Source organism: Flavobacterium tagetis, from assembly GCF_016735615.1.
GTDB lineage: Bacteria > Bacteroidota > Bacteroidia > Flavobacteriales > Flavobacteriaceae > Flavobacterium > Flavobacterium tagetis.
On the sequence record NZ_JAERSF010000003.1, the window covers coordinates 634,387 to 692,057 of the forward strand.

A 57,671-nucleotide genomic window follows, 5' to 3' on the forward strand; every position below is an offset into this window, starting at 1 on the left:
TGCAATCGTTTTGGTAGGAATTGGTAATTCATTATAAATAGAAGAAATAATTTAAAATAGTATATGTCGAATACAAACACAATTAATAATATGAATTTTAAGCATGTAAGCTACCTTTGGGATGAGGCTAAGGCAGCAGCATTAGCAGGTGATGAAGTAGCGCTTTTTATTTATCGTTCTAACTTGTTAGGGGCTGATTTAAGATTGACCAACTACGGCGGTGGAAACACTTCTGTGAAGATTACAGACAAAGATCCTCTTACTGGAGAATCTTCTGAAGTAATGTGGATTAAAGGTTCTGGTGGAGATATCGGAACGTTGACAAAATCAGGTTGTGCGGCTTTGTATTTGGACAGACTTCGTAATCTTGAAAACGTTTACAGAGGAATTGAGTTTGAAGATGAAATGGTAGAATTATTCAACCATTGTATTTTTGATTTAGCTTCAAAAGCGCCTTCTATCGATACGCCTTTACATGGTTTTCTTCCGTTCAAACATATTGATCACTTGCATCCAGACGCGGCAATTGCTATCGCTGCTGCGAAAGATGGAAAGAAAATCACAGAAGAATTATTCAACGGAGAAATCGGGTGGGTAGGCTGGCAGCGTCCAGGATTTGATCTTGGCCTTCAGTTGAGAGCTTGTTTAGAAGAGGCAGAAAAAAACGGTAAAAAACTACGCGGAATCATGTTAGGTTCTCATGGTTTATTTACTTGGGGAGATACTGCGTTTGATAGTTATATTAATACGCTGGAAGTAATCGAGAAATGCGCTTCATATCTAGAAGATAATTACGGAAAAAAACGTCCAGTTTTTGGAGGAAAGAAAATCGACAGCCTTCCAGAGGCAGATCGTAAATTGAAAGCAGCAAAAGTAGCTCCAATTTTAAGAGGGTTTTGTTCATCAGAACGTCAGATGATTGGTCATTATACAGACGACGCAAGAGTTTTGGAATTTATTAATTCTAATGATTTGGCGAAATTAGCTCCATTAGGAACATCTTGTCCAGACCACTTCTTGAGAACTAAAATCAGTCCATTGGTTTTAGAATTAGATCCAAACGAAGATTTATCGGATGTTGATGCAATCAAAGCAAAATTAGCTCCAGCTTTTGAAGCTTACCGTGCAATGTACAAAGACTATTACAATGCATGCAAAAAATCAAATTCGCCAGCAATGCGTGACCCAAATCCTGTGGTTATTTTATATCCTGGTGTTGGAATGTTCACTTTTGCTAAAGATAAAACGATGGCTCGTTTAGCATCTGAGTATTATATCAATGCAGTAAACGTAATGAAAGGTGCTGAAGCAGTTTCAGAATACACTTCTTTGCCACACCAAGAAGCTTTTGATATAGAATATTGGTTATTGGAAGAGGCTAAATTACAGCGTATGCCGAAACCAAAAGCATTATCTGGAAGAGTGGCTTTGATCACTGGTTCTGCGGGCGGAATTGGTAAAGCTATCGCTAAAAAATTCGCTCAAGAAGGAGCTTGTGTGGTAATCAACGATATTAACGAAGAACGTTTAGAAGGCGCAACTGCTGAGTTTATTAAAGCTTTTGGTAAAGATGCCGTTTCTAGCACTTTATTGAATGTTACTGACGAAGTGAGTACAGAAAAAGCATTGGATGAAGCTTCTTTAGCTTTTGGAGGTGTTGACATTGTGGTAAATAATGCTGGAATTAGTATTTCAAAATCTATCGCAGAACACACTTTAGAAGAATGGGATAGATTATACGATATCTTGGTAAAAGGACAATTTATTGTTTCTAAAGCGGGAATCGAAGTAATGCGCAAGCAAGGTTTTGGAGGAGATATTGTAAATATCGTTTCTAAAAATGCTGTTGTTGCTGGTCCAAATAACCCAGGTTATGGTTCGGCAAAAGCTGCTCAAGCGCACTTAACACGTTTAATGGCTGCAGAGCTTGGAGCTGATAAAATTCGCGTCAATACAGTAAATCCTGATGCTGTAATTTCAGACTCAAACATTTGGTCTGGAGGATGGGCAGAAGGTCGTGCAAAAGCATACGGAATTACAGTTGAAGAACTTCCGGCTTACTATGCAAAACGTACGTTGTTAAATGAAATCATATTGCCTGATGATATCGCAAATGCTTGTTTTGCTTTTGTTGGAGGTTTCCTGAATAAATCGACGGGAAATGCCTTAAACGTAGACGGCGGCGTAGCAATGGGCTTTTATAGATAAAGATTGTTTAGGTTTTTTATATAAGTTTGTTTAAGCAAAAGTGGTTTTTTGTGGTCTAGCGTTCGAATTCCTTCGAACGTTAGATTTTTTTAGCATATAACAATTCGCTTTAACAAAGAAAACTTAACAAAAAAGTGAAGTACAACCAGAGTTTAGTTGCTATAAAATTTTTAAGTTGAAAAATAGTAAACACATGGAAATTATAGAACGCGGATGACACGGATTCGCTATCGCGAAAACGCTGATTGACGCTGTTTTTTTTAAAATTACCTTTTTTAAAAATCCGTTTTTTTTCCGCGTCTTCGCGATAGCGAATCCGTAAAATCAGCGTCTAAAATTTCGGCACTAAAACAACGATGTAATGTGTTAAAAAAATATACTAAACGTATAAAATTTATACCTTGTAAACTCTATTAAAATATCAATAACTATGTTAATCGGATCAAACCACATCGAATCTCATAACGAAGATTTATTAAAAAAACACCAAAATAAATTAGTTTTTACAGTATCAGAAATAAATGATACAGAAGCGATTATTCAAAAATTAATCGACTTTCAAATTGCAATTCCATCTTGGGCTTTAGGAACAGGAGGAACAAGATTCGGACGTTTCGCTGGTGGAGGAGAACCTCGTTCATTAGAAGAAAAAATTGAAGATGTTGGTTTGCTTCACAAATTAAATAATGCTTCGGGAGCGATTTCACTTCATATTCCGTGGGATATCCCGACAGATTATAAAGCAATCAAAACACTTGCAAATCAGCATGGTTTGAAGTTTGATGCAATGAATTCAAATACATTCCAAGATCAGGCAAGCTCTGAGCATACTTACAAATACGGGTCATTACAAAACGTTAACAAAGCAGTTCGTAAACAGGCAATTGCTCATAACATAGAAGTAATTAAACACGGAATCGAATTAGGATCTGAGTCTTTAACAGTTTGGCTAGCAGACGGATCTAATTTTCCTGGGCAATTAAACTTTAGAAAAGCCTATCAAAATACATTAGAAAGTTTAGAAGAAATCTACGATGCATTGCCTTCAAACTGGAAATTATTTTTAGAATATAAATGTGCTGAGCCTAACTTTTATTCTACGACTGTAGCAGATTGGGGGCAGTCTTATTCGTATGTTAAAAAGTTAGGCGACAAAGCGCAGACATTAGTAGATTTAGGTCACCATCTTCCAAACGCTAATATTGAACAGATTGTTTCTTTATTATTAATGGAAAACAAATTAGGAGGTTTCCACTTTAACGATTCAAAATATGGAGACGACGATTTAACTGCTGGTGCATTAAAACCATATCAATTATTCTTAATTTTTAATGAATTAGTAGAAGGAATGGATGCAAGAGGAATGAATCACGCTAAAGATTTAGGCTGGATGATCGATGCTTCTCATAACATTAAAGATCCATTGGAAGATTTATTACAGTCAGTTGAAGCGATTATGATTGCTTATGCGCAGGCACTTTCTGTTGACAGAAAAGCATTGGAAAAAGCTCAGGAAGAAAATGACGTCGTAAAAGCACAAGAAATTCTTCAAAATGCTTTCCGTACAGACGTTCGCGCATTAGTTGCTGAAGCTCGTCTACGTTCTGGAGCGGCTTTAAACCCTGTAGCATTATACCGTTCGATTCAAGTAAGACAAAATCTAATTGAAGAAAGAGGTTTAAAAACAATGGCCACTGGGTTGTAGTTATAAATTATGAATTATGAGTTATAAGTTGAGTCTTTTTGTGTTTTTGTTAAAAACATAAAAAGCTTAACTTAAACATAAAAATCATAATTCAAGAACTCATAACTTAAAACTCATAACTCATAATAAAAAAAATGAATGTAGTTGCGATTTTTGATATTGGTAAAACAAACAAAAAGGTTTTTTTATTTAACGAAAATTATAAAATTGTCTGGGAAAAATCAGTAAATCTGGAGGAAACCACAGACGAAGACGGATTTCCGTGCGAAGATATCGAAGTGCTTAAAAATTGGATTTTAGATCGATTATCTGAAATAAAAGAGCTTAAAGATTATGTTTTAAAAGCCATCAATTTCAGCACTTACGGAGCAAGTTTTGTTTATATAGACGAAAACGGAAAAGTTTTAACTCCTCTGTATAATTACTTAAAAGATTATCCAGAGGATTTAAAAGCTGATTTCTATGAAAAATACAAAGGAGAAAAAAAGTTTGCTGTAAAAACAGCTTCTCCAGTTTTGGGCAGTTTAAATTCGGGAATGCAGATTTACCGCATAAAAGAACAAAAGCCCGAAATATTTGAAAAAGTAAAATACTGTCTGCATTTGCCTCAGTTTTTAAGTTTTCTTTTAACGAATGAAGCATACGCTGATATTACAAGTATTGGCTGTCACACCAATTTGTGGAATTTCAAAAAAATGAAATATCATAAATGGCTGAAAGAAGAAGGTATTTCAGATAAAATACCACCAATTCATTTTGGAAAAGATGTCATTATGACTCGTGATAATCTGGCCATTGGAGTTGGTCTTCACGATAGTTCATCGGCCATTATTCCGTATACCATCAATTTTACAGAACCTTTTGTGTTATTGTCTACAGGAACTTGGAGTATTTCTCTAAATCCTTTCAATAATAAACCTTTAACTTTTGACGAATCGCAAAACGATTGTCTGTGTTATATGCAATACACAGAGAAGCCCGTAAAAGCGGCTCGTTTATTTGCAGGAAACGAACACGAAGTGCAAACCAAACGTTTGGCGCAGCATTTTAATGTTCCTGTTGATACGTACAAAGAAGTTTATTTTGACAAGAAGATTGTAGCCAATTTGCGAGCCCTTAATTATCAAATTTTTTATCCTAAAAAATACAATTTTGATATCCTGAAAGAATGCCCTTTTCAAAAAAGAGACCTTTCACATTATAAAAATTACGAAACAGCCTATCACCAATTAATGCTGGATTTGGTAGAACAGCAGGTTTTTTCTACCAATTTGGTAATTCATAACAGTCCCGTAAAAAAGATTTTTGTCGACGGAGGTTTCAGTAAAAATTCCATTTATATGAATTTATTGGCAGAAGCTTTTCCAGATATTGAAGTCTATGCTGCATCGATGGCGCAGGCGAGTGCTTTGGGAGCTGCATTGGCGATTCATGATAATTGGAATCCGAAACCAATTCAGAACGATTTAATTGACTTGAAATTCTATAAACATTAGGTAAAAACGATCTGTATGTTGTAAATTTGCTGAGAAACGTATTTTTTACATTTTTACAGTACACGCCAAAATGAACAACACACTAAATACTACAACATGAAAATTGGACTTTTTATACCTTGTTATGTCGACCAATTTTATCCTAAAGTAGGAATCGCAACCTACGAATTACTACAAAAATTAGGTTGTGACGTCGAATTTCCGATGGGGCAAACCTGCTGCGGACAGCCAATGGCCAATAGTGGTTATGCGCATTTAACAAAAGGATGCGACGCCAATTTTATTGCCAATTTTTCTGGATTTGATTACATAGTTTGTCCTTCTGGAAGTTGTGTTTTGCATGTAAAAGACCATTTGCATGACGAAAAACAAGAAGAGAAAGCAACAGCAATAAGAAATACGGTTTACGAACTGACCGAGTTTATAACCGATGTTTTAAAAATTGACCACATTGACGGAAGATTTCCGTTTAAAGTGGGAATGCACGTTAGCTGTCACGGTCAACGTGGTTTAAAGCTTTCGCAAATGTCTGAATTAAATGCACCATTTTTCTCGAAACCAGAACAATTATTGCACAATATTGAAGGTCTTGATTTGGTTGCTTTAACTAGAAAAGATGAATGCTGTGGATTTGGTGGAACGTTCTGCGTTACCGAAGAAGCGGTTTCTGTAAAAATGGGACAAGATCGCATTAAAGATCACGAAAGTCATGACGTGGATTATATTACAGGTGGAGATATGTCTTGCTTAATGCATTTGGATGGAATTCTAAAAAGACAAAAAAGCAGAATTAAAACCATTCATATTGCCGAAATATTAAATTCACTCGAAAACTAAAAATATGAGTAGTTTTTTTAACCGCAAAGTTCGCAAAGAAAAAATACGCAAAGCACGCTAAGAGTAAAAAATCTCTTTGCGAACCTTGCGTAAAAACCTTGCGAACTTTGCGGTTAAATAAATCATTATAAACATTTCAAAATTGACTTTTAAATAATTAAAAATGTCATCAGAAAAAATAATACCGCACAGCGAAGCGGCGGCAAAGTTTAATAAAGATGTAGAGCGTGTCAATTGGCACGATGAAACGCTATGGTTTGTGCGTGCTAAAAGAGATAAATCAGCACATCAAATTGAGGATTGGGAACTGTTGCGTGAAACCGCTTCTCAAATTAAATTTAATGTGCTTTCTAATATTCATGATTATTTAGTTGAATTTGAAGCGAATGCGCAACGAAACGGAATAATCGTGCACTGGGCAGCTGATGCCAAAGAACACAACGAAATTGTGCATTCTATCATGGCTAAACATGATGTAAAGCAAATGGTGAAATCCAAATCGATGCTTACAGAAGAATGCCATTTAAATGATTATTTAGCCGAAAAAGGAATAGAAGTAATCGATTCTGATTTAGGTGAATATATTGTTCAGCTTCGAAAAGAACCGCCAAGCCATATTGTACTTCCGGCGATTCACTTGAAAAAAGAAGATGTAAGCGAAACTTTCCATGAACATTTAGGTACCGAAAAAGGAAATTTCAATCCGCAATATTTGACAGAATCTGCTCGTCATAGTTTGAGAAATACTTTCTTGACAAGAAAAGTAGCTTTGACAGGAGTCAATTTTGCTGTTGCAGAAACGGGTGAATTTGTGGTTTGTACCAACGAAGGAAATGCTGATATGGGCGCGCATTTAGCAGACGTTCACATCGCTTGTATGGGATTCGAGAAATTGATTCCGAAAAGAGAGCATTTAGGTGTTTTCTTGCGTTTATTGGCAAGAAGCGCAACAGGACAGCCTATTACTACTTTTTCAAGTCATTTCAAGAAACCAAGAGATGGCAAAGAAATGCATATCGTAATTGTAGACAATGGTAGAAGTACACAATTAGGAAGAGAAGATTTTAGAAATTCGTTAAAATGTATTCGCTGTGGTGCGTGTATGAATACTTGTCCCGTTTACAGACGCAGTGGCGGACACAGTTATCATAATGCGGTTGCGGGACCAATTGGTTCTATTTTAGCCCCCAATTTAGATATGAGCAAAAATGCCGATCTGCCTTTTGCAAGTACGCTTTGTGGTTCCTGTACTAATGTTTGCCCTGTAAAAATTGATATTCACGATCAATTGTACAAATGGCGTCAGGTTTTGGTAAAAGAAGGACATACACCAAAAGCTAAAACTATTGCAATGAAAACAATGGCTACCGTTTTAGCAAATCCGACAGTTTTTAATATTGCTGGAAAATCAGGACGATTTGTAATGAAAAATATTCCTGGAATGGTCAATAATAAAATGAATAAATGGTACGATCAGCGCGAAATGCCTGACGTTCCTGAAGAATCTTTTAGAGAATGGTACAAGAAAAATTCGAGAGAATCTAAAGAAAAAGGAGATGAGTAGTAAAGGCGAAATTTTAAAAAGAATAAAAGCAAATCAGCCAGATTTGGTTTCAGAACTGCCGGATCTAAATCTTTTAGGTTCAGAACAATTTGATGTTTTAGAAACCTATAAAATGGTTTTAAAAGGAATTGGAGGTGATCCTGTAGAAGTTGCAGATTATGATGAAATTATCAATTATATCAAATCAAATTATAATCTCGAGAAAAGATTAGTAACAACACTTCCAGAACTTTCAGAAATAGCTTCTTTAGATTGGAAGACAGTAGATCCCCATTCGCTTCAAGATGTTGAGTTAACGGTTGTAAAAGCACATTTCGGAGTAGCAGAAAACAGTGGACTTTGGGTAACTGACGACATTTTAGGACAGCGAGTTGCACCTTTCATAGCACAATATTTAGCGATTATAGTTCATAAAAAAGATTTTGTGCCAACAATGCAGCAGGCTTATCAAAGAATTGGAAACATGGAATACGGTTTTGGAACTTTTATCGCTGGACCTTCAAAAACAGCAGATATTGAACAATCTCTAGTGCTTGGAGCACATGGTGCTAGAGGATTAATTGTTTTTTTATTGGATTAATAAACCATATATATTTATAAAGAAAAAGCGAGGAATGTTCCTCGCTTTTTTTATTTCTAAAACAGTTTTTAATTAAGCTGTCTGATCGTCAATTGTTGCATCTGGAGCATTTTTCTTTACAGATTCAATTCCGTTTTCTCTAGCAGCTACGCTTTCGTACATTTCGCTAGAGCCAATAATCTGACCATTTCCAGCTTTTAGATTGAAATATGGTTTTCCGTTACTAGATTCTTTTCTGTCATAACGATTATCATCTCCTGCGTTAGTTTTTACAGATTCGATACCGTTATTGCAAGCCGCTTTTGTAGTGTAGCCTTCACTCGTTAGAATGGTTTGACCATTACCAGCTTTCAAATTGAACTGGAACTCTCCGTTGGCTCTAGTAGTGATTACAAATTTTCCCATTTAGTTTATTTTTAAAGTTAGGTAATATATTTTGCTATTGATAAAAATACAAAACTTGTCGATATAAATGATATTGTAAGAAAAAATTATCGTTTTTTATTTGTTAAGGTAAAATATAAATTACTTGGAGGATGTTTTTTGTTGTTTAAATATGTAAGAAATTGTTGTATTTTTGAAAATTAACAAGTAAGAAATATTTATGAAAAAGATTGTTGTATTATTTACAGTTGCAATTACGTTAATGGCATGCAATTCGAAAAAAAAGAAAGAAGAGATTGTGAAAGCAGAAATAGATTCAACAGCTGTAAAAGTAGAGAATGTTGTATCTGAAAATGTTTTGGTGTATGAAGGTTTATTGCCTTGTGCAGATTGTGAAGGAATAGAGACGATTCTAAAAATTGATGTTGTGGATAATAAATTCCAACTATCTAGTACATACAAAGGAAAAAAGCCTGAAACAAACTTTATAGAAAAAGGTAATATCAATACCGAAAGAGGTTTAGAGAAAGATCCTGACGGTACAATTTATATTTTAAATTGGGATAAACCAGAAAAAGATCAGGTTTATTACGGGTATTACAGTAAGAATCCTGAAAAACTATATCTGCTGGATAAAAGCAAAAAAATAATCAAATCTAAGTTGAATTATTTTTTAGAATTAAATGAATAAGCAGATGATTTCTGAAAGAGGATTTTACAAACTTAAATGACTTTCGCGCGTTTAAGTTTGTAATATTTTTTTACTTTTAGGCTAATAAAAGTATCATCAATTCTAATTTCTATTGATGAAGAATACCTATGAAAGAAATCAACGAAATTCTCAAAGCCTATTCGCAAGCAAAATCCGAAGAAAAAAAAACAGCTTTAGCTACAGTAGTTAAAGTTGAAGGTTCCTCATATAGGCAACCTGGTGCTCGTATGCTAGTGACAGAAGATGGACAGCTAACTGGTGCAATAAGCGGAGGATGTCTTGAGGGTGATGCGTTGCGAAAAGCACTTCTTTCCATAAATCAGAAGCAAAATAAACTTGTAACTTATAACACTAGTAACGAAGACGATGCCGAGGTTGGTTTGCAGCTCGGATGCAACGGAATAGTTCATATTCTTTTTGAATATATACATGATGAAGCTGAAAACAATCCGATTCAGCTTTTACAACAATTGGAGTTAGAAAGAAAAGAAGCGGTAATTGTAACCGTTTTTTCTTTGAAAAGAAATGCTTTTCAGATTGGAACAACTTTGTTTTTTAGAAAGGATAGTCCTGTTTTAACTCATAATAACGAAGCTTTAAATTTAATTTCTGATGTCAAAGAAGTTTTGAAAAGCAAAATTTCTACAGTAAAAAAACTTCAAGAAGATAACGATAACGAAGCTTTAATAGAATATATAAAACCATCAATTTCACTCGTAATTGCTGGAGCAGGAAATGATGTTCAGCCACTTACAAAAATAGCGTCTGTTTTAGGGTGGAAAATAACGATTGGAGATGGGCGTGCGACACATGCGACAGCAAAGCGCTTCTCAAAAGCAAATCAAGTTTCGGTGGTAAAGCCAGAACAATTTCTGGATAAAGTAACTATCGATGATCAAACATATTTTCTTTTAATGACGCACAATTACAAATTCGATCTTACGGTTTTAAAATTACTATTGAAGACTAATTGCCATTACATTGGAATTCTCGGTCCAAAATCAAAGTTTAACAGAATGCTCGACGATCTTTTAATAGAAGGAATTACCGTAAACGACGAGCAATTAAGCCGAATTCACAGTCCTATTGGTTTAGATATTGGTGCCGAAAATTCTGAAGAAATAGCCTTGTCAATTGTTTCTGAAATCAAGGCGGTAGCTTCAGCTAGAATTGGAACATCTCTAAAATACAAATCGGGTAAAATACACGATGAAATTTTTTATGAAAAATAACAGTCAAAACAAAACAGGAATTATCGTTCTGGCTGCAGGAAATTCTTCCAGATTGGGAAGGCCTAAACAGTTATTGAAATATAAAGAAACAACTCTGCTGAAAAACACCATTTTAGAAGCTTTAAAGGTTGAAAATTCGTTTGTAATAGTAGTAACGGGTTCAAGCCATATTTTAATCCAAAAAGAGCTTAATTTGTCTGAAATAATATTTTCTTTCAATCCCGAATGGGAAAGCGGAATGTCTTCGTCAATTTTAAAAGGAATTAGTGAATTATTACGTTTAAATCCAGATTGTCAACAAAGTATTATAGCAGTTTGTGACCAGCCTTATGTAACCAATTCAGTTTTTGAAAATTTAATCGACGAATCTAAGAAAACTGGAAAAGGAATTGCAGCATCGGCATATTCAGAAACTTTAGGAACACCAGTTTTATTCCATCAAAAATATTTCAGTGAACTTCTAGAATTGAAAGGACAGGAAGGAGCCAAAAAACTCATTAAAAAATATATTCATGATGTCGTTTCAGTTCCTTTTGAAAGAGGGAATATTGATATTGATACCGAAGAGGATTATAGTAAGTTGATTTCTTGATTTTACCGCTAAGACACAAAGGCACTAAGTTTTTTAAATCTCGCAAAGACGCAGAGACGCAAAGTTTTTAATGTGTTTTTTTGTGTTGCGTCCAGCTTTAGCTGGATGAAACAATAAAAGAAGTAAAAAGGCTTTAGCCAAACAAGTCTTAATTTGGCTAAAGCCTTTAATTCTATTTAAATTTCATACCTCCAACTGGAGGCAATTCATACAATCTTTGCGTCTCTGCGTCTTTGCGAGATTTAAAAAACTTAGTGCCTTTGTGTCTTAGTGGCAAACTCTTTAGCTAAACTCAAAACACGCTCAACAGCAATATCAATTTCCTTAGAAGTAGTAAATCTTCCCAAACTAAAACGAATCGAACTCAAAGCATCTTCATCAGATAATCCCATTGCTTTTAAAACATGAGAAGGTTTAGAAGTAACCGCAGAGCAAGAAGCTCCATTAGAAACAGAAATATTCCCCAAAGCCAGAATCATCTGTTCTGAATTTACGCTAGGAAAACAAATATTAGAAGTATTATAAATTCGGTTTTCAGTATTTCCGTTAACGAAAGAACCTTTAAATTGCAATAATCCTTTTTCAAGTTTATTTCTTAAGACCTCAATTCGTTTTTGGTCTTCCTGTTGTTCTTTTAAAGCAATTTCTGCAGCTTTCCCTAAACCAATAATTCCTGGAACATTCAAGGTGCCACTTCTTAATTTTCTCTGTTGTCCGCCTCCAAGAATCTGAGGGGATAATTTTATTTTGGCTTTCGCCGAAATATATAAAGCGCCGACTCCCTTTGGGCCATAAAATTTATGAGCTGACATTGCCAAAAAATCAATTCCAAGAGCTTTTACATCGATCGGAATTTTACCGACAGCTTGTGTAGCATCACACATAAAAAGCACATTTCGGGTTTTCAGAATTTTAGAAATTTCAGAGATATTTTGCATGACACCTGTTTCATTATTGGAAAACATTCCTATGAAAACCAGTGTTTTATCTGTTGTTATTTCTTTCAAAAGTTGAATATCTAAAAGCCCGTCTGAAGCAGTTGGCAAGTAAGTTACTTCAAAACCAATGCTTTGCATGAAACGGCAAGTTTCTAGAACTGCTTTATGTTCGGTTTGAATGGTAACGATATGTTTTCGATCTTGATTGGCTAAACCTTTTATAGCGAGATTAATCCCTTCTGTAGCACCAGAAGTAAAAATAATTTCATCAGCATCAGCATTAATTAAATCCGCAGTTTGCCAAGCTGCGTTTTCAACGGCTTCTTTTACTGTTAATCCAGCCAAATGTGTACCTGTTGAATTGGCATAAAAATCAGTAAAATATGGGAGCATTGTATTCAAAACTCTATCATCAACAGGAGTTGTGGCATTGTTATCAAGATAAATGATTTTTTGTTGTGGCATATCTTAGGCTTAATATGGTAAAAATACAATTTTATAATCTCGCAAAGTCGCAGAGACGCAAAGTTTAATGCAAAAATTGATTATATAAGTGATGCAAGAATTTTAAGTTTTCTCTTAATTGAATTTATAATACTTATATGGTTTAAAAAACTTTGCGTCTCTGCGGCTTTGCGAGATTTCTTCTTTTTAAACCTTTGCGCGCTTTGCGGCTAAAAAAAAGCAAAATTGTAATTATTCTAAATAAGAGTAATGTTTGAATTTTATAATTTTTTGTTACATAAGATCGCTAAATTTGTTAGAATGACAAAAGCGAATTTGCTAATTTAACAAATAGACTGAATGGCTTCTAAAAAAACAAATCAAGATAAAGTAACGTCGGAAGATGCTAGTTCCCGTCGTGACTTTATAAAGAAATCAGGACTTTTTACCGCTCTTGCCCTGACGCCACCTTCATTGGTTATGGCTTCGGAAAAGAAATGGGATGAAAAAATAGCGGAATATTTAGAAACCGTACCGCTTTCTATCGAAGTAAATGGCACAAAACACAATCTCAATATCGAACCAAGAACCACTTTATTGGATTTGCTTCGCGAACAATTACAGCTTACCGGAACCAAAAAAGGATGTGATCACGGACAATGCGGTGCGTGTACTGTTCACGTAAATGGAACTAGAATTTTGTCGTGTCTGTCTTTGGCAACGATGCAGCAAAATGCTCAGGTAACTACAATTGAAGGACTTTCGAAAGGAAAAAAACTGCATCCCATGCAGGAAGCTTTTATTAAGCACGACGGTTTTCAGTGCGGATATTGCACGCCTGGACAAATCATGTCTGGAATTGCCTGTATCAAAGAAGGTCATGCTAACAGCAGAGAAGAAATTAGTGAATATATGAGCGGTAATATCTGCCGATGTGGTGCTTATCATAACATTGTCGATGCTATAACCGAAGTGAAGGAAGGAGGAAAGGAGATATGAAAAACTTTCAGATAATTAAAGCGCTGTCTTCTTCCTCGGCAGTTACAGGAAAAGCAAAAGATAATTCTTCGATGTTTATTGCGGGTGGAACCAATCTTGTCGACTTAATGAAGAAAAACATCGTTGCTCCAGATAAATTAGTTGACATCAACGGATTAGACTTAAAGAAAATTGAGTTTTTAAAAGGAAAAGTTTCGATCGGTGCTTTGGCAAAAAACAGTCAGGTTGCAGAAGATGCTTCTATAAAAGAAAAATATCCGTTGCTGGCATTGGCTCTAGCAGCTGGAGCTTCTCAGCAAATTCGTCACATGGCGACTGTTGGAGGTAATATGCTGCAGAAAACAAGATGCTCTTATTATTACAATACTGATATGCCCTGTAATAAGCGTGTCCCCAAAAGTGGTTGTGGCGCAATCGGAGGTTCTAACAGAATGGCAGCAGTTTTTGGAACTTCAGATAGTTGTATTGCGGTTCATCCAAGTGATATGTGCGTAGCTTTGGCTGCGCTTGACGCGAAAGTTTTGGTAGAAGGACCAAAAGGAAAACGAGAAATTAATTTTACCGATTTTCATAGGCTTCCAGGAAATATGCCTGAAAAAGACAATACGCTTGACAGCAGAGAATTGATTACGGCTGTTGAAATTCCAGATAATAATTTTACTAAAAATGTTCATTATTTAAAAGTTCGTGACAGAACGAGTTATGCTTTTGCATTGGTGTCTGTTGCTGTGGCTTTAGATATAAAAAATAATACCATAAATGATGTCAGATTGGCTTTGGGCGGTGTGGCACATAAGCCATGGAGATTGACAGAAACAGAAAAATTCCTGAAAGGGAAAACAGTTTCAGAAGATTTATTTAAACAAGCTGGCCATTTGTCTATGAAAGGTGCAAAAGGATTCGGTGATAATAATTTTAAACTTACGCTTGGAGAGAATGCAGTCGCAGAAGCACTTACAATAGCAGCATCAAAATAATTAAATTATGAGCAAGACAAGTAATATTAATAGAGTTGACGGATTTGCTAAAGTAACGGGATCAGCAACTTATTCAGCGGAGTATAAAATGGCAGGTGTTGTCTATGCCTGTTTGGTAGGAAGCACAATTGCTAAAGGAAGAATCAAAACAATTGATACTAAAAAAGCAGAATGGGCCCCAGGAGTTCTGGCGGTAATTACGCATTTGAATGTAGATAAACCTGCTGGCTACGAAAAAGCAAAAGATAAACATAATTTTGGTCAGCCCTTGCAGATTTTCAAGGATGATTCGGTTTTGTATTACGATCAACCAATTGCTTTGGTAATTGCCGATACTTTTGAACGTATGCGATATGCAGCGAGTTTAATTAAAGCCGATTATTTTAAAGAAGAACATTCGACAGAACTTAAAAAAGCAGCTGAAAAAGAAAAGAAAGTCGAAACCGATAAAGGAAATGATTATCATCGTGGTGAACATGACGGTTATAAAAATGCTGAGGTAATTTTAGAAACAGAATATACTATTCCAACCGAGGTTCATAACCCAATGGAACTTGCGAATATCATTGCTAAATGGGACGGAAATAAACCAATCTTATACACCAAAAGTCAAGGTGTTGAAGGAACACGTAGAAGTGTTGCTGGAGTTTTTGGAGTGCCTGTTGAAGACGTTGAGGTTCATGCCGAGTATCTTGGCGGTGCTTTTGGAATGGGATTGCACACTTGGCCGTATGAAATCGCAGCTTTAATTGGAGCTAAAAAATTGAATCGTCCTGTGAAATTAGTACTGCATCGCGAGCAGATGTTTACTAATGTTGGTTTCAGACCTTACACGATTCAGAAAATGGGTCTTGGAGCAACCAAAGATGGAAAACTGACAGGTTTAACGCACGAAGCTGTTGCGATGACTTCGAGCTATGAAGATTTCATGGAAGGAACTGTAAACATGTCCCGATTTATTTATGATTGTCCAAACGTTTCGACTCGTTACAGAATTGTGCCTTTGGATACCTGCACGCCAATCTGGATGCGAGGGCCGGGCGAGGCGACAGGTTCTTTTGCATTAGAATGTGCGATGGATGAAATGGCGTATAAATTAAACTTAGATCCGATTGAATTTCGCAAGCTGAACTATGCCGAGAAAGATCAGGAACAAAATAAACCCTGGAGCAGTAAATTTCTTTTAGAATGTTACGAAGGTGGAATGGAACGCATAGGCTGGAAAAATCGTAAAAATGAACCAGGCTCTGTGAAAGAAGGAAACTGGCTAGTGGGTTACGGAATGGGTACAGGAACTTTTGGCTGCTATAGAAGTGCAACTTCTGTAAAGGCAAAATTTTTAGCGAATGGCGATTTAGTCTTGCAATGCAGTGTTAATGATATGGGACCAGGAACGGCAACTATGATGACTGCCATTGGAGCTGACGTAATAGGTTTGCCAGCTGAAAATGTAATTATCGAAATGGGAAAAAGCGGTTTGCCAAAAGGTCCAACGCAAGGAGGTTCGGCAACGACTTCATCTGTTGGTTCCGCGGTTCATGATGCTTGCAATTTATTGCTGAATAAAATTATTGAATTGGGAAGTAAAAATCCTGCTTTAAAAGGAATCGCTCTAACAGATTTAACTTTTGAAAATGGTGCAGTTTCTTCTAAAAAAGACAAATCTAAATCAGTTACGTTAGCAGCACTTTTAAGCAGTAATAAATTAGAAGATTTTGAAGTGGAAAATCTTTCTAAAGCGGCAGAAGAAGCGAAGAAATATTCAATTTATTCGTTTTCGGTTCATTTTGTAAAAGTATTAGTGAATCCGAATTTGGGTAAAATAAGATTGGCTCATGTTGTGTCTTGTGCTGATATCGGAACCGTAATAAGCCAGAAAACTTCTGCGGGACAAATGTTCGGCGGGGCGGTAGGAGGAATCGGAATGGGATTAATGGAAGCATTAGAAATCGATCATCGTTTTGGACGTCCAATTAATAACAATTTCGCTGATTATCATGTTCCTGTAAATGCAGATATTGAAAAACAAGAAGTTTTCTTCGTGAATAAAAAAGACCCAATAAGTAATCCAATGGGAACAAAAGGTTTGGGAGAAACGGCTTTGGTCGGAATGGCACCAGCAATTGCCAATGCTGTTTTCAATGCAACCGGAAAACGTGTTAGAGATTTACCAATTACATTGGATAAAATTATAAAAACCGTAAAGGTTTAAAATTAAAAAAGAATTACAATAATCCCTTTGAAAAAGAATTTTAAAGGGATTTTTTTGTGCTATGAGAAAGTCTTACAAAGCAGAAGAATAGTAAAGTTTTTTTCGACAGATTATCACACAATCTTGTCATTTCGACGAAGGAGAAATCTTCGCAATTAGCTCCGCAATAATAAGCCAATCTTTGTAGAGTTTCTCGTGGAGATTTCTCCTTCGTCGAAATGACAAAAATGGGGTTGCTTTGCCCCAAAAAAAATCGCAAAGCTTAAAAAAACTTTGCGACTTTGTGCCTTCGCGGCGTATATTAGTAAAACTTATTTAACCGTAATTGGCAATTCAACCGTTGTTTTATCCCAACCGATAACAAGATTTGCTATGTTGCCTTGAGTTGTAAAAGCAATAGATAAAGCTTCGATAGTTTCACCCACAGATTTAACTGGAACTGAAACTCTTACAACGTCTTTGCTTTCATCGTAAGCATAACCACCCCATAAATCCAATTCTTTATTGATGATGATTGTCCATTTATCTTTTTCAGGAATAGCAAATAAACTGTAGTATCCAGCAGGAACTTTTTTACCGCCGATTGTTACGTCTTTGTAGAATTTAATCTCAGTATTTTCATTAGCACCAACTCTCCAGATTTCGCCAAATTTTACAACGTCACCAAAAATAGTTCTTCCTTTTGCAGAAGGTCTTGCGTAAGTAACTTTAATAACTGGGTTTGGGTTATCCGTTTTTTTAAATTTAACCGCTTTGTTTGGGAAATAAGAAATATCAACAGGACTATTGTCTAATGGAGCAAATTTTACTACATCTTGTGCCTGAACGGTAAAAGCAGCAAACAAAGTAACTGCTAGTAAATAGAATTTTTTCATGGTTTACAATTTTTAGATTAACTACAAAGTAAATTAATAATGAAGAAAAATCATATAATTTGGCACCTGTTTTTTGTTAATGAATTGGTAATGACGAATTAATTCTGATATTCCTTTTTCTTCTTTGCATACCAATCCTGCATAATGTAGAAAGCTTTTTTCTTTTCGCCATCATTTGAAATTAAGCCTTTTCGATTGTAACCGTCCTGAATACCTGGAAGCAATCTTTTTGGCGATCTGAAATCAACCAAAATCCACGGACTTGTTCCGCTTAAGTGAGGAATCTTTTCAATCATTTTTAAATTCTGAATGTATAAATATTCCTGATATTCCTCAGTCCAACGTTCGTTTTTCTCTCCGTGAAAACCCGCTTTGGCATCACCTCCAAATTCAGAAACAAAAACAGGTTTATTGTATTTAGATTTCCATGTTATTTTCTCAGCATCTTCCAAGTTTCCGCCATACCAGCCCAAATATTGATTGAAAGCCACAACATCCAAAACTTCTCCAATAGGATCATCAATAGTTTCTTTTTTGGTTAATAAAGCAGCGCTAATTAATCTAGTATTGTCTAATGATCTGGTGTGAGATGCCAAATTTTTAATGAAAGTATTTCTAGCTTCCGAAATTGGAGTTTCATTTGCCATCGACCAAATCACAATACTAGCTCTATTTTTATCTCTTGTGATAGCAGCAGTTAATTGATCTTGAGCATTTTTATATGTGTTTTCGTTTTTAAATTCAACTGTCCAGTACACCGGAATTTCTTCCCAAACCATTAAACCTAATTTATCAGCTTCTCTAACCATGTTCTCGTTATGCGGATAATGCGCCAGACGAACATAATTACAACCTAATTCTTTTGCCCAGTTTAATAAACGTAAAGCATCTTCTTGAGAATTTGCGCGGCCTCCTTTGGCATTTTCTTCGTGAATTGAAATTCCGCGTAAAAAGACTGGTTTTCCGTTCAACAGAATTTGATCTTCTTTTGTTTCTATAGTTCTAAAACCAATTTGATCGTTTAATTTTTTTCCGTTAAAGTCAATCGTAACATCATATAATTTTGGATTTTCTGGCGACCAATAAGAGATTTTTTTAGCAGGAATTTCGAAATTCAAGATTCCGTCAGCACCAATTTTTCCTTTATAATTGATTTTTAATTCAGGAATAGAAATCGACGCATTATTCTGCGTAGCTTCTAGATTGTTAATTTTAATGAAACCAGAAATGACATTTGCATTTCCTTTTTTAAGCTGAATAGTATAATCTTCTACAAAAGAAGCTTCTTCTTCAATTAAAGTTACATCACGAGTTATTCCTCCATAATTCCACCAATCAGTATTTACTGTTGGAACATCTTCTTTGTGACGTGTATTATCAACTTTAATTACTAAATAATTTCCAGTAGGTTTTACGATTGAAGTTACTTCGTAATTAAAAGGAGTGAAACCACCTTCGTGAGTTCCAAGTTTTTTTCCGTTCAAATAAACATCAGCTTTGTAATTGATAGCTCCCAAATATAAAAACAGACGTTTATTAGCCACTAAATTGTAATCGAAGGACTTTTTGAACCAAACATTTCCTTCGTAATATTTTAGTTCCGTAACCTGCGAATTCCAATCGCCTGGAATATTGATTGTAGGCGATTTATCAAAATCATATTCTACTAATTCCTGTTTGTTTTGAGCATGATAATTGGTAAAAAAAGCTCCTTTTGCTGGTTTTTCACTTTTGTCGTATTGGTCAAGGTGAAAACTGTAAAAGCCTGTTTGATATGGATCTATAATATAATTCCAAACTCCATTTAAAGAAGTGGTGTTTCGGTTGGGTACGTTAGAAATTAAACCTTGTGATTGTCCAATTGCGAACGATGTCAGGAATAATAATGTTAGAATTTTTTTCATTTTGTAAAATTAATTTTTGTTTTAATCTGAAATATATTTTAACCGCAAAGGGCGCTAAGTTTTACGCAAAGTTCGCAAAGCTTTGCGTGCCTTGCGAACTTTCCTTTGTGCTCTTTGCGGTTAAGTTAATTAATTGGAATTTTTAAATACTCTCCTTTAAAACTTTGGTTCAAAGCCGTCATTTCAATCGGTTTTCCAGAACCATCAGGAATAACTTCGATAGAAGCTTTTCCGTTTGCCATTTTAATAGATTCGCTGCCTGTTGGAGTTCCTTGATTTTTTAAAGTTTTTCCTCCTTTTAAACATTGAAAATAAACACTAGCTTCATAATCCAGACAGCGTAAATTATTATTGTCGATTGCAATTGCCGTAACCAGATAATTACCGTTTTTCAGTTTTTCTGATGATAATTGCAGCGAAGAAGCCGTATCATTTTTATTGAAACGATAATTCACTTTTAGCGTATCAGAAACCGTTTTACCATCTTTTGTTTTTCCAACGGCAACTAAAATATTTTCTCCTTTTGAAAAATTGACATCCCAAGTAAGGCCATTTGCTGGATACAGAGCAAGATTTCGTTGTTTTTCTCCTAATGATTTCCCATTATGGAAAAAAGTAACTTTTTCGCAGTTGCTGAAAACGCTGATCGTTCTTGGCGTGTTTTCTGGTCCTTGGCGTTCTGTCCAAGTATGCGATTCTATATAAGCGAAAGGTTCTTTTGCCCAATAACTTTTAAAAACATAATACGCATCTTTTGGAATTCCGTTGCGGTCTGTTAAACCTTTTTGATTCATGTACGGAATATCGTCTTCTGGACGTAAAGGCGTTGCAAAATCCTTGAATGCCCATTGTATGTTACCCACGAACGTTGGGTCATTCTCGGATACATGCAAATGCCAGTCAAACAAATCAACGATATAATTTTCGCTCCAATCGCCAATTTGGGCAATATTGGCAACTTTGGTCTGCACAATAGCTTCTTCCCAACCTTCGGCTTTAATCACATTTTCGCCAGTAACAGGACTTTCACTATGGCGCCCAACGTGGCTGTCTCCGCCATATTCAGCATGGATAAAATGTTTGTATTCTTTTTTATAAACATCGATCGCTTTTTGGTAGCTTTTGTAACTTCCAGAATACCAACCAGACCAAATTGAAGGCGAGAATACATCTACAATATGCGACCCTTCATAATATTTTCTGATAGCGGTTTTTCTGGTTGGATCCAGTTTATGTGCAATATCGTTTAATTCACTTAAAAAGACATTGGTTTTATCAGCATTATCTCCGTCAGGAAAATCAGGAAGCCAATTGATTTCGTTCCCTAAAGACCAAATGATAATACTTGGATGATTATAATTTTGATTGATAATTTCCTCAAGCATGTTTTTGGTATTCGTTTTCCAAATATCATTTCCAATTCCGCCGCGACACCAAGGAAGTTCATCCCAAACCAAAAGTCCAAGTTCGTCGCAAGCTTTATAAATCTCTGGATCTTGCGGATAATGTGCTAAACGAACAAAATTAGCACCCATTTCTTTAATCGATTTCATATCGGCCCAATGCTGTTCGTTGCTCATTGCTGCGCCAACTCCAGCTTGTTCTTCATGACGATGCGTACCACGAATCAATAGACGTTTTCCATTAAGGTAAAACGGACCGTGGTCTTTAAACTCAAACCATCTAAAACCTACCTTTTCGGAAACGCTATCTCTAATTTGATTTTTATCAGATAAAACAGCAGTCAGTCTATATAGATTTGGTTTTTCGGTATCCCAGAGTTCTGGGTTTTTGATATTTTCAAAAGTGATGGTTGAGGTTTTATCTGCAACCAAAACCGTTTTGCTTGCTACTTTTTTCCCTTTCGGATTTTTAAGCGTTACTGTTAAAGATAAATCCTTTGAATTACCAGGATTTACAAAAGAAGAAACAATTTGTACCGAAGCTTTTTTAGCTGAAACTTCTGGAGTTGTAATTTTTAGATTGTCAATATGATTTTTGTATTTCGAAACCAGCCAGACATCACGTGTGATTCCGCCATAAATGAAGAAATCACTTTTTTGAGACGGAATAATTTCGATGTCATAACTATTATCCACACGAACAAAAATATCGTTGTTTCCTTCTTTGATGAAATTGGTAATATCGATAGAAAATCCAATGTAGCCGCCAATATGCGATCCGGCTTCTTTTCCGTTTACATATACATTTGTAGTTACATTTGAACCTTCAAAATATAAAGAATAAACGCGGTTTTTATCGATTTGTGGAATATTTAATTTCTTTTGATACCAGCTAGCATCGCGTCTATAACCCGGATATAAATCGGTTGCATCTTCTGCATTCCAAGTATGTGGTAAGTTTAGAGAAACCCAGTTGGAAGCTTTTTGTGCTTCGTTTAATTTTTGAGTATCATTTTCTAAATAAAGCCAGTTGTCGTTAATGTTCATCTTTGTCTGAGCAAAACTGCTCAGACAAATTTGAAACAAAACAAAAAGTGCAAAAATTGAAAATGTATTGTGTTGATGATTCTTCATGTGTATTTAGGTTCATAGATTCAGAGGTTCAAAGGCTCAAAGATTGCAAGGTTTAGAGATAAAAAGGCAAAAAACCTTTGCTGCTTTGTTACTTTGTTCCTTTGCCACTTTTTCTTAAAAGGGCTTCCAAAAAATAATAATCAGCATAAATTATTGGTTCGTCAATTTCGTCGTGTTTTGGCCAGTTTCCAGTACTGTGGTCAAATAAGAAAGGCGCTTTAATTTTAGCATCCAAAATATATTTATCCGTTTGCACCGAAGCCATTAGTTTATCGGCGAAAGCCAAATAACTATTATTTTTGGTATAGCCGTATAACTCATATAATGCTGAAGCCATAACCATTGCGGCAGAAACATCTCGCGCTGCATTTGGAATACTAGGATCTTTAAAATCCCAATACGGAATTCCGTCTTCAGGCAGATTTTTATTCGTCATAAAAAACTTTGCGGTCGCTTCTGCCTGTTTTAAATAGGCTGGATCTTTTGTGTAACGGTAAGACATAGTAAATCCGTAAACTGCCCATCCTTGGCCACGAGCCCAAACCGAATCGTCATTGTATCCTTGAAGAGTTGTTTTTTTTCTAACTTCACCTGTATTCGGATTATAATCGATAACGTGATAACACGAATTGTCTACTCTAAACTGATTTTTTAAAGTCGTATTGGCATGTTGAATCGCAACGTCACGATATTTTGGATTTCCAGATATTTTAGATGCTTCAAAAAGCAATTCCAGATTCATCATATTATCGATGATAACGGGATAATCCCAAATTTCTTTGTTGAAATCCCAAGAACGAATTGAACCCACTTTTGGGTTGAACCTTTTGCATAAAGTTTCGGCGCCTTTTACAATTACCGCTTCGTATTCTTTCTTGTTTTCCACTTTCAGCGCTTCTCCAAAACTGCAAAACACTTTAAAACCTACGTCATGCGAATTACTATTGATACTTTCTTTTTTGCTGAAAGGAGTCCATTTTTGGGCTTGTTCTTTATATTTTGAATCGCCTGTCAATCGGTACAATTGCCAAAGATTACCAGCAAAAAAACCGCTTGTCCAGTCTCTTGAAGGCACTTTGCGAATCTCAAGAGTTTTGGTATTCATGCTTCTAGGCATTGACATAGAATCTACAGGATAATCGAGCAACATTTTGTAACGCGTTTCGAGTAGATTATTTGTCGCTGTAGTGCTTTTTGTTTGAGGATTAATCCCAGATTTGCACGCTGTAGCAAGCGATGCAAACCCAAGGATTAAAATGAAACTAATTTTATTCATATTACTAATTAATCTTTATTTTTTAGTTTCTATACTAAAATGTTAGACGCTGATTGTACAGATTCGTTATTGCATTTCTGATAGTTATCGGGAGCTGATTTTGCACGGATTTTTTTTATTTCACGCAGATTTAAATGGATCTTGGCAGATAAAGCAGATTTTTTTTAATCAATTTTAATCAGCTTAAATCTTTTTAAATCTGCGTGAAACCTAATTATACACAACGTGATTAAAAAAATCCGTTGAAATCGGCGTTTTCGCGATAGCGAATCCGTTTCATTCGCGTTCAATTATTATTCTACTAAATTAATAACCAGGATTGTTTGGTTTTAGATTCGGATTAATTGCCAATTCTGTTCCTGGCAAAGGCCATAAATAATCTCTGTTTGGATCAAAATTAGCATGTGGCTCCAAACCATTTGGTCCGAATACTTCTGGTCCAATTTTCAACCTTTTAATATCGTACCATCTCACATATTCAAAAGCCAATTCTAATCTTCTTTCGTCAATAACCATTTTTCTAAAATCAGCCTGAGATAATCCTGGAGTTACATTTGCAGGGAAAGAAACCAATTTTCCAGCTTTATTTCTGGCTCTTGCACGAACACGATTTACATAGCCATCAGCTTCTGTTGTTCCCGGATTAATTTCGTTTAAAGCTTCAGCGGCAGTCAATAAAACTTCTGCAAAACGCATCGTAATGTAATTGTGCTGAGAAGTTCTTCCATTCGCACCAGCTTTCCCCGGAAAACGGAAATATTTAGCAATATGCGGACGTGGCGCTTTTTCGTTATCGCTTGATGGATAAACCTGTAGAGATCCGCCTGGACCTGTTTTCTTTCTAATAATGGTATCAAAACTTACGGCTCTTCTGTAATCTCTCTGATCCCAAGTATTGAACACTTTTAGTGACGGAACCGCAACCGAGAATCCTTGTCCATAGCTGTAACTATCATCTTTTAATGATCCTGTAAAAAATGCTGTATAATCCTGACCGTAATTTCCAGAGGTTAAGTTATTAAAGTCAATTGTAAATAATGGCTCTTTTAATGAAGCTGTTTTCGTTGCATTAAATAAATCCTGAAAATCAGCATCAAGACCTAAACCAAACTTTGCTTCGTTTGTAATAACAAATTTAGCTTCATCATATGCTTTTTGAAAATTTCCTAAAGTCAGGTAAACAGAAGCTAAATAACCTGCAGCAGTACCTTTTCCGGGAACAGCTTTTACTTTTGGTTTGTCATCCAGCCATTGTTTAGCAAATTCTAAATCGGCAATGATTTTTGGGTAAACGTCAGCTTCTTTTGTTTTGCCAAGAGAGTTTACCTGATTCACATCATTTACAACAAAATCAACATACGGAATATCTCCAAAAAGGCGCACTAAATGATAATAGGCAAAGGCTCTTGCAAAATAAGCCTGCGCCACAATTGCGTTGACTTTTGCTGGATCGCCAGGTGTTTTTTTAGCGCCTTCAATAGCTTGATTTGCGGCAGTTATGATAACGTAAGATTGAGGCCAAAAGTTTGCTACAAGTGCATTCGTATCATTCATAGACATATCGTTTACGTCAATACGTGCAGCCTGAGTTGTTCTGTCTCCAATATCAGACATATCATCGCGAAGCATTAAGGCAATTGTAAATTCTCTTCCCCAATAATTATTGTGCCCAATGTTGGCAAAAGCTCCGTTTACAGCAGCCTGCAAATCGTCTGTATTATTGAAAAAGTTCTCTGGACGAATAATTCCTACTGGTTTTTCTTCCAGATCAGAACAGCTGAAAAACGCCATTGTTCCGAAGCAAAGAAAAGCTATATATTTTTTCATAGTTGTGTTAGATTAAAATTTTATATTGAATCCTGCAGTAAACGTTCTTACGTTTGGATATCCTCCGTAATCCAATCCTAAATTGGTATTACTTCTTGAGTTCGTGTCGTTTAAGTAGTTCGTTTCAGGATCTGTACCCGGATAATCTGTGATAGTCCAAAGGTTTTGCGCACTGATGTAAAAGCGAACTTTGCTTAAACCCATTTTCGAAACAATTTTTTCATCTAAACTATATCCGATAGAGACGTTTTTTAAACGGATATAACTTCCATCATAAACAAATCTTGAAGTGATTCTTTTGGTTCTCGCCGCATTTGCAGGAACATTTGTATCAGTATTAGTCGGTGTCCAAGCATCTAAAACTTCTGTTGTAGCATTGTTGTTTCCAGAAGCCAATTCCATCAAAGTATAGTTTAAGATTTGACCGCCTTGCGAGCCTTGAAAGAAGATATTCAAATCAAGATTTTTATAAGTAAAATCATTGTTGAATCCGAAGATGAAATCTGGATTTGGATTTCCGATAATCGTTTTATCTTGAGAATCTAATTTTCCGTCACCATTATAATCTCTAAATTTTTCTCCTCCAGCTGCAGTTTCAAAGTTTCCTGGCAATACCGTTTCTCCTTGTTGAATTACGCCATCATAAATAAATCCGAAGAAAGATCCAACAGGCTGTCCAACTCTCAAAATTTGAGATTCAGTTGCTAAGAAATGTCCAGGAGCAGAGTTGATCAAAAGGTCTTTATTATCGGCTAATTTTAAAACTTTGTTTTTGTTTGAAGAAATATTAAAGTTGGTTGACCAAGTAAAATCGGCACCAATAAAGTTTCTAGAGTTAATACCTAATTCCCATCCTTTATTTTCCAATTCACCCACGTTTTGAAGCTGAGAAGCAATTCCAGAAATTCCAGGAAGCGGTCTGTTAAACAATAAATCTTTGGTAATGGTTTTATAATAATCTGCTGTAATACTGATTCTGTTATCAAATAAACCTAAATCAATTCCGTAATCCTGCTGATAAGACGTTTCCCATTTTAAGTTCGGATTGTCTAATGAAGTCAGCTGAACCGCATTGGTAATCACGTCACCGCTTACATAATAGATTTCAGAGAATCTAGAAAGAGTAGAGTAGGCACCAATTGAAGGATTTCCTGTTGCTCCGTAACTAGCTCTTAATTTTAAGTTCGAAATCGTTTTGTTGTCTTTTAAGAAATTCTCTTTACTAATGTTCCATCCAATTGCTCCAGAAGGGAAAGTTCCGTATTTGTAGTTTTTACTAAAGCTTGATGAACCATCTCGTCTAGCAGTAAACGTTAGCAAATATTTATCGGCATAATCAAAGTTAAGTCTTCCGAAAGCAGAGATCAATTCCGTTTCAGATAAACCAGAATCAGGTTTTAAGAATACCGTTCCAGCGCCTAAATTTCTATACGAATTGGTATTCGTCAAAAATCCTCTCGAAGCCGCATACGAATTCTCGTTTTTGTTTTTTTGGTATGAATATCCTCCTAAAACTGTCAATATACCTCTATCGATAATTTCACGTTTGAAAGTCAAATAATTCTCAGTTAAGAAAGAAGAAAATCTAGTGTTGTTTACAGAAGCTTCTCCTTTGATATTTTTTCCTGCAATTAATGTTGAAGGAATAAATCTTCCAGTTTGCGAATTACTGTCTGTTAAACCTAAAGTCGTTTTAAAATCAAGATCTTTTGTAATTTGATATTGAGCAAAGAAATTGTTTCGGCTTGTAACAGAAATGGTTTCCAGAATGTTTTCCATTGCTGTTGCGTACGGATTGTCAATATCATCACCAATTGGAGCAGTTGTTGTATACGTTCCGTCTGCATTATAGATTCCTTTATCAGGCATAAAACGGTACGCCGATGCAATTACACCCGCAGCACCAGTTCCTCCGGCGCTAGTCTGGCTCACGATTCCTTCTTTGTTTTGTTTGCTTGTAAAAGTGTTTAATCCCACTTTAAACTTCGGAGTTAAATCGGCTTCAAGGTTTCCTACGATCGTATATTTGTCAATACCTGAATTGATTACAACTCCGTTTTGGTTGAAGTATGTTCCAGAAACATAATATCTCACATTTTCAGCTCCTCCAGAAAAAGATAATTGTGAGTTCGAAATCATTCCGTCACGGTAAATTACATCTTGCCAATCTGTATTTGCTGGACCTTGAGTGTGCGTAGTAAAACTTTTTCTGTAAGCCGCAAACTGATCTGCATTTAATAAATGCAATTTGTTGTTTACCGATTGAACAGAAGTAGAATTGCTAAATTCAATTACTGGTTTTCCAGGTTTTCCTTTTTTGGTTGTTACCATAATAACCCCGTTAGAACCTCTAGATCCGTAAATGGCAGTTGCAGAAGCATCTTTTAAAACCTCGATAGAAGCAATGTCTTGTGGTGCTGGCATAGAAGCACCTGCAAAACCGTCAACAACAATTAGAGCATCTCCACTCGCATTAATAGAAGTTCCTCCACGAACCCTGATTTTTACAGGAGCTCCAGGTTCACCACCGTTATTGGTCATTACCGAAACACCCGCGGCACGACCTTGTAAAGCTTGTTCTGCATTTAAAAGAGGAAAAGCAGTCAATTCTTTTGCTGTAACCGAAGATACAGATCCAGTAATATCACTCTTTTTACGAGTTCCGTAACCCACTACGATAACTTCATCAAGCGCTTTTGTATCTGGTTTTAAACTGACATTGATTACGCTTTTGGTTCCAACAGGAATTTCAACAGTTTGAAATCCGACGAAATTGAAAACTAATACAGCATTCTTTTCTCCTACAATCACAGTATAATTTCCGTCCATATCGGCAGAAGCGCCTACAGAAGAATTTTTGATATAGACATTAGCACCAGGAAGTCCAAGTAAATCTTCACTAGAAGTTATTTTTCCAGTCACTTTTCGTTCTTGTGCGTGCATCACGATATTTACCAGTAAAAAAGATACCAGCAAACACCATTTAAACGATTTGTTTTTGTGGTCTGTAAACATTCATTTTTTGGTTTTAGGGTTAATAAGTTAGATTAAGTAGAAAAGCAATAAACTCATTCCGATGATTAGAATGACAAATAAAATCTGCAGCAATAAGAAGCCGGTTTTTTTGATTTTCATATCGCAAATGTAGATGCCGAAAACGATATAGAAATACAAAAAAGGGTATCCAAAAATACAGATACCCTTTTTTAACCCTTTAAAACAGTGAGTTGTTTAAATAACGACCGAAGATTTGTAAAATTTGTCGGCATATTGAGATGGAGTCTCGCCATACTTTTTCTGGAAGCATTTGCTAAAGTATTTCGGATTGTTGAAGCCGACTTTATAACTGATTTCAGAAACGGTCAATTTGTTTTGCTCTAACAATTGAGCGGCACGTTTTAATCTAATTTCATGAATAAATTCGTTTGGCGTGCAATTCGTCCAAGCTTTAATTTTTAGAAACAGCATGGTTCGGCTTACGCCTAATTCTGAACAGAAAAACGGAATATCAAATTGTTCGTTAGAAATGTTTTCTTCTACAATTTTGAATGCTTTTTTCAATAATTCTTCATCCAATGAAGAAACTGTGATTTCTGACGGAATAAAACTGTCTTCGCTTGAAAACTTGATTTTTAAGCGTTCTGTAGTGTTCAGAAGGTTTTTAACGCGAAGCCTGAATTCCATTAAATTGAATGGTTTGCTAATGTAATCATCGGCACCGCTTTCTAATCCTTCAAATTTGTAAACCAATGAAGATCTTGAAGTCAGCAAAATAACTGGAATATGACTGGTTTTGATGTTTTCCTTTATTTTGGAACACAATTCAGTTCCTACCATTTCGGGCATAATAACGTCACTAATAATCAAATTAGGAACAAATTTCAAAGCCTTTTCCAAAGCAATTTTACCATTTTCAGCCTCAATAATGTTGTAATCTTTTTTGAGAAGGTTCTTCATAAACTTTCTCAAGACTTTATGATCTTCAACGATCAAAATAGTCTGCTTTTCTTCGTTTACAATTAAGTCTTCGATATCTTCATTTTCGACAACTTCCGAAGGTTCCAATTGTGCTTTGTATTGCTCAATATCATCACTGATTTTAAAATCAGGAATAATTTCGCTGTCCAAAAGATGTTCGCGCCCAAGCGGTAAAGTCACTTTGAAAATTACGCCGCCAGTTGGTTTATTGGTAACATCGATTTTTCCTTTATGTAGCTCAACAATGTTTTTTACAATCGAAAGCCCGATTCCAGTTCCTTTATTATAGTTTTTCTGAACTTGATTATGAGTTGGAACTTCAAAAAACAAATTAAAGATTTTATCGATATGTTCTTCTGAGATTCCTACGCCCGAATCTTCAACAGCAATAAACAGATTTTGCTGATCATGATTAATTTTTACCTTAATCAAACCGCCTTTTGGAGTATATCTAAAAGCATTCGAAATCAGATTATAAAAGACACGCTCGAGTTTATATCGGTCAAAATAAACTAGAATTTCTTCGTTTTCGGTTTCAAACTCATAATCGTAACCGCCGTCTTTGGCATATTCAATAAAAGATAAAAAGATTTCTTTGGTAAACTTGACAATGTTTCCATTAGCAGATTCTAACTCCACCTGATGATTTTCTAATTTTCTGAAATCCATTAAACGGTTAATTAGGCTCAACAAATGATTGGCGCTGCTTTCAATCACCAAAAGTTTTTTATACATTTCGTTAGTTCCGTTATAATCAGCCAAAATTTGCTGTAACGGCCCTAAAATCAAAGTTAAAGGTGTTCTAAACTCATGCGAAATATTGGTAAAGAAATCCAACTTTAATTTGTTGTTTTCTTCAATTCGCTGAGTTTCTAGATATTCCAATTCCAGTTTTTGTTTCAGTCTGGCTTTCGATTTCATAATCCAGATTAAACCGTACAGACCTAAACCAATTACAATTCCGTACAGCATAAACGCCCAAATGCTGCGCCATGGAGCAGGATTTACAATAACAGTCAGCGTGGTTGGATTCTGATTCCAAACGCCGTCATTATTGGCGCCGCGAACTTCAAATGTATAAGTTCCAGGATTCTGAATCGCAAAATTGGCTTCACTGTTTTTAGTTGTTGTCCAGTTGTTTTCTAAGCCTGTTAAACGATAACTGTATTGATTGTTTTTAGATCGAATATAATTCGGAATCGCAAAACTGATCGAGAAATTGGCCTTATCATAATCCAAAGTAATCGTTTTGGTAAAACCAATGCTTTGTTCTAAAATCCCGTCTTTATCATGCGCATTTACCGTTTCGTTTTTAATTTTTAAATCGGTAATTAAGACTTGCGGAGCATATTTATTTAAGGAAATCTTTGTAGCATCAAAAAATGTTGCTCCAGAAGGGCTTCCGAAATAAAACTGATTTGAATTTAATCTTAAAGCCGAATTATCATTGAATTCATTGCTTGCTAAACCATCTTTCTGATCATAAATAGCAACCGATTTTTTTATCGTATTGTATTTTATAATTCCCTGATTGGTGCTGATCCAAAGATTTTTATCGTCATCTTCTAAAATGGAATGGATAGAAGTAATGACTGTGTTTCCAATTCTAAGATTGATTGGATTGAATTTTTTTCCATCAAAATAATGCAATCCTTTTGCTTTTGTTCCTACCCAAATTTTGTTTTGCGAATCTTGGAACAAAGTCAGAATATCATCACCAGACAAATTCGAATGATCATAAAAGAAATGCTGAATCGAATATTTCTGCGGATTGAAATTTCGAAGCGGAATGCGATTGAGTCCGTTTTGAGTTCCAACCCAAAGAAAATTTTGTTTATCAACCAAAATAGCGCGAAGTATATTGTTGGTAAGGAAAACAGGTTTAGTGTTATCATTTCCAATTACATCAAAAGTCTTGCTGATTGTGTTGTAACGAATTAAGCCTTTTCCAAAAGTTCCAATCCATAAAATAGAACCTTCAGTTTTTAGCGTATAAACACCGCTATCTTTTAGTAAATCACTCAAATCAGAAGCAATTCTGTTGTCTTCAATTCTTTTTGACACAGTATTGTAAGCTGATAATCCTTTCGAAAAAGTTCCAATCCATAAAATATGATCGTCAGAAAGGCACATCGCTTTGATATCATTTTTATTGGTTTGTCCAGTTTTGCTGTTAATGTAACTTACAGATTCATTATTTCTATTATAAATTGTAATTCCGCCTCCTTCAGTTCCAAAATATACGTTTTGGTTTTTATCGGCAATTATAGAACTCACCACATCAAAACTCATCGGAATCTTTTTCGAATTCTGATTGTAATTAGAGAAATTGACATTAGAAATATCCCAAAGATTCACGCCTTTATAATAACAGCCAATCCAGATAGAACCTTTTTTATCCATAAAAACCGACTTTACTTTGTCGATTCCGTTAGCGTTATTGCTATTATTGATTTTCTGCAGACTTTTGTCTTTTCCTAAAATATAAATTCCGTCATAAGCGCCAATCCACAAAGAACCTTGACTGTCAATTACTAAAGATCGAATATCAGTATTGATTTCACGGTATTTTTCGACTGGTAAAAAAGAAACAAAAGCTTTCTCTTTCGGATTGAATTTCAGAAGGCCTTTGTTTTTTGTTCCAACCCATAAATTACCGTCTTTTTCTTCAACAACAGATTGAACATTTAATAAATCGGTAGCGTTTAATGGATAATTTTTGAAAAATAATTTTCCATTCATTCGATTCGTCAGCTTGCACAAACCTTTTGTAGTTCCAACCCAAATTCCGCCTTCTTTGGTTTTTAAAATGCTGAGAATATTATTGCTAGGAAGGCTAGAAGGATCATCATCTGAATGAAAAACCGATGTAAAAAGTCCTGATTTTTTATTGTAAACGGATAATCCTTTTGAAGTTCCAAACCACATTTCATCACCAATTTCTCTAATGCTCCAAACCGCATTATTGCCAATAGTATGATTGGCTTTAGTATGAAGATATCTTGTAAAACGGTTTGAAACAGGATCATAACAGTTTAGACCATTATAAGTTCCTACCCAGATTTTTCCTGAATTGTCTTCGTCAATCGCTAAGATATCATTGTTGCTAATCGAAAATTTATCTGCGGGATCGTTCCTAAAAATAGTAAAACGGCTTCCATCATATTTATTCAGACCATCGCGTGTGCCAAACCACATCTGCCCAAACTTATCCTGATGAATGGCAATGACAGAACTCTGCGAAAGCCCGTCGGTTGTTGAAATATTTTTAAGACGATATTTATTTTGGGAAAACAGATTTCCGAAAATAAAGACAATTGCAAGAAAAGCTATTTTAAGTTTCATAGCGGTTAATTTTTTAGGTTCAAAGTTGCAAAGGAGCAGAGGTTCAAAGGTCAAGCAAAGAAAAACTTTGCACCTTTGTACCTTTGAGCCTTTGTACCTATTTCAAGCGTTTTTGTAATTGATAATCATACAAAGAAGGAATCTTCTCAATCGGCGTATTCAAAAATTCAATATAAGGATCGACGTCGTATTTAATTTCAAATTTTGCATTTCCGTGAAGACCAATGATTCTGGCAAAAGCGCCATCTTTCATTCCGTACAATAAAACGGGTTTTGAAGCATCTGAATTTTCTACTAGAACATTAAGATTCCAAAAAGTACTGAAAGGTCCGTGAGAAGGTTTCCAGTAATCGGCACCTCCACCGCCAAAAATGGGATAACTATTATTTTTATCCGCTTTTAAATGAACCGTAATATTATCAAATAAATTCTGATGATTAGCTCCGGAATGCTGGTCTAAAACAGGATCTGTAAATATCTCGCAGTCCTGATATACATTTTTAGTTGCAAAAGTGTTGAAACTTAATGGATGAACAGCCGAATTATAGATTTTTAGATTCTTGACCAAAACATTATGCACACCGCCTAAAGTTACGGTGTAATGCGCTAAATGTTGTCCGTCTGTCGTAATATTCTGAATGGTTATATTGGATACTTCTTCGGCTAGAATACCGCTATCTGCATTGGTGATTTTGACATCTTTAACCCAGCTATTGAACAATCTAGTTAAGAAAATACCATTGTTTCCAGGCTCAACATGATGCGCCACTCTAGGAATATCAGGAAAAGTAAAGCGAAGATGTTCGATTCCGACTTCGTTTAAATGTTTCCATTCTACCAATTGCGCTTGATAACTTGGTTTTATTGAAATTGTCAAAGGCGTTTTTAAAGTGATTTTTGAACCCGAAATTTTAGTGATTTCTACTTGCTGTCTAACAATTGGAAGTTTTGGAAATTTCCAGTGATGCGACCCTGGTTTTACTTTAGCGCCTTGATATAAATCTTTTATGATTTCGCCATTTTCACCATCTTTATTAAACAATTGCAACTCGACAACATCGCCAACTTTTAATCCTTTTATATCAGAAACCGTAATAACGTGTTCTCCCATTTTTCCTGAACTGACTTTCGCCAACGGATTAGATTTTGGTTCGTATTTGTCTAAATAAGATTTTACGCGTTCGCCCGGAACCTGTGTCCAGATAAATCCACCAGACCATGCATATTGCGAAAAAGGAAGATCTATATTATTTTCTGGTTCACGTTGTCTTTTGTCGAAAGTGGTTAAGTATTCGCGAAGCTCAGCCAAAACATCAGAATCTTTAAGATACATCATAGGTCTTGGACAATAGATTTCAGTTCCGTTTTCGTTAGAACCTGCACCGCGAAGTACAAAATTGCTTCTTTCGATATAAAGAATTTCACTTAAAATAATGCGTCCTGCAGGCAATTGCAGAATTACATTTCCTTCTACAGCATTGGCGGCTTTAAAAGCTTTTAAAAGTGCTTTTGAATCGTCTAAATTATCATTGGCTTTTACACCAAAATCTGCTGCATTTATAACTTTACCGTTAGCATCAGGAATCTGACTTTCGCCAAAGCGATATCCTGCATAACTGAAATCAGGCAGATAATCGGTTTTTGAAGTTAAAATTTTGGGTATTTCCTGCGCCAATATTGAGTTTATAAAAAAGCCACAGGATATAAGAATGGCTTGGCGAATCATGGTTTTGTGGTTTTTGTGGTTAGTTAGTTTTTTTGTTTTTGCCGCTAAGACACTAAGAAGTGAAGGTTGTTTAAAGCTTTGTGTATTTAGTCTCGCAAAGTCGCTGAGACGCAAAGTGTTTTTGTTTTACGTTCCTGATGACTATCGGGATTAAAAAGATTTAAGTTTAAATAAAAATCTTTTTAATCCTCTTAATCTGTGGCTAAAAAAACTTCACATCTTAGTGCCTTAGTGGCAAAATCAATTATAAAGATCGTTTGATCCCTATTTCAAGTCCGCGTAGTTCTGCCAAGCCTCTTAAACGGCCAATTGCAGAATAACCCGGATTTGTTTTTTTCTTTAAATCATCCAACATTTGATGTCCGTGATCTGGACGCATTGGCAAAGTGCTGTTGTTTCTTTTTTCAACTTCCAAAATTGCTTTTACAACTTCGTACATATCAACATCGCCTTCTAGATGGTTTGCTTCGTAAAAGCTTCCTTCTTCATCGCGTTGTGTGCTTCTCAAGTGAATAAAATTCATTTTATCGCCATGACGTCTCACAATTCCAGGTAAATCATTGTCAGCGCGAACACCGTAAGAACCTGTACACATTGTAAATCCGTTTGATGGAGAAGGAGCAGCGTTCATTAGTTCCATCAAATCTTCTTCGGTACTTACCACTCTTGGCAGACCTAAAATCGGGTAAGGCGGATCGTCTGGGTGAATCGCCATCAAAACACCTTTACTTTCAGCAACAGGAATAATTTCTTTTAAGAAGTGAAAGAGATTATTCTTTAATGCCTGTCTGTCAATATGATTGTAAGCGTTTAAGGTTACCAAGAAATCTTCAACTGTGTAAGCTTCTTCAGCTCCCGGAAGTCCAGCCAAAATATTTTGCTGTAGTTTGATTTTATCCTCTGGAGTCATCGCCTCAAAATAGCTTTTGGCTTTTTGTTTTTGCTCTTCAGAATATTCGTTTTCTGCGCCTGGTCTTTTTAAAATGAACAATTCAAAAGCAGCAAAAGCATTGATATCAAAACGCAAGGCTTTTGAACCGTCTTCAACCGTATAAGATAAATCGGTTCTTGACCAGTCTAAAACAGGCATAAAGTTGTAGCAAACGCATTTAATGCCGCACAAAGCCAGATTGCGAATGCTTTCTTTATAGTTTTCAATGTATTGCAAATAATTTCCAGTCTGTTTTTTAATGTCTTCGTGAACCGGAATACTTTCTACAACCGACCAAGTTAAACCCGAAGCCCCTTTTTTAGGATCTCCGTTTTCGTGTTCGATTTCAACTTTTCGTTTAAGAATTTCATCAATACTCCAAACTTCTCCGTTTGGAATATGGTGTAAAGCCGTTACAATTCCAGTTGCGCCAGTTTGTTTGATATCTTGTAAAGAAACAGGATCATTTGGTCCGAACCATCTTAATGTTTGTTCCATTTTGTATTATGTTGTTTTGTAGTTAGTTTTTAAATGCTCGTTGCCGCAAATCCGCCGTCAACTTTTAAGATTGTTCCTGTTACAAATTTTGACATGTCACTGCATAAAAATAAAAGCGCACCGTCAATATCTTCAGGAGTTCCAAATCTTCCCATTGGCGTATGATCAATGATTTTTTCGCCTCTTGGAGTCAGTTTTCCTTCTGGAGTTAACAATAAAGCACGATTTTGTTCACCAATAAAAAAGCCTGGAGAAATGGCATTTACACGAATTCCTTCTCCATATTTTTGAGCTAATTCAACCGCCATCCATTGTGTGAAATTATCAATCGCAGCTTTAGAAGCAGAATAACCGACAACTCTTGTTAAAGGTCTTTGTGCCGATGCCGATGAAATGTTGATGATATTTCCTGATTTCTGTTTTGCAAAAAGTTCAGCAAAAACTTGAGTTGGAAGCATCGTTCCGATAATATTCAAATCGATAACTTTTTGCAGATCATCGCTTTTCATATCATAAATGGCTTGATCTGGCTGAATGGTTGCGCCGGGCATATTTCCGCCAGCAGCATTAATCAAAATATCAAGACGCCCGTATTTTTCAGCAATAAAATCTCTTACTTTTTCTACTTCTTCTTTATTTAAAACATTGGCTTGAACAGCAAAACCTTTTCCGCCATTTGCTTCAATGTCTTTTACTGTATTTTCGGCTTTTTCTAAGGATTGCGAAACGATTCCAACAACAACGCCTTGTTGCGCCAAAACATTTGCAAATCGGCTTCCCAGAACACCAGCGCCACCAGTTATTAATGCAATTTTTCCTTTTAGGTTAAATATTGAATCCATTTTAATTTTAATTTTCAATACTTTAAATTCCAAATTTCAATTTGGAAATAAAGCATATTTTGTATAATTAATTTTTACTTTTTTGATTTAATTAGTTTATCAGTTCAAACTGAGTTTTTGGAATTTGGGTTTTCAAATTTGGAATTTATTTTCGGATAGTTTCTATCAGATCCAAAACTCTTTTCGTTTCTTTTTCAATTGTGTCGTAAGCATCGTATTCCATTACTTCTTTGCTAATTAATTTGCTTCCCATTCCAACAGCAGAAACTCCCGCTTTAAACCAAGTCTCAATACTTTCGCGTGTGGTATCAACGCCGCCTGTTAGCATGAAAATTAGATTAGGGAAAACATCTTTTATGGCACTCATAAAATCTGATCCTAAAATATTTCCAGGGAAAAGTTTGATGAATTTTACGCCAGCATTTTCAGCTGCAATAATTTCTGTTGGAGTCATGCATCCAGGAGCGTATAAGGCTTCTTTAGCAATTAAAAACGAAGCTATTTCAGGAACAAATCCTGGGCTTATAAAAAAATCGGCACCAGTTAAGTAATACGTTTCTGCTTGCGTTAAATTTTTGATTGTTCCAATTCCTAAAAGCATTTCTGGCATTTCCGCATTTCTGATTTCAATCATTTTTTTGAAATTAGAAAGTGCCTCAGGACCACGGCTCGTATATTCTACAGCTCTAATTCCTGCATTGTAAAGTGTTTTTAAAACAGCAATACTTTTACTTTCGTCAGCATTAAAATAGAGAGGAAGCATTCCTTGCTTTAAAATAACATCGATAGAGTTCTGAACGGTACTCATTACTTATATTTTTACTTTGATTACAAGTTTTTTTAATGGCCCGCTTCCAATCATAGCAGAATGGACATCTTCTGGAAACAGGATTGTAAATTGCCTTTCTTTTATTTCAAAAAACATATCTGGTTTGTCATGAAAGAAACGAACATCTCTTTCATCGCTATAGTCTCCATTTGGGCTAATGCATTTTTCTCTAGGTTTCCATGCAAATGTTTCTGGACCAATGATAGAAATCTGAATATCGATGTTTTTGTCGTGGCACTCAAAACCTTTAATGCTCTCTTCTCTTGTGCTTCCTTCGCCAACAATCACAATTAGCTTTAAGCCTTCGCCAATTTCATAAGCGCCTTCTTCAAGATTGGCAATATCATTTTGGTTTACATAATCAAATGCTTTTTTAAAATTGGGATGCAGACCGTAATATTTTGCTGCATTATGTAATGAGTCTATTATCATTTTGTACGGTTTTTATTTTTGTTTTTTGATGTTATGTGTATATTTGCGTGTGCGTACACGGTATTTTACAAATGTATGTAAAATGTGATGTAAAACAACTTATTTTTGATAAAATAAATTAATTTTACCCAACTGCTTTTATATTTTTAACTTAAAAAGAATCAATATCATAACAATTAAAAAGATTGCCGAATTAGCGAATGTCTCTGCTGGAACAGTAGACAGAATTATACACAAACGAGGACAAGTGGCGCAGGAAACCGTTGATAAGGTGAATGCCATTATTGAAGAGTTTGGTTATACGAGAAATATTCTGGCAAGCAATCTGGCACTGAACAAAAAATTTCATTTTGCAGTTTTTCTTCCAAAATCTGAAACATTAGAATATTGGAAAAGTCAGGCAGAAGGTATTGAAAAAGCAGCTTTGGAGTTCAGCAAATTCGGAATTGTACTGGATTACTTTTTTTACGATTATAATCTAGCCTCTTTTAAGGAAACGGTGCAGAAAGTTATGCAGTTTGATTGTGACGGTTTATTATTTGCTCCAATTTTTTATGATGATTCGGTTCGGTTTTTAAAAGAATATGAAAAGAAAAATATTCCGGTTGTAATGATCGATTCGAATATTTCTGAGGAGAATGAGCATGCTTATGTGGGGCAGGATGCTTTTCAGAGTGGCTATTTGGCTGGAAGATTAATTAGTTTTGCTGTGAAAAATGAAAGACAGGTTCTGATTTTTAAAATTACGCGCGAGATTGAAAGCACTTCTGTGTATCAGCAACGCATCAAAGGATTTTATTCGTATTTTGAAGATCATAACGAATTAACTCATTTTAAATTCTCAGAAGTAACTTTAAAAGATTCAGGAATTGATCAACTGAATTTGGAAATGTTTTCTGGAGTAAACAGTGTTTTTGTACCGAATTCTAGAGCGTACATTGTTGCTCAGTTTTTAGAAAAAAACAATATAAAAGGTGTTCGAATAATCGGTTTTGATTTGCTGAAAGAAAACATTGAATATCTAAACAAAGGCGTAATTGATTTCTTAATCAATCAAAGACCAGAAGAGCAGGGATATTTAGGAATCAATTATTTGTATAAAAAACTGGTGCTCCAAGAAGAAACAGAACGTACACATTATATTCCGCTAGAAATTATCTTGAAGGAGAATTATTTTCCTGTTAAGCGATAGTTGTTTTGCCACTAAGACGCTAAGGCGCGAAGATTTTTTTTAGGCTTTGTGTTTTTTAATCTCACAATCGCGATAGAGTTGAGGCGCAAAGTTTTTTTTATTTCACACAGATTTAAAAATATTTAGGCAGATTTGTTTTAAATTAAAATCTAAATTAAATCTGCTATAATCAGCAAAATCTGCGTGAAATAAAATCATTTTGATCCTATAATCTGTGACTTAAAAAAACTTCGAGTCTTAGCGTCTTCGTGGCAAAAAAATCACTTCTTAACCTTTACAACCAAAGGATTATTAATCTTCTCCGCAAAAGAACTCAAATACTTTTCCCATTCCTGTTTAGTTTGAAACGGACTTCCTTTTTTCCATCCGAAGCCAACATAATAAATGGCTTTATTGTTTTTTACTGAAATGTTTCCGTACAGATTACTTAAGTCTTTTTCGTCTGTTACATGATTGTCAAAACTTAGTAAAGTTTTTTTTGGAGCAACTAAACCAATTCCAATTTCAGAATCGTCAATAGGTTCCCAATAGCTTAGCCAGCCTTCTTTAAGGTTTGTTCCAGTTGTTCCTTTTTTATCATGAAGCGTTAATCCTGCGGCTATCTGTTTGGTTCCTGTAATATTAATTTCAAAACGAGAAAGCTGGCTTCCGTAATCTAAACTGATTAATTTCGATTCCGTTATTTTATTTCCTTTTGCGTCCCAATCGGCATAAGTTAGAATAAAACTGGTTCTAATTGGACCCGTTGTAATGGTTCTCCAGCTAATGAAGTTTTTAGAGAAATAATATTTTCCATCTACGTTTACTGCAATTCCGCCCACACCGCGGCTGTCACCTACGTGAAAATTATCCAAACCTTCACCAGTGTCTTTATGATACGTTCCTGTTCCGTTTGTGGCTTTTTCGTACCATTTGTTAATGATTGGATAATCGACTCTTTTTAACCATGCATCGATTCCGCTGGTAAGAGTTCCGCCTGGAATTTTATCTTCGACCATTTTTTGAGCTACAGGACCATAAGTTCTAAATGCTACTTTGTTATTTTCCCAAGCGTAATCGTCTGTACGTTCTGGAACGAACCTAGAGTAGCAACTAACCACTTTTGAAGCATTAGGATTTGTGCCAATTAAAACTTCAAAATCCTGTTTTGAAGAAGCTTTAACTTTTGGTTGAAAAAGCAATACATCAGCAGTTCCGTTGCCATCATTATCTACTGTTTGTGTTTCTAAGAAAGTATTGTTTTTAATGTCTTTTACGGCATAATTTTCAAGTTTAGAATCTGCATTTAATCCAAGAGATTTTTTAGTCAACTCAACGGTTTCAAATTCTCTGTCAACTTTTAAATTGTTGGTAATCGTAATGATTTTATTCTGAGAAAAAGCAACAAAATTGGCTGTCAGGACGGTTATGATAAAAAGATGTTTTTTCAAAATTCTTCGGTTTTTAATATTTCAAAAATTAGGTTTGATAGGATTATAAAAGTACAAATCAAAACGGAATTGAAAATACAGAATAGGAGTAATTCTGTACAGAAACTTGAAAATGAACAGAAAAGCTTTGAAAATGAAATAGATTATTTTTTGTAATTTACATTTTCCGATTTTGACTTCGGGAGTTTGTATAAATAAATGAAAATCAACAGAAATGGTTAAATGTATTATTTTCGATTGTGACGGAGTTTTGGTCGATACAGAAAAAATAGGAAACGGAATATTGCTATCGATGGCACAGGAACATGGATTTGAAATGGAATTGGAAGATGCTTATCGTCATTTTAACGGTCGAAATCTAAAAGATTGTTTCAGACACATTGAAGATGCAATCGACCAGAAACTTCCTGAAAATTTTGAGACAGAATATCGTGAAAAGAGTTTTGAGGCTTTTAAAACTCAAGTAAAACCGATGGAAGGCATTATAGATTTTATCGAAAATATTGAAAAATTGAAAATTCCGTATTGCGTTGCATCAAGCGGACCAGTAGATAAAATTCGTTTAAATCTTGAAGTAGCAGGACTGTTGGATAGATTCGAAAATAAAATATTCAGTTCGTATCAAATTGGCAGCTGGAAACCAGAACCTGGAATATTCCTTCATGCAGCCGAAGTAATGGGTTTTGAGGTAAAAGATTGTATTGTTGTTGAAGATAGTAAAGCAGGTGTAAAAGCTGGGATAAGGGGCGGATTTAAAGTTTATGGTTTTGCAAATGGTTTTAATAACGAAGATTTAGAAGAAGAAGGAGCAGAGCTTTTTAGTTCTTATGAAGAGTTAAGTGCAAAACTGGGATTCTAAGTTTTTGTTTCAAGTTTTGTTGGAATGGGCTTCGACTTCGCTCAGCCTGACAGCGACTTGTCAGCCTGAGCGAAGTCGAAGGCACGCACGTAATGAAATATTAGTATTATTTGTCATTTCGAGGAACGAGAAATCACACTAGATTTTCTATTCTGTAAATACCAATCTTTCTTGATTTTCGTGTGTGATTTCTCGTTCCTCAAAAAGACAAAACTTGCGTCAAAATCTATAATTATCAAATTCTCTCATTAAAATGTAATTTGTTGCATTAAAATAAAATTTTATATATTTGAGTTTAAGTATTCTCTTTTTTGGTTTGGTAATAATGAATAATTGTTATTAATACATTTAAAAGCGAAGAATGTTTTTATCTAGAAAATGACTTTTCCCAAAGAAGTATTTTCCAGATTGTGATTTCAAAAAAAAAATCACAAAACTAACCTACAGACCGCTACAGAATGATGAAATTTAAAACTAGAATTTTACTTCTATTCCTATTATTTTCTCTGGTTATCAATTCCCAAATCAAAAAGATTGGAGTTCCTTTTATAGCCAATTATAGTCCGAAAGTATATAAAGCGGCATCTGAGAATTGGGATGTTTTGCAAGATTCTAAGGGCATGATGTTTTTTGCTAATCATTTCGGAATCATGCAGTTTGATGGCGTGCGTTGGGCGATTGTGACACAGCCAGAAAACCGAAGCATGGTTCGTTCTATGGCAATTGATAAAAAAGATAAACTGTATGTTGGCGCTCAAGGCGATTTCGGATTTGTAATTCAGCTTCCAAATGGGCAATATCAATATACTTCTTTAGTAAAACTGCTTCCTAAAGCGGCTAGAAATTTTGGAGATGTGCTTCATGCGGTCATGCGAAATGGTGAAGTGATTTTTTTCTCCTACGAAAGAATTTTTATTTATAAAAACAATGCAATCAAGATCATAAACGCAAAAACGTCTTTTGACGATTTCTTCGAAGTAGGAAAAGAAATTTATGTTTCGGATAACGAAAAAGGATTATTAAAACTAAAAAACGATGCTTTAGTTCCAGTAGAAAATGGTCAAAAGTTTATTGGAATGCAGGTTCGAAAGATTTTTCAAACCCAAAAAGGACTTTTGCTATTCACTCAAAAAAATGGTCTTTTCGTTTTTGACGGAAGCCAAATTAAACCATTTGTAACAGAAGTAGATAATTTGCTGAAGCAGAATCAGATTTCGGCAGGAATTCAGCTTTCTGATGGATATTTCGGAATCGGAACCCGCCAGTCTGGGCTGATAGTTATAGATAGTGAAGGACATTTGATTCAGCATATTGACAAACAAATGGGACTTCAGAATGAGTATGTAACTAATTTTAAAATTGATAAGGAAGGAAATTTGTGGGTGACGCTCAAAGGCGGAATTTCACTAATTCAGATTTCATCTCCTTTGTCCAAAATTATAGACAGTTCGAATTCTGAAACCAAAATTTACTGCAGTCAGATTTACCAGAATAAATTATATATCGGTACAGACAACGGTTTATTTTGGCTGAATTGGGAAGCTTATAAAAGTGGAAAAAGAGAAAATGTAACCTTTCAGCATATTTCTGGAATGTCTGAAATGGTTTGGAATGTGGGCGTTTTTGGAAATTCGTTGTTGGCTTTTGAAAAGAACGGAATATTCGAAATCAGTGGAAATTCCGCGAAAGCGTTAGCCAAAATTGATGGCGCTTGGCAGGGAATTCTAATTCCGAATCATCCTGATTTATTGCTTGTTGGCGGTTATACGGGATTGTATCTCTTGAAGAAAATAAATGATTCTTGGGTTTTTCAGCATCGTATAAAAGGTTTTGCAGAAAGCAGCAGAATTATGGAAACCGATAAACAGGGAAATATCTGGATTGCACACGGATACAAAGGGATTTATAAACTAAAATTCAATGCAGCATTTGATTCTGTTATTGATATTCAGTTTTATAATGACAAAAATGGATTTCCGTCGAGTTTGTTTCTGAATACATTTAAAGTAGATAATCAGATTTTGTTTGGAACGACAAAAGGGGTTTACAGACAGGATTTGTCTTCAAAAAAAATGATTCCAGATCCAATCTTTAAAAAGTATCTCGGATTGGAAAGCCATATCCGATTATTAAAACCAGACCATCAGGATAATATCTGGTATATTTCTGGTGAAAATACAGGGAAAATGAGCAGGCAGACAAAGGGAAGTTTTAAGATTGAAGAACTTCCTTTTCGAAAGCTTCGTTACATATATGTTCCTGGTTTCGAAAATATTCAGACTACAGAAAGCGGCGATGTTTTCTTTGGAACGCAAGAAGGTTTAATTCATTACAGCGCTATTAAAAACAAGAAATATCAAACGAAATATAAAGCGGTTATTTCTGAAGTAAAATGTATCTTTCCTAAAGATAGTCTGTTGTTTTCCAGTCGTTATGATGTTTTGCCAAACAAAACGGGATCTGTAAATGATAAATTTTTGACCGTACTTTCGTATTCTAATAATGCGCTTCATTTTTCTTTTGCATCATTATGTTTTGAGGATGCCGATGCGACAAAATATGAATATTGGCTCGAAGGTTTTGAACCAACTTGGTCAGATTATAGTCTTCAGACTGAGAAAGAATATACGAATTTGCCTGAAAAAGAATATATTTTTCACGTAAGGGCAAAAAACATGTATGATGTCGTGAGTGAAGAAGCTGTTTTTCATTTTGAAATTTTACCGCCTTGGTATAGAACTTTTTGGGCTTACTTATTTTATTTTGCGCTTTATAGTATTGTAATTTACTTAATTGTTAGATATCAGAAATCTGTTGCAGAGCGTCAACGTCGTCAATTAATAGAAAATCAGGAAAAAGAATTGCTTCGAAGCCGTGCAGAACTTAATGAACAGAAACTGACATTTGAACAGCAAAATATGGCTATTGTGCGCGAGAATCTTCAAACAACTATAAATCTGAAAAATGCTAAAGTAGCTTCAAATACGGTCAATTTGATTCATTTAAATGAAATTTTACTTTCTATTAAAGACTTAATCGGACAGATTGATAAGAAGAATGATCCGAATGTGAACTTTAGTCTGCTGACAAAAATCAATAAACTTATCGATCACGAATTGCAGGGAGACAAACATTGGAATGAGTTTGAAGAAATCTTTAATCAGTTGCACGATAATTTTATGCAGCGGTTAAAATCGACTTATCCAGAATTGACTCCTCGTGATATGCGTTTGTGTGCTTATCTGAGAATGAACTTTAATACAAAAGAAATTGCACCGCTTTTAGGAATTTCGGTTAGAGGAGTTGAAGATACCCGTTATCGCATTCGTAAAAAATTGCAGCTTCCGTCAGATACGAATATCACCGAATTCATTCTTAATTTTTAATTTTTCTCGTAAAAGTGAAATCTGAAGTGATTTTATGCATTTCATCGATGATTTGTTACATTTCTTCGATAGTACCGTAGTCAAACCGTACTCCAAAATGTAAGTCTTGCCTGATTTTTTAGTTAATATTGCTTTGTTATTGTCGGAAAATACAAACTATTTTTTGGTAAAGTGGTTTTGTTGAAGAAATAACATTTACTAACTAAAACCTATTTAAAAATGAAGCAAAAAGACTTTTTTTTCGGCCGACCACCGAAAAGCAATTCCTATTTATTAAAACAATTTTGTGTCGCAGTTTTATTCTTACTGCTGCCATTTATGAAAACGCAAGCTCAATGTAATACATTAGTCTGGTCGGATGAATTTAATGGCACAACAGTAGATTTGACCAAATGGCAAAGTATTTCAGGAAACGGTTGTCCATCGCTCTGCGGATTTGGAAATGCTGAGGCGCAGCGCTACGACCCGAATCAGGCAACAATTGTAAAAGAAGGTACAAACAGCTATTTGAACATTCAGGCAAAATATGAGCCGAATGCTTCATTTCCAGATCAGCCTTATGCTTCTTCAAAATTGACAACAGAAGGAAAGTATTCTTTAAAATACGGAAGAGTTGAAGCTCGTATGAAGCTGTCTAACGGGCAGGGAGCATGGCCAGCTTTCTGGATGCTTCCTGTAAACGGAAACTGGCCGTATACCGGTGAAATTGATATTATGGAAGCCAAACACAGGAATCCGCAATCTGTAGACGGAACGATTCATTATGATGGAAACGGATATCATTTTACTGGCAGAAGCTATAGTTCTCCAACAGATTTATCTTCGGATTTTCATGTTTATGCGGTCGAATGGGGACCAAATTATATTAAATGGTTTGTTGATGATGTTTTATTTCACACCGCAACACCAAATACGACAGTTAATGGCGGATGGCCTTTTAACGATAGTCAGTTTTATATCATTTTAAACCTTGCTGTTGGTAGTGCAGGAACGCCTTACACCAGTGTAAATGGAGCTGGAGTAGCGCCAGTTCCAGGTGATTTCCCAGCAAAATTACAAGTCGATTATGTTCGTGTTTACGATGGGAGTTTTAAATATGCGGTAACAGGCGATAGCAAAGTATACCAAAATGAAACTAGTAAAACCTATTCTGTAAATGCAATTGCAGGGGCGACCTACAACTGGACTGTGCCAGCAGGAGCAACAATTGCATCAGGGCAGGGAACAAATTCGATTACTGTAAATTGGGGAACTTCTGGTGGAGATGTTTCTGTAGCTGCAACAGTGTCAGGCTGTAATGTTAATACGTATAAATTGGCGGTTACAACCGAGCCAGCATTGCCAGTAGAAAAAATACATGAAGATTTTCAAAGCAATCGAAATGTATTGTATCCTGTAAAAACGGGAGTCTTGACAGAAGCTGTTGCGAATCCTTCTGCCACAGGAATTAACACGTCAGCTTTGGTTGGAAAATACGTTCGAAATTCAACCGAATTATATGATGTTTTGAATATTAGAAATTTAACCATCACTAATGCGAATGATTATGTTTACGGAAGAAAAAGGCTTTCGTTTGATATTTATACTTCGGCTCCGGTTGGAACAAAAATATCCATGCAGTTGGAAAATAGCAATGTAACGACTGCAACCAATTATCCGTCAGGAAGACATAGTGGTTTTAAAGCTACTACAACGGTTCAGAATAAATGGGAAACAATAGAATTTGAATTTGAAAAAGTAATTGACCCAAATACAAGTGCATTGGCGATTAATAATGTTGTGATTCTTTTTGAATCGAATTCAAATTCTGGAGCGACGTATTATTTTGACAATCTGCTGACAAAAGCAGCACCAGAAAAACCAATTATTGCAACAGATGTTCTGCAAAACTATGATGGAGCCAACAAAATCATAAAAGGAACTACAACGGGAACTTATTCTGTTGTGGCAAATCCAGGATCAAATTCGGTTAACTCTTCTGCAAATGTGGCAAAGTATGTCCGAAATGCATCAGAACAGTACGATGTACTTTTCTTTAATACACAAACTTCAATCGAAGATGCAGGTTTATTTAAAAATCAAACCAATAAAATCATGATCGATGTGTACACAACAGCACCAATTGGTACGGTTGTAAGTATGAATTTTGAAAATAGCGCGACTTCGCTTCCGGCTAATTATCCGACAGGAAGAAATAGTAGTTACGTAGCCATTACAACCAAACAAAATCAATGGGAAACGTTAACTTTCTACTATAATTCCAGTCCGGATGCTGGAACTTCGAATCTGGCAGTAAATCAAATGGTTTTATTGTTTAATTCGGGCTCGTATACAAGCGATACGTACTATTTTGATAATATCAGAATTGGTTCTACTAAACTTCCAGATACTTTTACGCCTGGTATTGTGTATGAAGATTATCAAACCATTCACAATATTACATTTAGAGATGCAATTGGAACTTATACGGCAAATACCGCAAATCCAAATGCAAGCGGAATCAATACTTCTTCGAATGTTGGAAAATACGTTCGTAAGTCAACAGAATTGTATGATAACTTCTCATTCAATACGACTTTAAACAACATTGGAGATTTCAAAACGGGAACAAAAAAATTCGCGATGGATGTGTATACTTCTGCGCCAGTTGGATCAATCATTTCTTGGCAGGCAGAAAGCAGCGCTTCGGTTCCGTCCAATTATCCTGTTGGAAGACACAGTATTTATCAAGGAGTTGTAAAACAAAGCAACGCTTGGCATACCATAACTTTTACATATGTAAGTACGCCAGATGCTTCGACACCAGATAATGATGTAAACCGTTTTGTTTTCTTGTTTGAACCGGGAACTAATTCTGGAAACACCTATTATTTTGATAATCTGAGAGCTCTAAATTTAGTCTCTACAGAAACGCCAAATGTGAATTTAGCTTTGGCTAAAACAGCAACGGCTTCGACATTAGAAAATACGACTTTTACTGCAAACCAAGCAACAGACGGAGACGGAGGTACAAGATGGGCGAGTTCTTTTGCCAATGCAACGGAATGGATTTATGTTGATTTAGGAAGTAATTACTCTCTTAATCGCGTAGTATTAAAATGGGAAGCAGCTTATGCAACTCAGTACAAAGTACAGCTTTCGACAGATAATGTTTTCACCGAAAATGAAACCATTAGCACGCAAACTGCAAGCGATGGCGGAACTGATGATTTAACAGTAAGCGGAACAGGAAGATATCTGCGTATTTTATGTACAGCAAAAGCTTTGGCTCCTTATGGATATTCATTGTATGAAATTGAAGCTTACGGATCTTCGTCAACAGCTAGAATGGCTTTGAATGTTGCAGAAGAACCTCAGACGGCAGAAGAGGTTTTTGCTGTGTATCCAAATCCGACGACTAATTATGTTCAAGTTTCATCTCCTGAAAATTTGGACAATAAAGTCATTACGATTTATGACAACACAGGAAATCTGGTTCTGCAAAACAGACCTCAAGGAAATGAAAGCGTAATTGATATAAGTAAACTTCGTAGAGGAATCTACATTTTAAACTTCAAATCAGACCAGAAAAGTTGGAGCAAGAAGCTGATTAAGAAATAATTTTAAATCCGTTGGGTGCAATTCAAGGAGGGCATACCAGTTGCACCTGGCGGATCGTTTAGTCATTTGAAAATGACTTTGGTTTTAGAATCTAATTATTATGTAACCCCAAAATTATTTAGATATGAAAAACAATAAAATTCAAAGATTTTCTATTCTGACCGCACTGTTCTTAGTGTTTTCGACTTTTATGTACGGTCAGGGACCAGTTCCTTTTACGATAAGTAATAATTCCACTTTTGCAGACAGCGATTTATATGTTGCCATTGTGGGAATCGATTATACTACAGGAAACCACGTTTGGGTAAATGCCAAAACGAGTCAGGTTTTGCCAATGAGCGCTTCTTATAACACCGTTACAGGACCAACTTATGGCGGAAACACGGGACCGGGACAAAACTCAAAATACGCAGCATGTTTTACAAAACTGAGTGAAATTCCAAATAAAACCTTCACTTTACCTTTAATTGCGGGGTGCCGAGTTTTTATTTCTAAAGGTTCACAATTGTATTTTTATTTTTTCGGTGCCAGCGGAGCGCCCTCAGGATATGCTTCGCCAAATCCTCAGAATGCGACAGATCCGAATCAGGGAATTTTGTATGAAATGATCGAATTGACCAATAATCAATACGGTTTCTTCGGAAATCCAACACGTGTAGATTCATACAAGTATCCAATGGGATTGGAGTTGTTTGGCGCTAACGGATACCAAAAGAAAGTAGGCGATTTGAAAAAACACGCTGATATTGTTGCCGCTTTTAAAGCAAATGTTCCAGCAGAATTTCAAGGCTGTGTAAACGATGCAACGGGAGAAATTACTGCTCCGTCAAAAACTCCAGCTTATGCTGAAGGATCAGGTCCATACGCAAATTATTTAAAATCATATATCGACGCGATTTGGAACAAATACAAAAATGAAGATTTGATCTTTTATGCAGGAGATGCAGGAGTTTTTAAAGGAAGAGTTATTGGTGAACAATTAGAAATGGTGGGACAGTCTGGAGCTTTTGTTGGAAGAACTGGACGCGTTCAAAACCGACCAACAACACAAGAAGCTCTTGAAGGAAAAGGTGTTTTGGACAGAAGATTGGTTGACGGAGATTTGGATTTAGTAATTCAGGCTCAGTTAACAGCAGCGATCAACCGACATGTGGTAAATACTACAACGGCAAATCCAGGCCAGCAGAATTGGTACGATGCATCGAAATATTATCAAACAAACCCAACCAATCATTACTCTAAGTTTTGGCATTTGCCAGGAATTAATATTGACAATCTGGCTTACGGTTTTGCTTATGATGATGTTGCCGATCAATCGCCGTCGCTTCATTCGCCACAACCAACCAAAGTTATTGCCACTTTTGGAGGTTATTACGGACTTACAACGCCTTCGGTTCCAGCTACGACAGATGTTATTACAGTTTACAAAGATTGCAATTACACAGGATTCTCAGGCGGATTAACAATTGGAGATTATAATTTAGCTCGTTTAAATTCTTTAGGAGTTTTAAATGATGACATTTCTTCACTTAAAATAACTCAAGGTTATCAGGCGATTTTATATCAAGACGATAATTTTGGAGGAGCTTCAACGGTAATCAATTCTGATAATTCTTGTTTGAATACGACTTGGAATGATAAAGTAAGTTCGATCAGAGTCATTGCAAACGGAACGGCAACTTTAGGAAATCAGACTTTCTTTCTTCAAAACAGAAACAGCGGTTTATACATGGATGTTTGGAATTCTAGCATGTCAAATGGAGCAGGAATCAATCAGGGAGCTTTGAATTCTGGAAACAATCAGAAATTTACTTTTACGCATTTAGGCGACGGAATGTATAAAATCATTGCTAATCATAGTGGTATGTCAATGGATATCAATAATTTCAATAAAGCCAATGGTGCAAGAGTAGAGCAATATCCATACAATGCTACCACAAACCAACAGTTTATTTTAGTTTCTACTGGCGATGGTTATTACAAAATTGTTGCCCGTCACAGCGGAAGAATTGTTGAGGTAGCAGGAGCAAGTACTGCTTCTGGAGCAATTGTGCAGCAATGGGATAATAACAATCAGACTTGTGGACAATGGAAACTAGTTCCAGCAACATCTTCTCAAACTTCCATTTTAATTCAAGCCGAAGATTATTCAGCCATGAGCGGAATTCAAGTTGAAGCGACTACAGATACTGGCGGAGGATCAAATGTTGGTTACACCGAAACAGGTGATTGGCTGGCATATAACAGTATTAATTTCCCAACAACTGGCTCTTATTTAATTGAATATCGAGTGGCAAGCGCAGTTATAGGCGGAAGATTATCTGCAGATTTAAATGCTGGAGCTATAGTTTTAGGAAATGTTGATATTCCGAATACGGGAGGTTGGCAAAATTGGCAAACCGTTTCGCAAACCGTAAATGTAAACGCAGGAACGTATAATTTCGGAATCTATATTCAGAATACGGGAATGAACATTAACTGGATTAAAATCACAAAAGTGGCAGGAACAGCTAGAATGGCTGCAACTGAAACAGTAGAAGAACCAGAAGAAACGGTTTTAAATGTTTATCCAAGTCCAGTAGAAAACACCCTTTTTGTTACAACAGATCTTTCTGGAGGAACTGCAAAAATTGTAGATTCTCAAACGGGCGCTACTGTAGTTTCACAAAAAATCAACAATAATAGTTTTGATGTTTCGCACCTAAGAAAAGGAATCTATTTTATAGTTTTTGAAAAAGGCGGTAAACAAACCATCAAACGATTCATAAAGAAATAGTTTTAAAAAGTGATCTCAGGCTTTAGAGTTTAGATACTAATTTAGGTAGTGTTAGTTCTACGAAATTAGATTGCAAATCTAAAATCTAAAGTCTGAAATCTAAAATCAGAAATATTTAACTCAAATAACCGTCCCATGTTTACGAGTTTATTAATCTATTAAAACAATTATTATGAAAAACAATTACCGAAGAATGCTGCAGAAATGCATGATTATTTTAATGCTGGGTGTTTTTAATTTTTTGGCAGCCCAAAAGAAAGTTATCGCTTATGTCCCAAATTGGGTTGATTTAAATGCTTTTTCAAGTACGATTCAGTACAGTAAATTGACGCATATTAATATTGCGTTCGAAAATCCTGATGCCAATGGTTACTTAAGTTTTAATTCGGGAAGTAATGCCATTATCAATGCGGCGCACGCACAAAACGTAAAAGTTTTTGTATCGCTTGGAGGAGGTTCAGTTTCAGAAGGCGGAGCAATTCGTGACAATTATTTTAATCTGATTACGCCAGCAAACAGAATGGCTTTTATCCAGAAGATCTATGATTATGTCGTGGCTCACAATTTTGATGGAGTAGACGTTGATTTGGAAGGTCCAGCAATTAATGGAGATTATGGCGGATTTGTAATCGCTTTGGCTAATAAATTGCATGCCAATGGAAAATTGATTTCAGCAGCGCTTTCAGAAGGATATGGTGGTGCCAATGTACCTTCATCTACTTTTGCAGCTTATGACTGGATTAATATCATGGCTTATGATGCAACAGGGCCTTGGGCGCCAAACAATCCGGGTCAGCATTCTCCCTATAGCATGGCAGTAAATCAGTTTAATTATTGGACAGGAAGAGGATTGCCAGCAAGCAAAGCGATTATCGGAGTTCCTTTTTACGGATATGGTTTTGGAGCTTCTGCCAACCAGGGAATTTCTTATGCTAATATCGTAGCGCAATATCCTGGAGCTGAAAACTTGGATCAGGTAGGAAATACAATCTACTATAACGGAATTCCAACCATCAAACAAAAAACAACTTTTGCGATTCAGAACGCAGGAGGGGTTATGATTTGGGAATTGTCGCAGGATGCAACAGGAACTAAATCTTTGTTAAATGCCATTAATCAGGTAATTACAGGAAGTAACCCTCCTGCAACTGGAACTACAATTCAGGCCGAAAATTACAATACAATGAGCGGTGTTCAAACCGAAGCAACAACCGATACAGGTGGTGGCCTAAATGTTGGATATTGCGATACAGGCGACTGGATGGCGTATTACAATATTAATTTTCCAACTTCTGGTTCTTATCAAATCGAATATCGCGTTTCAAGTGCGGTTACGGGCGGTAGATTATCATCTGATTTAAATGCAGGAACGATTCAGCTTGGTGCCATAAATGTTCCAAATACTGGAGGATGGCAAAACTGGCAGACGATTACGCAAACCGTAAACGTAAATGCAGGAACGTACAATTTTGGAATCTATGTCCAAAATACTGGTTTTAATATTAACTGGTTTAGAATAACAAAATCGGGTTCAACGGCAAGAGCAGCTGCACCAACTACAGAACAATCCATTGCAAGTTTGGAAGTTTATCCAAATCCAACTGAAAGTCAGCTTTTCTTTAGCACGGAGGTTTCTGGCGGAAATGTAAATGTCATCAACACAGAAGGTGGCGCAACTGTTTTTTCTCAAACTGTAAACAATAACAGTATTGATGTTTCGACTTTAAAAACAGGAATTTATCTTATTTCAGTTGAGAAGAATGGAATTAAAACGGTAAGACGTTTTATTAAAAAATAATCATAACCCATTTGCCATAATGGTTTTAGATACATTAAATTTTAGGTTTTAATGTAATAAGAAAGGCTGTCTATTTTAGACGGCCTTTTTTTAACCGCAAAGCACGCAAAGTTGCATGGATAAGAATTTATCGATTTAAGCTTAAATTGCACATAAAGACGCAGATTCACAAAGCATATAAAAAACTTTGCGGCTCTGCGTCTTAGCGAGATTAAAAAAAAGCGAACTTAGCGTATTCTTAGCGCTCTTAGCGGTAAAATTTAAGGAATAATTTTTTTGCGACGAAATTCATCAAAAAGACCAAAAAACATTTCCTCGGTATCTATAAATTCATGAAAGCCAAAACGTCTAGCTTTAATTCCATTCGAGAAAAAATCATAATCCCAAGAAAAAACAAAATCTCCAAATTCCCAAGCAGCTAATTTTTCATAATTGTGTTTTTCTAAATTGTATTTTTCCTGTATGTCTTTCCAAACAATATCTTTATCTGCCATTACAGATTTTAACTCCATTTGAAGTGGTTGAGCAACAGGAATTTCGAAATAATTTGCAATTTTAGGCCAAATTTCCTGCCATCTAAATAAATCGCCATTTGTAATATTAAAAGCTTGATTAGCACATTTTGGATTTGTCGCTGCCCACACAGTAGCTTTTGCTAATAATCCTGCATCAGTCATTTCCATCAGTTTTTCATAAGCTCCAATTTTTCCTGGAAATCGAAGCGGAATATTTAATTCTTTTGAAATTGATGCATATACAGCAATTAAAAGAGCCAAATTCATTGGGTTTCCTAGTGCCGTTCCGCCAACTACTGACGGACGAATGGCGCTCCAACTCCATTTTTTCCCTTCTTGTTTTCTCTCCAGATATTGTTGTTGCGAAGCATTAAATTCTGGAGGCATATGTCCCGCATCATTTTCTTTTGCAGGAGTTTTGAAAGGGCCAAGATGAGCACCATACACTTTGTATCCCTGCATTAAACTTATATGCTGCAGATTTTCAGAAATAGGTTCAATTGTTTCTACTACATTGTGAAGCATTTTCATATTAGGTTCAACAAGCTCAGACCAAGTAGGACGATCCTGATAAGCCGTATAAAAAATATGAGTAATATTTTTCAGTTCAGATAATTGCTTTTTACAGTTTTCAATATCTAGCAAATCGACAGAAATGAATTGTAAATTCTCACGATCTATTCCTCCTTTTCTAGACAATCCTATGACATTCCAATCTTTTGTTGATAAAAGATAATCAATAAGATTTGTGCCGATTACTCCGTTTGCGCCAACTACTAAAGCAGTATTTTTATTTGTTTCCATTTTCTTTGTATTTAAATTCTTTACAAAGTTCTGGCGGTTTCGGAAGATTAAAAATGAAGTAGATTATGGAAAAAGGTTGAAGTAGTTCAATTTTTATTTTTTACTTTTTTGTTTCGTATTTTAGATAAAAACTCAGTTGTCATTCCTAAATACGAAGCCAAAGTATACTGTGGTACACGTTTTACAACTAAAGGAAATTCGGCATTAAAACTTTCGAAACGCTCTTCGGCAGAAGAAGTAAGATTCATGATAATTCTTCTTTGAAAAGATGCAGCAGTACGTTCTGCAGTAATACGGAAAAAGGTTTCAAATTTAGGATTGGCTTTCTTTAATTTTGTTTCGGCTTTAAAATCGATTTGTAAAATAACAGCATCTTCAAGTGCCACAACAAACATGGTGGCTGGCTTTTGATAAATGTAGCTATTGTAATCCGAAATCCACCAATCTTCAATTGCAAAAGCAATTGTGTGTTCCTGTCCATCATCGCTTACCACATAAGCTCTTAAAGCACCTTTTACCACATAACTTCTATATTTTGCTATAAAATCAGGCTGTACAATAAACTGTCTCTTTTTTATTTTAGTGATTTTAAAATCAGATACAAATTGATTGAGTTCTTCGTCAGAAAATGATACACGAGCTTGCAAATGATCGATAAGAGATTGGTATTCTACTATTTTTTCCAATTTATTTCTAGATTAAAGTGCACAATCAAAATTACAAAACATTATTATTCCATAACACTAACATAAACTTAATTCAGCTTTAAATTGATAAAATTGCTGTCGATTAAAAACTCCAAAACTTCTAATAAGCGTCCCCAATTTATTAAAGTCAAAAACCTATGAAATTAAAAATTACTACACTTTTTATAGTGTCCGTTTTTGTTGTTTTTAATAATTCCGTTTCGGCGCAAAAAACAAAGAATTTAAACGGAATACAAATTGCATTTTTATCTGATGTTCACTTGCAGGATTTATTTGGCAGATTTTCAGATTCCGATTATAAAGGCATTCTGAATCCGAAAACGAATCAATATGCTTTGGTTAGAACGATGTCTTCGCAATTGCATTCAACTCGAATTTTCAATGAAAACTATTTTGCTTTTTTAGCAACTTTAGAAGATATCGCAAAGCGAAAAATTAAATATGTAGCACTTCCAGGAGATTACACCGATGACGGACAGCCAATTAACGTTCGCGGATTAGCTAAAATTTTAGAAGAATATTCAAAAAAATACGGAATAGAATTCTTCATCACCACAGGAAATCACGATCCAGTTGGACCTTTTGCACAGGAATCTGGGAAAGAAGATTTTTTAGGAGAAGAAGGGAAAAGTCAACCCATTTATAGCAAAGACGGCATGTATGCGCCAAATCTCACCATCGAGCAGCCTGTAGTTGTTACCGCCGATATTGCTAAAATGGGTTATTTAGGAATTACCAATAATCTTAAAGAGTTTGGTTTTCATCCCAACAAAGAATATAAATTTTGGGCGACTCCTTTTTCTACTTATTCTAGTGAAAATTATTCATTTGATAAAGCTTTAGAAAGCGCAAAATTGAGCAATCGTGTTTATGAAGTGGTGCCAGGTTATGAAGTTCCAGACGTTAGTTATGTTGTAGAACCCATTGAAGGACTTTGGTTAATGGCAATTGATGGAAACGTTTATATTCCGAAGAAAACCGACAGCGATCCTAAAGATTCTAAAAGTTATTCTGAAGCCAGTACAGGGTATAATAATGTGCTTTCAAACAAAAAGCATCTGATTAAATGGGTTTCAGTTATTTCGGAGCAAGCCAAACAGCAAGGAAAAACTCTGGTTGCTTTTAGCCATTTTCCGATGATTGATTTTAATGATGACGCTTCCGCGGAAATAAAAGAACTGCTCGGGCCAAATAAATGGCAGTTAAACAGGGTTCCAGTTGAAGAAGTGGCACAGGTTTTTGCCGATGCGGGATTGAAAATTCATTTTGGCGGTCACATGCATATTAACGATACTGGAGTTCGAACTTCGCCAAAAGGAAATACTTTGGTAAATGTTCAAACGCCATCGCTTGCGGCTTATATTCCAGCTTATAAATTACTGACATTAAAGAAAGATAATGTAGTCGATATTCAGACCATTACAATTGATGAGGTTCCTAGATACGATGAACTTTTTGATTTGTATAAAATGGAATATCAGTTTTTGGAAAGTCAGAATGCTAAAGATATTTGGAATATTGATATTTTAAAAACTAAAAACTATCATGATTTTACTGATTTTCATTTGAAGGAATTAGTGCGTCTTCGTTTCTTAAAAGACGATTGGCCTTCTGATTTTAAGAATTTTATTTTGAATGTTTCTGCTAAAGATTTGATGGTTTTAGCGAACATTCAGTCAGATAAGGATTTTGATTTTATTTTAAAAAACAAAGAGCAGTTTCAAAAAGAATGGAAGGAAGCAGAAGCGAAATCGGAAAAGGTTTTAATTAAAAATAAACTTAAAAAAACAGATTTCAATTGGACAGGAAATGATCTTTTAATTGATTTTTACCGTTTTAGAAGTGCAGATGAGTTGGCTCTTACAGATGTTGGAGCTGAAAGAGCAAAACAATATAAAGTATTATCTGATTTGTTTTTAGAAGGTTCTAAAAGTGACATTTCAAAAAATTCATCGCTTCAAAAACAAATGAAGCTGTTCTTAATTATCTTCAATAAATTTATGCATGAAGTTCCAGCGGATCATTTTTCTGTTGATTTGAAAAGTGGTGCTGTTAAAAGTTTGAAGTAATTTTTTTTAACCGCAAAGAGCGCAAAGGTTTACGCAAAGTTCGCAAAGTTTAATTTTTGAGTTAGATTTTATAAAATAAAAAGTTCGCAAAGCTTTAATCTAGCTTTGCGAACTTTGCGTTTTTAAACGTACAATTAAGTAAAAATCCTTGCGTCCTTAGCGGTTAAAATTTACGGTACTGTTACAGGATTATTTCGAACATAACTTCCGTCATCATACTTAATTTGGTATGGAGAATTAAAGAAAGTGCTTAGCAGATAATAATCTGTTGTGATGATTTGCGCGCCTGATTTTTTAGCAGCTTCAAAATGTGAATAATCGTTTTTACGAGCCTCTTTGGTATCTGAATCTGCACGGGTTCTTATTAGATAACCTTTTTTTACTAATTCTTCGATTTGTGGATCTTCGGAGTTATTTCTAAACAAAGCTGCGGCTTCGGGTTTTCCAGGTTCGGCATTAATAAAAACGGCGCGTCCATTAAGGGACGGATGATTCAATGCGTACAAATCTCTTTTTGCGCCGTTGTTATCTAATAAGAATAAAAATCGTCCTTTAGCTTCTTTTAAAGTTGGCCAATTGTTATTTAAAACTGCTTCTTCGAGAGTTTTATATTTTCCGCGAACCATATCTGGCGTAATCAGTTTGTCTTTTCCCA

The 57,671-nt window shown here is 35.4% G+C and carries 38 protein-coding genes (2 of these 38 only partly in view); 20 read left to right on the top strand and 18 right to left on the bottom strand.

Annotated features, from left to right (window positions below):
• The 7 genes from rhaT to JI750_RS16825 form a co-directional block, all read left to right on the top strand.
• Positions 1 to 37, top strand: partial view of an L-rhamnose/proton symporter RhaT gene (gene rhaT, locus JI750_RS16795; RefSeq protein ID WP_202004625.1) — the 3' portion only. 1,013 nt of this gene lie to the left of the window's left edge; the window shows 37 of its 1,050 coding nt (coding positions 1,014–1,050); its start codon lies off the left edge, out of view; it ends in the stop codon at positions 35 to 37.
• A 26-nt stretch (positions 38 to 63) separates the two neighbouring features.
• A complete protein-coding gene (locus JI750_RS16800; RefSeq protein WP_202004628.1) occupies positions 64 to 2,208 on the top strand; it encodes a bifunctional aldolase/short-chain dehydrogenase in 2,145 nt (714 codons plus the stop codon).
• Between the two features lie 430 nt (positions 2,209 to 2,638).
• Positions 2,639 to 3,913: a sugar isomerase gene (locus JI750_RS16805; protein WP_202004631.1), complete on the top strand. Its 1,275-nt coding sequence runs from the start codon at positions 2,639 to 2,641 to the stop codon at positions 3,911 to 3,913.
• Between the two features lie 134 nt (positions 3,914 to 4,047).
• Positions 4,048 to 5,409 (top strand): FGGY-family carbohydrate kinase, encoded by a 1,362-nt coding sequence (locus JI750_RS16810; protein WP_202004634.1) that lies wholly within the window; start codon positions 4,048 to 4,050, stop codon positions 5,407 to 5,409.
• A 96-nt stretch (positions 5,410 to 5,505) separates the two neighbouring features.
• Entirely contained in the window at positions 5,506 to 6,246 is a 741-nt protein-coding gene (locus tag JI750_RS16815) for a (Fe-S)-binding protein (RefSeq protein ID WP_202004637.1), read from the top strand.
• Positions 6,247 to 6,409: 163 nt separating this feature from the next.
• Positions 6,410 to 7,810, top strand: a complete 1,401-nt coding sequence (locus JI750_RS16820) for a lactate utilization protein B (RefSeq protein WP_202004640.1) — start codon at positions 6,410 to 6,412, stop codon at positions 7,808 to 7,810.
• Positions 7,803 to 8,390 (top strand): LutC/YkgG family protein, encoded by a 588-nt coding sequence (locus tag JI750_RS16825; protein WP_202004644.1) that lies wholly within the window; start codon positions 7,803 to 7,805, stop codon positions 8,388 to 8,390. The genes JI750_RS16820 and JI750_RS16825 overlap by 8 nt, the downstream gene beginning before the upstream one ends.
• Positions 8,391 to 8,462: 72 nt before the next feature.
• Here the strand turns inward: JI750_RS16825 and JI750_RS16830 are convergent, their stop codons facing one another.
• Positions 8,463 to 8,795 (bottom strand): YegP family protein, encoded by a 333-nt coding sequence (locus tag JI750_RS16830; protein ID WP_202004647.1) that lies wholly within the window; start codon positions 8,793 to 8,795, stop codon positions 8,463 to 8,465.
• Between the two features lie 199 nt (positions 8,796 to 8,994).
• Between JI750_RS16830 and JI750_RS16835 the strand changes: the two genes are divergently transcribed.
• The 3 genes from JI750_RS16835 to JI750_RS16845 all read left to right on the top strand — a co-directional run bounded on the left by JI750_RS16835 (position 8,995) and on the right by JI750_RS16845 (position 11,310).
• A complete protein-coding gene (locus tag JI750_RS16835; RefSeq protein WP_202004650.1) occupies positions 8,995 to 9,465 on the top strand; it encodes a copper resistance protein NlpE N-terminal domain-containing protein in 471 nt (156 codons plus the stop codon).
• Between the two features lie 128 nt (positions 9,466 to 9,593).
• Positions 9,594 to 10,718, top strand: coding sequence for an XdhC family protein (locus JI750_RS16840; RefSeq protein WP_202004653.1), 1,125 nt, complete (start codon positions 9,594 to 9,596; stop codon positions 10,716 to 10,718).
• Positions 10,708 to 11,310, top strand: coding sequence for a nucleotidyltransferase family protein (locus tag JI750_RS16845; RefSeq protein WP_236673066.1), 603 nt, complete (start codon positions 10,708 to 10,710; stop codon positions 11,308 to 11,310). The genes JI750_RS16840 and JI750_RS16845 overlap by 11 nt, the downstream gene beginning before the upstream one ends.
• Before the next feature lie 251 nt (positions 11,311 to 11,561).
• Here JI750_RS16845 and JI750_RS16850 read toward each other — a convergent pair whose 3' ends face one another.
• Positions 11,562 to 12,713 (bottom strand): cysteine desulfurase family protein, encoded by a 1,152-nt coding sequence (locus JI750_RS16850; RefSeq protein WP_202004659.1) that lies wholly within the window; start codon positions 12,711 to 12,713, stop codon positions 11,562 to 11,564.
• 339 nt (positions 12,714 to 13,052) lie between these two features.
• Here JI750_RS16850 and JI750_RS16855 point away from each other — a divergent pair, with 339 nt between their 5' ends.
• Genes JI750_RS16855 through JI750_RS16865 form a run of 3 tightly spaced genes read left to right on the top strand, consistent with a single transcriptional unit; the run spans position 13,053 to position 16,880 of the window.
• Complete coding sequence (locus JI750_RS16855) at positions 13,053 to 13,691, top strand: 2Fe-2S iron-sulfur cluster-binding protein (protein WP_202004662.1); 639 nt, start codon at positions 13,053 to 13,055, stop codon at positions 13,689 to 13,691.
• Positions 13,688 to 14,668, top strand: a complete 981-nt coding sequence (locus JI750_RS16860; RefSeq protein ID WP_202004665.1) for an FAD binding domain-containing protein — start codon at positions 13,688 to 13,690, stop codon at positions 14,666 to 14,668. Before JI750_RS16855 ends, JI750_RS16860 begins: the two co-directional genes overlap by 4 nt.
• 7 nt (positions 14,669 to 14,675) lie before the next feature.
• Positions 14,676 to 16,880 (top strand): xanthine dehydrogenase family protein molybdopterin-binding subunit, encoded by a 2,205-nt coding sequence (locus tag JI750_RS16865; protein WP_202004668.1) that lies wholly within the window; start codon positions 14,676 to 14,678, stop codon positions 16,878 to 16,880.
• A 311-nt stretch (positions 16,881 to 17,191) separates the two neighbouring features.
• On the opposite strand, the gene JI750_RS16870 is transcribed toward JI750_RS16865, so the two are convergent.
• The 12 genes from JI750_RS16870 to JI750_RS16925 all read right to left on the bottom strand — a co-directional run bounded on the left by JI750_RS16870 (position 17,192) and on the right by JI750_RS16925 (position 37,880).
• Positions 17,192 to 17,755 (bottom strand): DUF2911 domain-containing protein, encoded by a 564-nt coding sequence (locus JI750_RS16870; protein ID WP_202004671.1) that lies wholly within the window; start codon positions 17,753 to 17,755, stop codon positions 17,192 to 17,194.
• Positions 17,756 to 17,853: 98 nt separating this feature from the next.
• Positions 17,854 to 19,659, bottom strand: a complete 1,806-nt coding sequence (locus JI750_RS16875; RefSeq protein ID WP_202004674.1) for a glycoside hydrolase family 2 protein — start codon at positions 19,657 to 19,659, stop codon at positions 17,854 to 17,856.
• Between the two features lie 125 nt (positions 19,660 to 19,784).
• Positions 19,785 to 22,196, bottom strand: a complete 2,412-nt coding sequence (locus tag JI750_RS16880; protein ID WP_202004677.1) for a glycoside hydrolase family 2 protein — start codon at positions 22,194 to 22,196, stop codon at positions 19,785 to 19,787.
• Positions 22,197 to 22,284: 88 nt separating this feature from the next.
• On the bottom strand, positions 22,285 to 23,472 hold the full coding sequence (locus JI750_RS16885) for a glycoside hydrolase family 88 protein (protein ID WP_202004680.1): 1,188 nt from the start codon (positions 23,470 to 23,472) through the stop codon (positions 22,285 to 22,287).
• Between the two features lie 306 nt (positions 23,473 to 23,778).
• On the bottom strand, positions 23,779 to 25,299 hold the full coding sequence (locus tag JI750_RS16890; protein ID WP_202004683.1) for a RagB/SusD family nutrient uptake outer membrane protein: 1,521 nt from the start codon (positions 25,297 to 25,299) through the stop codon (positions 23,779 to 23,781).
• Positions 25,300 to 25,311: 12 nt separating this feature from the next.
• Complete coding sequence (locus JI750_RS16895) at positions 25,312 to 28,314, bottom strand: SusC/RagA family TonB-linked outer membrane protein (RefSeq protein WP_202004686.1); 3,003 nt, start codon at positions 28,312 to 28,314, stop codon at positions 25,312 to 25,314.
• A 216-nt stretch (positions 28,315 to 28,530) separates the two neighbouring features.
• On the bottom strand, positions 28,531 to 32,622 hold the full coding sequence (locus tag JI750_RS16900; protein WP_202004689.1) for a two-component regulator propeller domain-containing protein: 4,092 nt from the start codon (positions 32,620 to 32,622) through the stop codon (positions 28,531 to 28,533).
• A 97-nt stretch (positions 32,623 to 32,719) separates the two neighbouring features.
• Positions 32,720 to 34,348 (bottom strand): right-handed parallel beta-helix repeat-containing protein, encoded by a 1,629-nt coding sequence (locus JI750_RS16905; protein ID WP_202004692.1) that lies wholly within the window; start codon positions 34,346 to 34,348, stop codon positions 32,720 to 32,722.
• A gap of 244 nt (positions 34,349 to 34,592) precedes the next feature.
• Positions 34,593 to 35,777 (bottom strand): mannonate dehydratase, encoded by a 1,185-nt coding sequence (uxuA, locus tag JI750_RS16910; protein ID WP_202004695.1) that lies wholly within the window; start codon positions 35,775 to 35,777, stop codon positions 34,593 to 34,595.
• Positions 35,778 to 35,806: 29 nt separating this feature from the next.
• Entirely contained in the window at positions 35,807 to 36,619 is an 813-nt protein-coding gene (locus JI750_RS16915) for an SDR family oxidoreductase (RefSeq protein WP_202004698.1), read from the bottom strand.
• A 145-nt stretch (positions 36,620 to 36,764) separates the two neighbouring features.
• On the bottom strand, positions 36,765 to 37,427 hold the full coding sequence (locus tag JI750_RS16920) for a bifunctional 4-hydroxy-2-oxoglutarate aldolase/2-dehydro-3-deoxy-phosphogluconate aldolase (protein ID WP_202004701.1): 663 nt from the start codon (positions 37,425 to 37,427) through the stop codon (positions 36,765 to 36,767).
• 3 nt (positions 37,428 to 37,430) lie between these two features.
• The gene (locus JI750_RS16925; protein ID WP_202004704.1) at positions 37,431 to 37,880 is read right to left on the bottom strand and encodes a NanQ anomerase/TabA/YiaL family protein; all 450 of its coding nucleotides are present in this window, start codon (positions 37,878 to 37,880) and stop codon (positions 37,431 to 37,433) included.
• A gap of 184 nt (positions 37,881 to 38,064) precedes the next feature.
• Between JI750_RS16925 and JI750_RS16930 the strand changes: the two genes are divergently transcribed.
• Positions 38,065 to 39,072, top strand: coding sequence for a substrate-binding domain-containing protein (locus JI750_RS16930; protein WP_202005224.1), 1,008 nt, complete (start codon positions 38,065 to 38,067; stop codon positions 39,070 to 39,072).
• A 260-nt stretch (positions 39,073 to 39,332) separates the two neighbouring features.
• On the opposite strand, the gene JI750_RS16935 is transcribed toward JI750_RS16930, so the two are convergent.
• A complete protein-coding gene (locus tag JI750_RS16935; RefSeq protein ID WP_202004707.1) occupies positions 39,333 to 40,502 on the bottom strand; it encodes a BT3233 family polysaccharide utilization protein in 1,170 nt (389 codons plus the stop codon).
• A 214-nt stretch (positions 40,503 to 40,716) separates the two neighbouring features.
• On the opposite strand from JI750_RS16935, the gene JI750_RS16940 reads away from it, so the two are divergent.
• The 5 genes from JI750_RS16940 (at position 40,717) to JI750_RS16960 (ending at position 52,921) form a co-directional block, all read left to right on the top strand.
• Positions 40,717 to 41,361 (top strand): HAD family hydrolase, encoded by a 645-nt coding sequence (locus JI750_RS16940; protein WP_202004710.1) that lies wholly within the window; start codon positions 40,717 to 40,719, stop codon positions 41,359 to 41,361.
• A 458-nt stretch (positions 41,362 to 41,819) separates the two neighbouring features.
• Positions 41,820 to 44,747, top strand: a complete 2,928-nt coding sequence (locus JI750_RS16945; protein ID WP_236673067.1) for a triple tyrosine motif-containing protein — start codon at positions 41,820 to 41,822, stop codon at positions 44,745 to 44,747.
• Between the two features lie 318 nt (positions 44,748 to 45,065).
• Entirely contained in the window at positions 45,066 to 48,347 is a 3,282-nt protein-coding gene (locus JI750_RS16950) for a family 16 glycosylhydrolase (RefSeq protein WP_236673068.1), read from the top strand.
• Between the two features lie 124 nt (positions 48,348 to 48,471).
• On the top strand, positions 48,472 to 51,123 hold the full coding sequence (locus tag JI750_RS16955) for a beta-1,3-glucanase family protein (RefSeq protein WP_202004716.1): 2,652 nt from the start codon (positions 48,472 to 48,474) through the stop codon (positions 51,121 to 51,123).
• A 172-nt stretch (positions 51,124 to 51,295) separates the two neighbouring features.
• On the top strand, positions 51,296 to 52,921 hold the full coding sequence (locus JI750_RS16960; RefSeq protein ID WP_202004719.1) for a glycosyl hydrolase family 18 protein: 1,626 nt from the start codon (positions 51,296 to 51,298) through the stop codon (positions 52,919 to 52,921).
• A gap of 260 nt (positions 52,922 to 53,181) precedes the next feature.
• Here JI750_RS16960 and JI750_RS16965 read toward each other — a convergent pair whose 3' ends face one another.
• Together JI750_RS16965 and JI750_RS16970 are read right to left on the bottom strand one after the other, a co-directional pair.
• Positions 53,182 to 54,240, bottom strand: coding sequence for an SDR family oxidoreductase (locus tag JI750_RS16965; RefSeq protein WP_202004722.1), 1,059 nt, complete (start codon positions 54,238 to 54,240; stop codon positions 53,182 to 53,184).
• A gap of 86 nt (positions 54,241 to 54,326) precedes the next feature.
• The gene (locus JI750_RS16970) at positions 54,327 to 54,926 is read right to left on the bottom strand and encodes a Crp/Fnr family transcriptional regulator (RefSeq protein WP_236673069.1); all 600 of its coding nucleotides are present in this window, start codon (positions 54,924 to 54,926) and stop codon (positions 54,327 to 54,329) included.
• Positions 54,927 to 55,084: 158 nt separating this feature from the next.
• Here JI750_RS16970 and JI750_RS16975 point away from each other — a divergent pair, with 158 nt between their 5' ends.
• A complete protein-coding gene (locus tag JI750_RS16975; protein WP_202004725.1) occupies positions 55,085 to 57,016 on the top strand; it encodes a metallophosphoesterase family protein in 1,932 nt (643 codons plus the stop codon).
• A 170-nt stretch (positions 57,017 to 57,186) separates the two neighbouring features.
• On the opposite strand, the gene JI750_RS16980 is transcribed toward JI750_RS16975, so the two are convergent.
• Positions 57,187 to 57,671 carry the 3' portion of a phosphatidylinositol-specific phospholipase C1-like protein gene (locus JI750_RS16980; protein ID WP_202004728.1) on the bottom strand. 580 nt of this gene lie beyond the right edge of the window, so 485 of the gene's 1,065 nt are visible here — the last part of the coding sequence; its start codon lies beyond the right edge, outside the window; the stop codon is at positions 57,187 to 57,189.

Excerpts from the sequence above, each read along its gene's own strand:
- JI750_RS16945 (WP_236673067.1), top strand. The coding sequence starts at position 41,820 with ATGATGAAATTTAAAACTAGAATTTTACTTCTATTCCTATTATTTTCT.
- JI750_RS16960 (WP_202004719.1), top strand. The coding sequence starts at position 51,296 with ATGAAAAACAATTACCGAAGAATGCTGCAGAAATGCATGATTATTTTA.
- JI750_RS16875 (WP_202004674.1), bottom strand. The coding sequence starts at position 19,659 with ATGAAAAAAATTCTAACATTATTATTCCTGACATCGTTCGCAATTGGA.
- JI750_RS16870 (WP_202004671.1), bottom strand. The coding sequence starts at position 17,755 with ATGAAAAAATTCTATTTACTAGCAGTTACTTTGTTTGCTGCTTTTACC.
- JI750_RS16825 (WP_202004644.1), top strand. The coding sequence starts at position 7,803 with ATGAGTAGTAAAGGCGAAATTTTAAAAAGAATAAAAGCAAATCAGCCA.
- JI750_RS16820 (WP_202004640.1), top strand. The coding sequence starts at position 6,410 with ATGTCATCAGAAAAAATAATACCGCACAGCGAAGCGGCGGCAAAGTTT.
- JI750_RS16915 (WP_202004698.1), bottom strand. The coding sequence starts at position 36,619 with ATGGATTCAATATTTAACCTAAAAGGAAAAATTGCATTAATAACTGGT.
- uxuA (WP_202004695.1), bottom strand. The coding sequence starts at position 35,777 with ATGGAACAAACATTAAGATGGTTCGGACCAAATGATCCTGTTTCTTTA.
- JI750_RS16920 (WP_202004701.1), bottom strand. The coding sequence starts at position 37,427 with ATGAGTACCGTTCAGAACTCTATCGATGTTATTTTAAAGCAAGGAATG.
- JI750_RS16885 (WP_202004680.1), bottom strand. The coding sequence starts at position 23,472 with ATGAATAAAATTAGTTTCATTTTAATCCTTGGGTTTGCATCGCTTGCT.
- JI750_RS16810 (WP_202004634.1), top strand. The coding sequence starts at position 4,048 with ATGAATGTAGTTGCGATTTTTGATATTGGTAAAACAAACAAAAAGGTT.
- JI750_RS16805 (WP_202004631.1), top strand. The coding sequence starts at position 2,639 with ATGTTAATCGGATCAAACCACATCGAATCTCATAACGAAGATTTATTA.
- JI750_RS16905 (WP_202004692.1), bottom strand. The coding sequence starts at position 34,348 with ATGATTCGCCAAGCCATTCTTATATCCTGTGGCTTTTTTATAAACTCA.
- JI750_RS16895 (WP_202004686.1), bottom strand. The coding sequence starts at position 28,314 with ATGTTTACAGACCACAAAAACAAATCGTTTAAATGGTGTTTGCTGGTA.
- JI750_RS16925 (WP_202004704.1), bottom strand. The coding sequence starts at position 37,880 with ATGATAATAGACTCATTACATAATGCAGCAAAATATTACGGTCTGCAT.
- JI750_RS16955 (WP_202004716.1), top strand. The coding sequence starts at position 48,472 with ATGAAAAACAATAAAATTCAAAGATTTTCTATTCTGACCGCACTGTTC.
- JI750_RS16830 (WP_202004647.1), bottom strand. The coding sequence starts at position 8,795 with ATGGGAAAATTTGTAATCACTACTAGAGCCAACGGAGAGTTCCAGTTC.
- JI750_RS16950 (WP_236673068.1), top strand. The coding sequence starts at position 45,066 with ATGAAAACGCAAGCTCAATGTAATACATTAGTCTGGTCGGATGAATTT.
- JI750_RS16840 (WP_202004653.1), top strand. The coding sequence starts at position 9,594 with ATGAAAGAAATCAACGAAATTCTCAAAGCCTATTCGCAAGCAAAATCC.
- JI750_RS16845 (WP_236673066.1), top strand. The coding sequence starts at position 10,708 with ATGAAAAATAACAGTCAAAACAAAACAGGAATTATCGTTCTGGCTGCA.
- JI750_RS16860 (WP_202004665.1), top strand. The coding sequence starts at position 13,688 with ATGAAAAACTTTCAGATAATTAAAGCGCTGTCTTCTTCCTCGGCAGTT.
- JI750_RS16865 (WP_202004668.1), top strand. The coding sequence starts at position 14,676 with ATGAGCAAGACAAGTAATATTAATAGAGTTGACGGATTTGCTAAAGTA.
- JI750_RS16900 (WP_202004689.1), bottom strand. The coding sequence starts at position 32,622 with ATGAAACTTAAAATAGCTTTTCTTGCAATTGTCTTTATTTTCGGAAAT.
- JI750_RS16940 (WP_202004710.1), top strand. The coding sequence starts at position 40,717 with ATGGTTAAATGTATTATTTTCGATTGTGACGGAGTTTTGGTCGATACA.
- JI750_RS16880 (WP_202004677.1), bottom strand. The coding sequence starts at position 22,196 with ATGAAGAATCATCAACACAATACATTTTCAATTTTTGCACTTTTTGTT.
- JI750_RS16850 (WP_202004659.1), bottom strand. The coding sequence starts at position 12,713 with ATGCCACAACAAAAAATCATTTATCTTGATAACAATGCCACAACTCCT.
- JI750_RS16855 (WP_202004662.1), top strand. The coding sequence starts at position 13,053 with ATGGCTTCTAAAAAAACAAATCAAGATAAAGTAACGTCGGAAGATGCT.
- JI750_RS16800 (WP_202004628.1), top strand. The coding sequence starts at position 64 with ATGTCGAATACAAACACAATTAATAATATGAATTTTAAGCATGTAAGC.
- JI750_RS16835 (WP_202004650.1), top strand. The coding sequence starts at position 8,995 with ATGAAAAAGATTGTTGTATTATTTACAGTTGCAATTACGTTAATGGCA.
- JI750_RS16965 (WP_202004722.1), bottom strand. The coding sequence starts at position 54,240 with ATGGAAACAAATAAAAATACTGCTTTAGTAGTTGGCGCAAACGGAGTA.
- JI750_RS16815 (WP_202004637.1), top strand. The coding sequence starts at position 5,506 with ATGAAAATTGGACTTTTTATACCTTGTTATGTCGACCAATTTTATCCT.
- JI750_RS16975 (WP_202004725.1), top strand. The coding sequence starts at position 55,085 with ATGAAATTAAAAATTACTACACTTTTTATAGTGTCCGTTTTTGTTGTT.
- JI750_RS16890 (WP_202004683.1), bottom strand. The coding sequence starts at position 25,299 with ATGAAAAAATATATAGCTTTTCTTTGCTTCGGAACAATGGCGTTTTTC.